The 57,671-nt window shown below is 74.7% G+C and carries 40 protein-coding genes and 1 pseudogene (2 of these 41 running past the window's edge); 15 read left to right on the top strand and 26 right to left on the bottom strand.

The window, feature by feature from the left end; all coding sequences use genetic code 11:
• Positions 1-1,266, top strand: the 3' portion of a protein-coding gene (locus M0638_RS06795) for a hypothetical protein (protein WP_248666209.1). Its footprint begins 21 nt before the window's first position; 1,266 of the gene's 1,287 nt are visible here — the last part of the coding sequence; the start codon falls outside the window, past its left edge; it ends in the stop codon at positions 1,264-1,266.
• Between the two features lie 199 nt (positions 1,267-1,465).
• Here the strand turns inward: M0638_RS06795 and M0638_RS06790 are convergent, their stop codons facing one another.
• A complete protein-coding gene (locus M0638_RS06790) occupies positions 1,466-2,968 on the bottom strand; it encodes a flavin-containing monooxygenase (RefSeq protein WP_248666208.1) in 1,503 nt (500 codons plus the stop codon).
• Between the two features lie 417 nt (positions 2,969-3,385).
• Here M0638_RS06790 and M0638_RS06785 point away from each other — a divergent pair, with 417 nt between their 5' ends.
• Entirely contained in the window at positions 3,386-4,357 is a 972-nt protein-coding gene (locus M0638_RS06785; protein ID WP_248666207.1) for a zinc-binding dehydrogenase, read from the top strand.
• Positions 4,358-4,408: 51 nt separating this feature from the next.
• Here the strand turns inward: M0638_RS06785 and M0638_RS06780 are convergent, their stop codons facing one another.
• Positions 4,409-5,179 carry a (Fe-S)-binding protein gene (locus M0638_RS06780; protein WP_248666206.1) on the bottom strand — a complete coding sequence of 257 codons (771 nt, stop codon included), beginning with the start codon at positions 5,177-5,179 and terminating at the stop codon, positions 4,409-4,411.
• Positions 5,180-5,298: 119 nt separating this feature from the next.
• Positions 5,299-6,060, bottom strand: coding sequence for an endonuclease III (nth, locus tag M0638_RS06775; RefSeq protein ID WP_408903085.1), 762 nt, complete (start codon positions 6,058-6,060; stop codon positions 5,299-5,301).
• Between the two features lie 219 nt (positions 6,061-6,279).
• Between nth and M0638_RS06770 the strand changes: the two genes are divergently transcribed.
• Positions 6,280-6,864 carry a DUF2244 domain-containing protein gene (locus M0638_RS06770; RefSeq protein ID WP_248666205.1) on the top strand — a complete coding sequence of 195 codons (585 nt, stop codon included), beginning with the start codon at positions 6,280-6,282 and terminating at the stop codon, positions 6,862-6,864.
• Here M0638_RS06770 and M0638_RS06765 read toward each other — a convergent pair.
• Entirely contained in the window at positions 6,839-7,285 is a 447-nt protein-coding gene (locus tag M0638_RS06765) for a helix-turn-helix domain-containing protein (protein ID WP_248666204.1), read from the bottom strand. The genes M0638_RS06770 and M0638_RS06765 overlap by 26 nt on opposite strands.
• A gap of 186 nt (positions 7,286-7,471) precedes the next feature.
• Positions 7,472-9,055, bottom strand: a complete 1,584-nt coding sequence (lnt, locus tag M0638_RS06760; protein ID WP_248666203.1) for an apolipoprotein N-acyltransferase — start codon at positions 9,053-9,055, stop codon at positions 7,472-7,474.
• 632 nt (positions 9,056-9,687) lie between these two features.
• Between lnt and M0638_RS06755 the strand changes: the two genes are divergently transcribed.
• The 3 genes from M0638_RS06755 (at position 9,688) to M0638_RS06745 (ending at position 15,781) form a co-directional block, all read left to right on the top strand.
• The gene (locus tag M0638_RS06755) at positions 9,688-10,461 is read left to right on the top strand and encodes a short-chain dehydrogenase/reductase (RefSeq protein WP_248666202.1); all 774 of its coding nucleotides are present in this window, start codon (positions 9,688-9,690) and stop codon (positions 10,459-10,461) included.
• 268 nt (positions 10,462-10,729) lie between these two features.
• Complete coding sequence (locus M0638_RS06750; RefSeq protein WP_248666201.1) at positions 10,730-12,874, top strand: two-component system response regulator; 2,145 nt, start codon at positions 10,730-10,732, stop codon at positions 12,872-12,874.
• 375 nt (positions 12,875-13,249) lie between these two features.
• Positions 13,250-15,781, top strand: a complete 2,532-nt coding sequence (locus M0638_RS06745) for a hybrid sensor histidine kinase/response regulator (RefSeq protein WP_248666200.1) — start codon at positions 13,250-13,252, stop codon at positions 15,779-15,781.
• Between the two features lie 346 nt (positions 15,782-16,127).
• On the opposite strand, the gene M0638_RS06740 is transcribed toward M0638_RS06745, so the two are convergent.
• Positions 16,128-17,108: a crotonase/enoyl-CoA hydratase family protein gene (locus tag M0638_RS06740; protein ID WP_248666199.1), complete on the bottom strand. Its 981-nt coding sequence runs from the start codon at positions 17,106-17,108 to the stop codon at positions 16,128-16,130.
• Positions 17,109-17,730: 622 nt separating this feature from the next.
• Complete coding sequence (gene gshB / locus M0638_RS06735) at positions 17,731-18,675, bottom strand: glutathione synthase (RefSeq protein WP_248666198.1); 945 nt, start codon at positions 18,673-18,675, stop codon at positions 17,731-17,733.
• A 243-nt stretch (positions 18,676-18,918) separates the two neighbouring features.
• Between gshB and M0638_RS06730 the strand changes: the two genes are divergently transcribed.
• Positions 18,919-19,575, top strand: coding sequence for a hypothetical protein (locus M0638_RS06730; protein WP_248666197.1), 657 nt, complete (start codon positions 18,919-18,921; stop codon positions 19,573-19,575).
• Between the two features lie 153 nt (positions 19,576-19,728).
• Here the strand turns inward: M0638_RS06730 and M0638_RS06725 are convergent.
• Positions 19,729-20,442 (bottom strand): annotated as a pseudogene (locus M0638_RS06725) (YoaK family protein); the annotation flags it as partial.
• Positions 20,443-20,811: 369 nt separating this feature from the next.
• The gene (locus M0638_RS06720) at positions 20,812-21,453 is read right to left on the bottom strand and encodes a hypothetical protein (RefSeq protein ID WP_248666196.1); all 642 of its coding nucleotides are present in this window, start codon (positions 21,451-21,453) and stop codon (positions 20,812-20,814) included.
• Between the two features lie 307 nt (positions 21,454-21,760).
• Here M0638_RS06720 and M0638_RS06715 point away from each other — a divergent pair, with 307 nt between their 5' ends.
• Entirely contained in the window at positions 21,761-22,324 is a 564-nt protein-coding gene (locus M0638_RS06715) for a DedA family protein (RefSeq protein ID WP_248666195.1), read from the top strand.
• 253 nt (positions 22,325-22,577) lie between these two features.
• Here the strand turns inward: M0638_RS06715 and M0638_RS06710 are convergent, their stop codons facing one another.
• The 5 genes from M0638_RS06710 to M0638_RS06690 all read right to left on the bottom strand — a co-directional run bounded on the left by M0638_RS06710 (position 22,578) and on the right by M0638_RS06690 (position 28,136).
• Positions 22,578-24,749, bottom strand: coding sequence for a S8 family serine peptidase (locus M0638_RS06710; RefSeq protein ID WP_248666194.1), 2,172 nt, complete (start codon positions 24,747-24,749; stop codon positions 22,578-22,580).
• Complete coding sequence (locus M0638_RS06705; RefSeq protein WP_248666193.1) at positions 24,728-25,774, bottom strand: S8/S53 family peptidase; 1,047 nt, start codon at positions 25,772-25,774, stop codon at positions 24,728-24,730. The genes M0638_RS06710 and M0638_RS06705 overlap by 22 nt, the downstream gene beginning before the upstream one ends.
• Before the next feature lie 286 nt (positions 25,775-26,060).
• Complete coding sequence (locus M0638_RS06700) at positions 26,061-26,699, bottom strand: hypothetical protein (RefSeq protein ID WP_248666192.1); 639 nt, start codon at positions 26,697-26,699, stop codon at positions 26,061-26,063.
• On the bottom strand, positions 26,696-27,136 hold the full coding sequence (locus M0638_RS06695) for a hypothetical protein (protein WP_248666191.1): 441 nt from the start codon (positions 27,134-27,136) through the stop codon (positions 26,696-26,698). Before M0638_RS06695 ends, M0638_RS06700 begins: the two co-directional genes overlap by 4 nt.
• The gene (locus M0638_RS06690) at positions 27,123-28,136 is read right to left on the bottom strand and encodes a radical SAM protein (RefSeq protein WP_248666190.1); all 1,014 of its coding nucleotides are present in this window, start codon (positions 28,134-28,136) and stop codon (positions 27,123-27,125) included. The genes M0638_RS06695 and M0638_RS06690 overlap by 14 nt, the downstream gene beginning before the upstream one ends.
• Before the next feature lie 172 nt (positions 28,137-28,308).
• Here M0638_RS06690 and M0638_RS06685 point away from each other — a divergent pair, with 172 nt between their 5' ends.
• The 4 genes from M0638_RS06685 (at position 28,309) to M0638_RS06670 (ending at position 35,583) form a co-directional block, all read left to right on the top strand.
• Positions 28,309-31,581, top strand: a complete 3,273-nt coding sequence (locus M0638_RS06685) for an AAA family ATPase (protein ID WP_248666189.1) — start codon at positions 28,309-28,311, stop codon at positions 31,579-31,581.
• Positions 31,582-32,414: 833 nt separating this feature from the next.
• On the top strand, positions 32,415-33,152 hold the full coding sequence (locus tag M0638_RS06680; protein WP_345893001.1) for a TlyA family RNA methyltransferase: 738 nt from the start codon (positions 32,415-32,417) through the stop codon (positions 33,150-33,152).
• A 26-nt stretch (positions 33,153-33,178) separates the two neighbouring features.
• Positions 33,179-34,156 carry a hypothetical protein gene (locus M0638_RS06675; protein WP_248666188.1) on the top strand — a complete coding sequence of 326 codons (978 nt, stop codon included), beginning with the start codon at positions 33,179-33,181 and terminating at the stop codon, positions 34,154-34,156.
• A 155-nt stretch (positions 34,157-34,311) separates the two neighbouring features.
• Positions 34,312-35,583 (top strand): MFS transporter, encoded by a 1,272-nt coding sequence (locus tag M0638_RS06670; protein ID WP_248666187.1) that lies wholly within the window; start codon positions 34,312-34,314, stop codon positions 35,581-35,583.
• A gap of 154 nt (positions 35,584-35,737) precedes the next feature.
• Here M0638_RS06670 and rnhA read toward each other — a convergent pair whose 3' ends face one another.
• The 3 genes from rnhA to ispH are packed head-to-tail and all read right to left on the bottom strand — an operon-like array spanning position 35,738 to position 38,281.
• A complete protein-coding gene (gene rnhA, locus M0638_RS06665) occupies positions 35,738-36,235 on the bottom strand; it encodes a ribonuclease HI (RefSeq protein ID WP_248666186.1) in 498 nt (165 codons plus the stop codon).
• Complete coding sequence (locus tag M0638_RS06660) at positions 36,225-37,214, bottom strand: homoserine kinase (RefSeq protein WP_248666185.1); 990 nt, start codon at positions 37,212-37,214, stop codon at positions 36,225-36,227. Before M0638_RS06660 ends, rnhA begins: the two co-directional genes overlap by 11 nt.
• Positions 37,215-37,273: 59 nt before the next feature.
• Entirely contained in the window at positions 37,274-38,281 is a 1,008-nt protein-coding gene (gene ispH / locus M0638_RS06655; RefSeq protein ID WP_248666184.1) for a 4-hydroxy-3-methylbut-2-enyl diphosphate reductase, read from the bottom strand.
• Between the two features lie 403 nt (positions 38,282-38,684).
• Between ispH and M0638_RS06650 the strand changes: the two genes are divergently transcribed.
• Positions 38,685-39,227, top strand: coding sequence for a hypothetical protein (locus tag M0638_RS06650; protein ID WP_248666183.1), 543 nt, complete (start codon positions 38,685-38,687; stop codon positions 39,225-39,227).
• 256 nt (positions 39,228-39,483) lie between these two features.
• Positions 39,484-40,611, top strand: a complete 1,128-nt coding sequence (locus M0638_RS06645; RefSeq protein WP_248666182.1) for an MFS transporter — start codon at positions 39,484-39,486, stop codon at positions 40,609-40,611.
• A 75-nt stretch (positions 40,612-40,686) separates the two neighbouring features.
• On the opposite strand, the gene M0638_RS06640 is transcribed toward M0638_RS06645, so the two are convergent.
• From M0638_RS06640 to glgX, 6 genes are all read right to left on the bottom strand, one after another.
• Positions 40,687-41,724 (bottom strand): Bug family tripartite tricarboxylate transporter substrate binding protein, encoded by a 1,038-nt coding sequence (locus M0638_RS06640; RefSeq protein ID WP_248666181.1) that lies wholly within the window; start codon positions 41,722-41,724, stop codon positions 40,687-40,689.
• Positions 41,725-41,987: 263 nt separating this feature from the next.
• Positions 41,988-43,022: an amino acid ABC transporter substrate-binding protein gene (locus M0638_RS06635; protein ID WP_248666180.1), complete on the bottom strand. Its 1,035-nt coding sequence runs from the start codon at positions 43,020-43,022 to the stop codon at positions 41,988-41,990.
• A 135-nt stretch (positions 43,023-43,157) separates the two neighbouring features.
• Entirely contained in the window at positions 43,158-44,402 is a 1,245-nt protein-coding gene (locus tag M0638_RS06630) for a GGDEF domain-containing protein (RefSeq protein ID WP_248666179.1), read from the bottom strand.
• A gap of 211 nt (positions 44,403-44,613) precedes the next feature.
• Positions 44,614-46,683, bottom strand: a complete 2,070-nt coding sequence (gene malQ / locus M0638_RS06625; RefSeq protein WP_248666178.1) for a 4-alpha-glucanotransferase — start codon at positions 46,681-46,683, stop codon at positions 44,614-44,616.
• A complete protein-coding gene (gene treZ, locus M0638_RS06620; protein ID WP_248666177.1) occupies positions 46,680-48,464 on the bottom strand; it encodes a malto-oligosyltrehalose trehalohydrolase in 1,785 nt (594 codons plus the stop codon). Before treZ ends, malQ begins: the two co-directional genes overlap by 4 nt.
• Complete coding sequence (glgX, locus tag M0638_RS06615; RefSeq protein WP_248666176.1) at positions 48,440-50,698, bottom strand: glycogen debranching protein GlgX; 2,259 nt, start codon at positions 50,696-50,698, stop codon at positions 48,440-48,442. The genes treZ and glgX overlap by 25 nt, the downstream gene beginning before the upstream one ends.
• 499 nt (positions 50,699-51,197) lie before the next feature.
• Here glgX and M0638_RS06610 point away from each other — a divergent pair, with 499 nt between their 5' ends.
• Positions 51,198-51,596: a rhodanese-like domain-containing protein gene (locus M0638_RS06610; RefSeq protein ID WP_248666175.1), complete on the top strand. Its 399-nt coding sequence runs from the start codon at positions 51,198-51,200 to the stop codon at positions 51,594-51,596.
• A 93-nt stretch (positions 51,597-51,689) separates the two neighbouring features.
• On the opposite strand, the gene glgB is transcribed toward M0638_RS06610, so the two are convergent.
• The 3 genes in view from glgB to M0638_RS06595 are tightly spaced (each overlapping or abutting the next) and all read right to left on the bottom strand, a layout consistent with a single transcriptional unit that may run on beyond the window.
• On the bottom strand, positions 51,690-53,861 hold the full coding sequence (glgB, locus tag M0638_RS06605) for a 1,4-alpha-glucan branching protein GlgB (RefSeq protein ID WP_248666174.1): 2,172 nt from the start codon (positions 53,859-53,861) through the stop codon (positions 51,690-51,692).
• A complete protein-coding gene (treS, locus tag M0638_RS06600; RefSeq protein WP_248666173.1) occupies positions 53,861-57,214 on the bottom strand; it encodes a maltose alpha-D-glucosyltransferase in 3,354 nt (1,117 codons plus the stop codon). Before treS ends, glgB begins: the two co-directional genes overlap by 1 nt.
• On the bottom strand, positions 57,215-57,671 hold the end of the coding sequence (locus tag M0638_RS06595) for a maltotransferase domain-containing protein (protein ID WP_248666172.1). It continues 3,014 nt past the right edge of the window; 457 of the gene's 3,471 nt are visible here — the last part of the coding sequence; its start codon lies off the right edge, out of view; it ends in the stop codon at positions 57,215-57,217. It lies immediately after the preceding gene.

The raw sequence follows: 57,671 nt of genomic DNA, 5'->3' as shown, positions 1-57,671 counted from the left end.
GCCGCCCTCGCCCGGCTGCCCGTCCTCCTCCTCGGGCTCGCGCCGGGCGGCTGCGCGCTGTCCGGGCCGATCGGGCAGCAGGCCATCGCCTACAACGGCGCCGTCGAGACCGCCGCCAATGACGGGCTCGTGCGCAACATCCTGCGCGCGCGGGACGAGGCGCCGCTGCACTTCACCACCGTGCCGCAGATACGCGGCGCGCTGAACCTCGGCCTCGGCCAGCCCGGGCTTTCCGTGCCGGTGGGCGCGGGCGCGGCCACGCCCTACGTGCTGGGCCTCGGCCTCGGCGGCGGCGTGGCGCCAAGCTTCGACGTCTCGGCGCTGGACACGCAGGAATTCGCCCGCGGCCTGCTGGAGCCGCTGGAGCCCGGGCTGATCCGCGCGCTGTGGGAACGCGGCTACCCGCGCGAGATGCTGCTGATGCTGCTCTTCGCCGTGGTGGAGGACCCGGTGACGGGCCGGCGCTATCCCAACGACCCGCGCTGCTGGACCGGCCGGCCCGACTGCCCGGAGCCCGTGGCGGATGGCGGCGCGGGCGCGCGGCAGGCACTGGCGACGGCGGTGGCGCTCGGCCGCTTCGAGTTCAACGACTACCAGGCGCTGCAGCCGGTCGGCCCGCGCCTGAGCGCCGCGCAGGCGGCCGAGCCGGCGCTGCTGGCGCTGCTGGCGGATGGCGGGATGCGGCTGCTGCCCGAGCCCGGCGGCCGCTTCCGGCTGCACCGCGTGGAGCGCCGCACCGCCGTGTGCCGGCGCGTGGCGCAGGGCGGGCGCGGCCTGCTGGTGCCGGTGGCGGGCGGCGACGAGGAGGCGCTGCGCGCCGGGCGGGATTCGCCGGTCTGCGCGCGGCCCGAGGTGGTGCAGGAGGGGCCGGCGCCGCGCCTCGCCGGCAGCGGGCTGCGCATCCTCGTGCGTTCGGTCGAGGAGGTGGTCCGCTTCCTCGGCCTGCTGCTGCGCGTGCAGGCGGCGATGCCGCCCGGGGCGGACGGCACGCCCCCCTGTCTCACCTTCGCGGTCGATCCCGCCACGCCGTCGCGCCGTGCCTGCCTGTTCCGCCTCGCGCGCGGAGGCGACGCCACGCCGGCGGCCTTCCGCGTGGCCTATGACGGGGCCGAGTATGCCGTGCCGCGCCACGCCGAGCCGGCCGCCGACGGCGCGACGCGCGGCGACCACTCGCTGCAGGTCCTGGCGCTGCTGACCGAATTGCTGAACCTCAAGAAATCCTCCGCCGCCATCCCGACGACGCGCGCGGTGCAGATCGTGCGCTGACCCCTAGAGCATTTTCAAGCTGGGTGTACTCACCCAGCGACCCGGAAAATGCGAAAAACCAAAAGGTTAGAGCCGTTCTGGCCTGATACAGTCAGGCTGGAACGGCTCTAGGCGCGCCGGACCACCCTGGCGCGGGTCGCGCCGGCCCGGCGCACGCGCGATGCCGGCCGGCACGGGTCGGGACCCTTGCCGGCCGGTATCAGCGATAGGCGAAGACCGGGTCGTCCATCCGGATCGCCGCGAACTCGTCCTTCTCGCGCCAGTAGTCCTGCGTGTGCTGCCACTCCCGCCGGTCGCCCTGCCGCGGCAGCAGGTGCATGCCGCGGGCCAGGTAGCCGGGATTGAAGTTCTCGGCGGTGATCCAGGGGAGCAGCGCCATGCCCTCGTCCCCGGGCCGCAGCGCCGGCACCACCGCGCGCGCGCCGGTGTCGCGCATGTGGTTCAGCAGCCGGCACACGAAGTCGCCCACGAGGTCGGCGCGCAGCGTCCAGCTGGCGCGGAGGTAGCCGAACACCCAGGCGAGGTTGGGCACGCCGGTGAACATCGTGCCGCGATAGGTCACCGTCCGCGCGAAGTCGAGCGGCTCGCCGTCGAGGCTGAAGGCGATGTCGCCCATCACGCTGAGGTCGAAGCCCGTCGCCGCCACCACGATGTCGGCCTCCAGCGACGCGCCGGAGCGGAGCTGGATGCCGGACTCGGTGAACTCCTCGATCTCGTCGGTGACGACCGAGGCGCGACCCTCGCGGATCGCCACGAACAGGTCGGCGTCGGGGATGAAGGCGAGGCGCTGCTGCCAGGGCCGGTAGCGCGGCGTGAAGTGCGTGTCCACGTCCACCCCGGGGCCGAGATGCGCGCGCGCATTGGCCAGCAGCTCGTCGCGCACCTTCTCCGGCTCGCGGAAGGTGCGCTCGGCGAACAGCGCCTGCTCGTGCAGGATCTTGCGGCGCACGATCTCGTGGATCCAGCTCTCGTCCACGCCGAGCGTCCGCAGCTCGTCGGCGATCTCGATGGCGTTGCGGCCGGTGCGGAAGTAGGTGGGGGAGCGCTGGAGCATGGTGACGTGCGCCGCCCGGGCCGCCATCGCCGGCACCACGGTCGCCGCCGTCGCGCCGGAGCCGATCACGACGACCCGCTGGCCCGTGTAGTCGAGATCCTCCGGCCAGGTCTGGGCGTGGACGAGGCGGCCGCGGAAGCGCGCCATGCCCGGCCACTCCGGCAGGTATCCCGCCGCGTGCCGGTAGTAGCCCTGGCACATCCACAGGAAGCCCGCGGTCAGCCGCACCGGCTCGCCGATATCGGTGCGCACCGCCTCCAGCGTCCAGCGCTTCGCCGCCTCCGACCAGTCCGCGCGCTCGATGCGGTGGCCGTAGCGGATGTGGCGGCCGAGGTCGTTCTCCTCGATCACCTCCCCCATGTAGCGGCGGATCTCCTCGGCGGTCGCGATCGGGGTGCCGGTCCAGGGCTTGAAGCGGTAGCCGAATGTGTAGAGGTCGCTGTCGGAGCGGATGCCGGGGTAGCGGTGGGTCAGCCAGGTGCCGCCGAAGCTCTCCTGCGCCTCCAGGACCACGAAGCGGCGGTCGGGGCACTGGTGGGTGAGGTGATAGGCGCCGCCGATCCCGGAGATGCCCGCCCCGACGATGACGACGTCGAAATGCTCGGCCTGCCCGGGCGCGGCCGACCGCCGCGTCGCTGTCTCGGACATACGTCTCCCCTTCCTCGCCTCGTCGCCGGCCGCCGTGCTTCCGTCGTGGTCATGCCCGGGGACCGAGCCCGCCGGACACGCCGCCCCGGGCCGCGCGCCGGATTGGTGTGCCGAATTGGTTCGATTGATAGAACACGTTCGGCAGGGCCCGGCGCAACCGCCAAGCCACGCCCGGCCGATCAACCATGCCCGCGCGGCCCGACGGGACGGCGGAGGGGAGGCGGCGGGCCCCTTCTCCCGGCCCGTCCCGCCGGCCCGCGCCCCACCGGCCGCCGCTTTGACGCGGCTGCGGACCGGCCGCATCCTGGCCGCGGAACGGCCGGCATCCGGCCGATGATGCAGAACGGCCGGCATCCGGCCGATGACAGGGTCCCCGGCCGCCGCGCGGCGGGCGCGGCCCAGCGTGGAGGAAGCATCGTGAAGGCAGCGGTCGTCACCGAATCCGGGGTGCGCGTGGCGGAGGTGCCGACGCCGCGCCCGAAGCCCGAGGAGGTGCTGGTGCGCGTGCGCGCCGCCTCGCTGAACCGGGCCGACCTCGCGGTCGCGGCCGGGCAGTCGCACGGGCGGGTCGGCGGGGTCGGCACCGTGGTCGGCATGGAGTTCGCGGGCGAGGTCGCCGAGGTCGGCACCGCCGTGCGCGGCATCCGTCCCGGCGACCGCGTGATGGCCTCGGGCGCCGGCGGCTACGCCGAGTACGCCGTGGCGGACATGGGCCGCGTCCTGCCCATCCCCGACCGCAACATGAGCGAGGTCGAGGCCGCGACCCTGCCGGTCGCGCTGCAGACCATGCACGACGCGGTGGTGACCAACGGGCGCCTCGCCCCGGGCGAGGCCGTGCTGGTCCAGGGCGCCAGCTCGGGGGTCGGGCTGATGGCGATGCAGATCGCGAAGCTGAAGGGCGCGCGGCTGGTGATCGGCAGCTCGACCAGCGCGGCGCGGCGCGCGAAGCTGGGCGAGTACGGCGCCGACCTCGCCATCGACACGAAGGCGGCGGACTGGCCGGAGCGGGTCCTGGAGGCGACCGGCGGCAAGGGCGTCGAGCTGGTGGTGGACCAGATCTCGGGCAGCGTCGCCAACGGCAACCTGCAGGCGGCGGCGATCCTCGGGCGCATCGTCAATGTCGGCCGCCTCGGCGGCGCCCGCGGCGAGTTCGACTTCGACCTGCACGCGCTCCGGCGCATCAGCTACGTCGGCGTGACCTTCCGCACCCGCTCGGTGGAGGAGGTGCGCGAGATCGTCCGCCGCATGCGGGCCGACCTGTGGGAGGCGGTGGAGGCCGGCACGCTGCGCCTGCCGCTGGACCGCACCTTCCCGCTCGACGAGGTGGCGGAGGCGCTGGCCCGCATGCGGGCGAACGAGCATTTCGGCAAGATCGTGCTCACCGCCTGAGCCTGGCCCGGGCGGGCGGCGCGCCGCCGCGGCGCGGCCCGTCCCGGCGCCTCAGCGCGGCGGCGCCTCGCCGATCGGCGCCGTCTCGGTCATGCCGGCCAGCACCTCCGCCACGTGGCGAACGCGCAGCGGCGCGCCTTCCCGGCGCAGCCGCCCCGCCATGTTCAGCAGGCAGCCGAGATCGCCCGCGAGCAGCGTGTCCGCCCCCGTCGCGCGGATGTCGCGCACCTTGTCGGCCACCATGCGCGTGGAGATGTCGGGATACTTCACGCAGAAGGTGCCGCCGAAGCCGCAGCACACCTCCGGCTCCGACAGTTCGCGCAACGTCAGCCCGCGCATCCCGGCGAGCAGCCGGCGCGGCTGCTCGCGCACGCCCATCTCGCGCAGGCCCGAGCAGGAATCGTGGTAGGCGACGATTCCCTCGTAGCGCGCCGCCACCGACTCCATCCCCATCACGTCGGTGAGGAAGGAGACCAGCTCGTGCGTGCGCGCGGCCAGCGCCTCGGCGCGGCCGCGATAGGTCGGGTCGTCGGCGAACAGGCCGGGATAGTGGTGCGCGATCATGCCGGCGCAGGAACCGGAGGGCGCCACGACGTAATCGTAGCCGGCGAAGGCGTCGACCACGGCGCGCGCCAGGTCGCGCGCCGTGGCGCGGTCGCCGGAATTGTAGGCCGGCTGCCCGCAGCAGGTCTGCGTCGGCGGCACCTCGACGAGGCAGCCCGCCTGCTCCAGCAGCCGGATGGCGGCGAAGCCGACCGAGGGGCGGTAGAGATCGACGAGGCAGGTGACGAACAGCGCCACGCGCGGCTTGGTCTGCGGCATGGGCCGAGCCTAGAGCAGATCCCGATCGGGTGGAATCATCCGATCGGGCGAAGTTGCCCGAGGAAACAAGGCGCTGGAGCCGTTCGGTGGCGCCGGCAGGGAACGCGCCGGCGCTCCTCTCAGCGGGCCGGCGCCACCAGCACCTTGTCGCGGTAGTTGCAGAAGGCACGGGCAGCGCAACGCCAGCACTCGGGCAGGCGCGCCTTGCAGACGTAGCGCCCGTGCAGGATCAGCCAGTGGTGCGCCGAGCGCAGCAGGGCCGGCGGGCAGCGCTTCACCAGCCGGTCCTCCACCTCGCGCGGCGTCCGGCCCGGGGCCAGGCCGGTGCGGTTGCCGATGCGGAAGATGTGCGTGTCCACCGCCATGGTCTCCGCCCCGAAGGCGACGTTGAGCACCACGTTGGCGGTCTTGCGGCCGACGCCGGGCAGCGCCTCCAGCGCCTCCCGCGTCTCCGGCACCGCGCCGCCGTGCCGCTCCAGCAGCAGGCGCGACAGGGCGACGACGTTGCGCGCCTTGGCCTGCCACAGCCCGATGGTGCGGATATGCGCGGCCACGCCGGCCTCGCCGAGCGCCACCATCGCCGCAGGGTCCGGCGCCGCCGCGAACAGGGCCGGGGTGGCGCGGTTGACCGCCGCGTCGGTGGTCTGGGCGGAAAGCACCACGGCGACCAGCAGCGAGTAGGGATCCGTGTAGAGCAGCTCGGTCTGCGGGTCCGGCGTGGCCTGGGCCAGGGCGCGGATGAAGCCGGCGGCGGCATCCGCCGACATCAGCCGGGCGCGCCGCGGCGCCGCGGCGCTGCCGTGCAGGGGCGCGGGCCGGCGCCCGCGCGGCGCGGCCGGGCGCCGCTCCGGCGGGGTGGCGGAATCGGCCGCAGGCGGCATCGGCGGCACGTCGGCTGCCCCCGGCGGGCCGGGCAGCGGGGGCAGGGTCGACGGAGGCGGCGGGATCACGGCCTCGCCGGCGGCGGCAGGCGGTGCCGGAATCGGCTCGCCCGGGGCGGTGACCTGTGCGCGTCGATTCGGGTCTGGCATGGATTCGAGGGATCCGGCTGCGCGGACTCCAGCTACCAGCGCAAGGCGAATCAAGCTATCCTCCTCCCCATGGCAGCGGCCGGCCCCGTCCCGCTCGAGCCCATCCTGTTCGAGGCGGTGACCAGCCCGCACCGAAGCGCGGGACCACGCGCGCTGACGCTGCTCACCCTTCTGCTCGGCCTGCCCGCCATGGCCAGCGGGCTGCTGTTCCTCCGGCTGGGGGCCTGGCCGGTGTTCGGCCTGGTCGGGCTGGAGGTGCCGGCGGTGCTGCTGCTGGTGATGCTGCACCACCGCGGCAGCCGCCACGCCCGGGAGAGCGTGGTGCTGACGCCGAACCAGTTGCAGGTCCGGCGCACCGATCGCCGGGGCCGCCGCTCCGAGGTGACTCTGGAGCCCTACTGGGCGCGGCTGGAGCTGCGCGAGCATCACGGCCGCTGCTCCACGTTGCTGCTGGCGCAGCGGCGGGCGTCGGTGGAGATCGGCACCTATCTCGGAGAGTGGGAGAAGCGTGACCTGGCCGCCGCGCTGGGGGACGCCCTGCGTCGCTATCGCGAGCCGGTCTTCGACAATCCGCAGTTACGCGCTGCGCAGCCTTTTGCCGACGCGACGCCAACCCTGGCCCGGCCGCCTACTCGGTCGGTGCCAGGCTCTTGATCAGGTCGAAGACCCGCTTGCGCACGGCCGGATCGTTGATGCGGTAGTAGGCGCGCACCAACTCCAGCGTCTCGCGCCGGTGCAGCGTGTCGTCCTCGAAGCCGTCCTGGGATTCGGCGAAGCCCGAGGCGCGGCGTCCGCCGCCCTGGCCGCCCATGGCGTCCGGCATGTCGTCGAAGAAGAAGCCGATCGGCACGTCCAGGACACGGGCGAGGTCGAACAGGCGGCTGGCGCCGATCCGGTTCACCCCGCGCTCGTACTTCTGGACCTGCTGGAAGGTCAGCCCGAGCGCCTCACCCAGCCGCTCCTGGCTCATGCCGAGCAGCGTCCGGCGTAGGCGCACCCTCGTCCCGACATGCACGTCGATCGGGCTGGCGCGGTGCTCACGCTCCGGGCGATCGGACGTGTCGTCACTCGGCATATTCGATTTCCCTATGCGCGCCACGGGGGTCGGGACATGAAGCTGCAGCACTTGGGTGGGTGACCCCACCGGCTTTGCTGCCTCGGTTGCCATCGACCACGCCTTTCCTGAAACCAATTTCTGGATATTCGCACGGAAACCATTTGTCAACCATTTTGACAAATATCAAAATTTATACTTTCCACCTTATGGTCTCTCGTTTCGAGACATGACGATGGTTCCAGCCACCGCGGCGAGCAGGCAGAGCAGGGCCAACCCGCCGGGCAGATACAGGCCGAGCCGGGAGAACAGCGTCGCTCGGCCACGCCCCGGCAGCAGCGCGGCCAGGCTTCCCGACTCCCCGAGGCCGAGATGCGCGAGCACCCGGCCACGCGCATCCACCAGCGCCGAGATTCCGGTCTGCGCGGCGCGGGCGATCGGCAGGCCCTCCTCCACCGCGCGCAGCCGTACCGCGGCCAGATGCTGGTAGGGCCCGGCGGAGGCGCCGAACCACGCGTCGTTGGTGATGTTGAGCAGCCAGTCCGGACGCGGCGCCGGCACGACGGCACCGGGGAAGATCACCTCGTAGCAGATCAGCGTACCAAAGGGCGGCAGGCCGCCGGGCGCGATCGCCTCCGGGCCGCGGCCGGGGGTGAAGTCCATCGAGCCGCGCACGATACGCACCGGCATCAGGCCGCGCCAGGGCATGTATTCGCCGAAGGGCACGAGATGGGACTTGTCGTAGGCGGCGAGCGTCCGTCCCGCCTCGTCGAGGGCGATCATGCTGTTGAAGACGTGCTCGGGCCGCCGGTCCGGCCCCCACTCCACCCGGACGCTGCCGGCCAGCAGCACGCCGCCCGGCGGCAGCGTCTCCCCCGCCAGGCGACTCGCCACCGGATCCTCGCCGAGCAGGAAGGGGCTCGCCGTCTCCGGCCAGGCGACCACGGTGCGCGTGCCGGCAGGGGCGCCGGGCGGCAGGGGCTGCGCCACGGCGGCACGGGTAAGATTCAGGTAGCGGTTGAAGATCGGCCAGCGCGCATCCTCCCGCCATTTCGTGTCTTGCTGCACATTGCCCTGGACGACGATCACGCGCCAGGGTTGCGGTGGGGGGTCCGCGGCCTGCAGCCGCAAGAAGCCGAAGACGCCGGCGGCGAGCACCAGCGCGAACCCTCCCGCCCAGGCCCGCCGCCCGAGCAGCGGCAGCCCGGCCAGCAGCACCGTCAGCAGCGACAGGCCGTGCACCCCGACCAGCGACGCGCCCTGGAGCGGCAGCGCCGCGAAGGCCCAGACGCTGCCGAGCAGGTTCCACGGGAAGCCGGTCAGCACCACCCCGCGCAGCATCTCGGCCGCGACCCAGACCGCGGCGAAGGCCAGCAGCCGGGGCCAGCCGGGCGCCGCGAGGCGCGCCGCCGCGGCGGGCAGCGCCATGGCCAGGGCAAGCGGCACCGCCACGGCGGGCACCGCGATCGGCACCAGCCACCAGAAGCGGTCCGCCTCGATCAGGATCGCCGAGGTGATCCAGTACAGACCGCCGAGATGATGCCCCCACCCCCAGCAGAAGCCGAGCCACGCGGCGCGCCGCCAGCCCGGCGCCGCCCCGGCCAGCACGATCAGGCCCGGAATCGACAGCAGCAGGACCGGCACGGCATGCACCGGCGGCAACGCCAGGGCCGACAGCAGGCCGAGGCCGCAGGCGGCCAGCGAAGCCCGCCAGCCCCGCAGGGCGGCGAGTCGGGAAGCCAGCCGACCGGCCGGCCGGCATGCGGGGCGGGAAGGAGCGGTATCGGACACGGGCGCGGGTTAGCCGTCCGGTCGGGCGACCGCAAGCGCCCGGCCCCGAAAGAACCCGTGGGAACGCCCGGGGCATCGGTGCATTCCGCCTCCGCCCGGGCCCCGGCGCGCGGGATGCCGGCACCGCCCCCCGTCGCCCCCGGTCCTGCCCGTCCCGCCTGCGGGCATCCCGACGGAGGCGGGGTCCGATGGCCGGCGGAAGGACCGGCGCCCGCGGGGCCGGCGCGGCGAGGTCCGGCGGCCAACCGGCGCAACACCATGCCGCTCAATTCTCATGCCGCTCAATTCTTTCTCATGCCGCTCAATTCTAAGGCAAGGGAACGGCGGAGCCCGGCCCGGTCCGCGCCCGGCTCGACGCCCGGGCGTCGCGGCGCGGCATTCCCGCCCCCGCGGATGGACGGGGCGGCGCTGCGGCGGGCCCCGCGGACCGAGGCCCGGGCGCGAGGGACTCGACCGCCGGCCCCGGCGTGCCGCCGCCCCGGCCGGCGGTCCGGGGCCGCGCCCGGCCCGCGCCCGGCCCGCGACGGCAACCGGCGCGGACATCCGGGGCGGCCCCGACCGGGCCGTCTCCCGGTGGCTTCCCGCCCTCCCCCGCCGCCGATAGGGTGGCGGCAACGGGCGGGGAGAGAGACATGGACATGCGGTTGCGAGGCGCGCGGGTGCTGGTCACCGGCGGCTCCCGGGGAATCGGCCTCGCCTGCGCGGCCGCCTTCGCCGCCGAAGGCTGCGACCTCGTTCTGGCCTCCCGCGACGCCGCGGCGCTGGAGGCGGCCGCCGCCGGGCTGCGGGCGCGCCACGACGTCGCCGTCGCCACGCATGCCGCGGACCTCGCCGACGCCGCCGCGCGCGAGGCCCTCGCGGCCGCCGAGCCCGGCATCGACATCCTTGTCAACAATGCCGGCGCCATCCCGGGCGGCGGCCTCGACCGCATCGGCCTCGCCCGCTGGCAGGAGGCGTGGCAGCTCAAGGTGTTCGGCTATGTCCACCTGACGCAGCTCTACCTGCCCGCCATGCAGGCGCGCGGCAGCGGGGTGGTCCTCAACGTCATCGGCATGGCCGGGCGCGCGCCGCGGGCCGACTACATCTGCGGCGCCGCCGGCAATGCCGCGCTGATCGCCTTCACCGAGGCGCTCGGCGGCCGCAGCGTCGACTCCGGCGTCCGCGTCGTCGGCATCAACCCGGCGGCGACCCGCACCGACCGGATCGTCACCCTCGCCCGCGCGCGGGCGCGCGACCGCTTCGGCGACGAGGCGCGCTGGGAGGAGACGCTGCACGACCTCCCCTTCGCCCGGCCGGCGGAACCGGAGGAGATCGCCTCGCTGGCCGTGTTCCTCGCCTCGCCCCGCGGCGGCTACCTCAGCGGCACGGTGGTGGACGTGGACGGCGGCGGCCGGTTCCGAGGGTGAGGCCGGTCCACCGCCACGGCGCGCGGGAATCGGCCGCCGGAGCGGCCTCCACGGGAGTCGCGGATCGCGGGCAAGGATCGCCACGCGAGGCGCCGCGCGGAAAACCGGCCCGCGTCCCGGCCGGCAGACGGGCCCTCCGTGACCGGTTGTTTCATCCATCATCACGGCATACAAGGGACGAACTTCCCTTCCTTGCTTAGTCGCCGGGTTGTATTTGTTTCTGCGGAGCGGCTTTCCGAAAATTCCTTCAAGGCGGCGGCAGAGCGCGATGCCCACCATCGTCATCCTCGACGACCGCATCACCAACCGGAACATCTTCTCGCGACTGGCCGCCTCGCTGGAGGACGACGTCACCGTCCAGGTGTTCGGCGATCCGCTGAAGGCGCTGGAATGGCTCGACCACAACGCGCCGGACCTGGTCGTGACCGACTACAAGATGCCCAACATCGACGGCGCCGAGTTCACCCGCCGGCTGCGCGAGAAGCCGCACGGCGCGGAGGTGCCGGTGGTGGTCATCACCGCCTACGACGACCGCTCCTTCCGCCTGCGCGCCCTGGAGGCCGGGGCCACCGACTTCCTGCAGAGCCCGGTGGACCACTACGAATTCACCACCCGCGCCCGCAACCTGCTGAAGCTGCGCAAGCAGCAGCTCATCATCCGCTCCCGCGCCCAGACGCTGGAGCGCGAGCTGGAGGACAGCGAGCGCTCGCGCCAGGCGCTGCTGCGCAACAGCCTGGAATCGCTGACGCAGGTGATCGACACCGTGCCGGCCATGATCAGCGCCACCGACCGGCAGGGCCGCTGCATCTTCGTCAACGCCCATCAGGCGCGCATCGCCGGGTCGACGCCGGCGGCGCTGGCCGGCCTGCCCGCCGCCATGTTCGGCCCCGAACAGGGCGAGCGGTCGCGCGGGCTGGACCGGCTGGTGTTCGAGACCGGCAAGGCGCTCGGCAGCTACGAGGAGGAGATCGAGGACGCCAGCGGGGTGCGCCGCACCTACCTGACCAACAAGGCGCCGCTGCGCGATGGCACCGGCGACACGGTGGGCGTGCTGACCACGGCGATCGACATCACCGACCGCAAGGTGGCCGAGGCGCGGCTGCGCCACATGGCCCACCACGACTCGCTGACCGACCTGCCGAACCGCGTCCTGCTGGCCGAGCGGCTGGGCCGGGAGCTGGCGCGTTCGCGCCGCGGCGGGCGCATGTTCGCGCTGCACTTCCTCGACCTCGACCGCTTCAAGGCGGTGAACGACGCGCTCGGCCACCAGACCGGCGACCGGCTGCTGCGCGAGGTGGCGGGCCGGCTGCTGGCGCTGGCGGGCGAGGAGGACACCGTGGCGCGGCTCGGCGGCGACGAGTTCGCCGTCGTGCAGACCGGCCTGACCCGGCGCGACGACGCGGCCGACTTCGCCCGGCGCGTCACCGAGGCGATCGCCGTGCCTTTCTTCAGCGACAGCCAGGAGATCAGCCTGGGCGCCAGCGTCGGCATCACCCTCTCGCCCGACGACGGCGGCGAGGTGGAGGAGCTGCTGCGCAACGCCGACCTCGCCATGTACCGCGCCAAGTCGGCGGGCGGCGACGCGGTCAGCTTCTTCGAATCCGACATGGACCGGCGCGCCCGCGAGGCGATCGTGCTCGCGGCCGACCTGCGCGCCGGCCTCGCGCGCGAGCAGTTCGTGCTGCACTACCAGCCGCAGGTGAGCCTGCGCACCGGCCAGGTGGTGGGGGCCGAGGCGCTGCTGCGCTGGCAGCGGCCGGGCTGGGGCCTGCTGCGCCCGGGCGAGTTCCTGCCGCTGGCCGAGGAGAACGGGCTGATCGTCCCGATCAACCAGTGGGTGCTGCGCGAGGCCTGCGCCCAGGCCAAGCGCTGGGCCGATGCCGGCCTCCCGCCGGTCCGCATGGCGGTCAACCTCTCCCCCATCCAGTTCCGCCGCCAGGACGTGCGGCAGGTGGTGACGGAGGCCCTGGAGGAGACCGGCTTCGATCCCAACATGCTCGACCTGGAGCTGACGGAGGGGATCCTGATGGAGGACGCCGAGGCCGCGGCGTCGGTGCTGCGCGACCTCAAGGACCTCGGCGTGCGCCTGTCGATCGACGACTTCGGAACCGGCTACTCCTCGCTTTCCTACGTCAAGAACTTCCCCGTGGACCGGCTGAAGATCGACCAGTCTTTCGTGCGCAACCTGCGCACCGACCCGAGCGACACGGCGATCGTGCGCGCCATCATCACCCTCGGCCACAGCCTGAACGTGGACGTGCTGGCCGAGGGGGTCGAGACGGTCGAGCAGCTCGCGCAGCTGATGGCGGAAGGCTGCGACGAGATCCAGGGCTACTACTTCAGCCAGCCCCTGGAGCCGGACGTGTTCGCCGGACTGGTGCGGCGGCGCAAGTCCCTCCCCCGCCTCGGCTGACCGGCGCAGGCCAGGGGGGCAGGCCGGGGGCGGGCCGACGTCGCCGCCGGGCAGCCGGCCGGGGATGCCGGGCGCGTCGCGAAGGGGGCCGGGCCGGCGCATCCGTCCGCCCCGGCACGGGCCTGCCGCCGGCCGGCGTTTCCGGCGGCGGCCCCGACACGCCCTCGCGGCGTGCCGCGAGGGCGGCGCGGGCGGCGGGAGCCGCCATTCTGAAAGGAGCCGGCGGCACCATGGCGCCGCCGGCGACGGTGCATGACCCTTCCCGCGGGCGGGCATCGCCCGTCAACCGACCGGCAAGGAAATGCCGGGCTGGAATCGAGGACGGGCAGGAGGTTCGCGGTGCGGTCAGTCCAGGAGCAGGCGAAGAAGACCGGCATGCCGAGGCGCCTCCTCGGCCGCCTCGCGGCCCGGCTGCGCAACCGGCCGGACCGCGAGCACGAGATGAGCTTCAACCGGCTCGCCTTCGCGGTGATCATCACGCTCTGCCTGCTGACGATCGCGCCGGCCGGGACGGCGCAGCCGGGCCTCGTGGGCATGGCGGTCTACCTGGTCCTGGCGCTCGGCGTGCTGGCGCACATCCTGCTGCGGCCGGCCGCCAACCGGCCCCGGCGGATCCTGGCCATGGTGCTGGACACGGTGTTCCTCTCCGTCCAGCTCCACCTCGGCGGGGAGACCATGTCGGTCTTCTTCCCGATCTACCTCTGGGTCATCTTCGGCAACGGCTTCCGCTTCGGGCTGCCGGCGCTGTACCTGTCCATGGCGCTCAGCCTCGCCGGCTTCGCCGCCGTGGTGCTCGCCACGCCGTTCTGGCACGAGAACATCCACGTCTCGACCGGCCTGCTGTTCGGCCTGCTGGCCCTGCCGCTCTACGCCGGCACGCTGATCCGCAAGCTCTCCCAGGCACGCGAGCAGGCCGAGGCGGCGAGCCAGGCCAAGAGCCTGTTCCTGGCCAGCGTCAGCCACGAGCTGCGCACGCCGCTCAACGCCATCATCGGCATGTCGGCGCTGCTGCGCGACACGCCGATGAACGCCGAGCAGTCGGAGATGAACCGCACCGTGGAGGGGGCGGGGCGGTCGCTGCTGGCGCTGATCGACGACGTGCTCGACTTCTCGCGCATCGAGGCCGGCCACATGCCGGTGCACGTCGCGCCCTTCGACCTGCTCGACCTGCTCACCGAGGTCCGGGGCATGATCACCGCGCAGGCGCGGGCCAAGAAGCTGCGCCTCGGCATCCACGTCACGCTGCGCACCCCGATCGCCCTCACCGGGGACCGGCGGCACCTGCACGAGATCCTGCTCAACCTCGCCGGCAACGCGGTGAAGTTCACCGAGACCGGCAGCATCGTGCTGGCGGCCGACGCGGTGCCGATCGCGCCCGGCCGGCTGCGCCTGCGCTTCGAGGTCTCCGATACCGGCATCGGCATCGCGCCCGAGGCGCAGGGCCGCATCTTCGAGAGCTTCTCCCAGGCCGACGAGAGCATCGTCAACCGCTTCGGCGGCACCGGCCTCGGCCTCGCCATCTGCCGGCGGCTGGCGCAGCTCATGGGCGGCGAGATCGGGGGGGAGAGCCGCTCCGGGTTCGGCAGCACCTTCTGGTTCACGGTGGAGGCGGGCGTGCAGGCCGAGGAGGCGGCCGCCCCGGCCAGCTTCCCCGAGGCCCGCGCGCTGGTGCTGACGGCCGACGAGGCCGTGGCGGCACGGCTGCGCGAGCAGCTGGAGGCGCTGGGGCTGGAGACCGAGGTCGCCCCCACCGCCGGCCGCGCCATCGCCGTGCTGCGCCGCGACGGCACCCCGCCGCGCCGCGTGCTGCTGCTCCACGAGGGCGGGCTCGCCACGGGGGCCGACACGCTGGCGGCGGCGCTGCACGGGCTCGATCCCGGCGGCGAGATCCCGCTCCTGCTGCTCGACGAGGCGCCGCCCGCGGGGCTGCCAGGCCAGGCCCGCCGGTGCCACTTCGCCTCCGAGCTGCCGACCGCCGCGACGCCGCGCGAGCTGGCGGCGGCGCTGCGCATCGCCGGCGCGCACCGCCTCGCGCCACGGCCGGTGGCGGCGCCCGCGGCGACGGTGCCGGGGCGGCGGCTGCGCATCCTGGTGGCGGACGACAACCGGGTGAACCAGCGCGTGGCGGAGAAGATCCTGGAGCGCGCCGGCTTCGAGGCGACGCTGGTGGACAACGGCGAGGCGGCGCTCGACGCGCTGGACGCCGGGGAATTCGACTTCGTGCTGATGGACCTCAACATGCCCCACATGAACGGGCTGGAGGCGACCAAGCTCTATCGCTTCACGGCGCTCGGGCGGAAGCGGCTGCCGATCGTGGCGCTGACCGCCGATGCCACGCCCGACGTCGCCCGCCGCTGCGCCGAGGCGGGGATGGATGGCTGCCTGACCAAGCCGATCGAGCCGGCGCGCCTGATCTCGCTGATCAACGAGATGGTCCCGCCCACGCCCGAGGAGCAGGCGGCGCCGGTGGCGGCGGAGCCGGCCGGCAAGCCGCCCGTCGCCGACATCACCGCGCATCCACGCTTCCGCCCCGCCGCCACCGTGCCGGCGGTGGACGAGCGCATGCTGCAGGACCTCAAGGCGCTCGGCGGCGAGGAATTCCTGGCGACTCTGATCGACCAGTTCCTGGAGGATGCCGAGTCGGTGGTGGCGCAGCTCGGCGAGGCCGCCGCGGCGGCGGACGTGCCGCGCTTCCGCTCCGAGGCGCACGCGCTGCGCAGCGCCGCGGCCAATATCGGCGCCAAGTCGGTGTTCGACCTCTGCCTCGCCTGGCGGCAGATCCGCCAGCCCGAGCTCGCGGCGGAGGGGGCCCGCCACATGCAGCGGCTCCGCGTGGAGCTCGACCGGGCGCGGCAGGCGCTGCTGCAGCGCCGCCCCGACCTCGACCAGATCGACCAGCGACGCTGAGCCGGATGCGGGCGCTTGGCTGCCGGGACCGACCCGGGGACCGACCCCGGGACCGCCCCGGTAGCCGACCCGGCGGCCGGCCTCGCGGCCTGCCGGCACCGGGCCCGGCGGCGCGGCCGCGTCGGGGCGGCGGGAGCGGAGCAGGCCCCCTGCCCGTCCCCCGCCGGCGCGGCGCGTCGGGGTGCATCCCGCCCGGGCGCGGCGGCCGATCCCGCACCCCGCCACGCGGCGCCGCCGCATCCGGGCCCGGGACGACGGGTCGGACGCGGACGGTCCGCGGGACCGTACCGGCGCGTGCCGATCGCCCCTGGCGCGGCCATGCCGGGCGACCCGCCGATCGCGCCCGTCACTCCGCGGCGACCATCAGCGACGCGTTGACGGCGGCGCGGCGGCGATCCTGCGCCTGGGTCAGCCGCACCATCTTGCGCAGGTCGGGCTCCTCCAGCCGCAGCGCCGCCTCGACCCAGATGTCCACCACGTCGCGCAGCTCGTCGAGCGTCACCGGGTTGACGCGGCGCCGCGCCTGCAGGACGGCCTGGTGCGCGTTGTGCTTGCGGCGGTTCTTCTCGACATACTCCTCGATCGCCAGCTCGCCCTCGCCATCCTCGGCCAGCACGTCGACCACCCCCATCTCGTGCAGCTCCGCGGCGGTGTAGATCTTGCCGCTGGTGATCATCTTCTCGGCGCGCTGCGCGTCGAGCCGGCGCGACAGGAAGCTGTAGGCGCCCATGCCGGGGAACAGGTTGAACAGGATCTCCGGCAGGCCGAGCTTGGCGCTGCGCTCGGCCACGATCAGGTCGAGCGAGAGGGCGCACTCGAAGCCGCCGCCCAGCGCGTCGCCCTGCACCAGCGCCATCGTCACCACCGGCGAGCGGAAGGCGACGTGGTTGCGGTAGATCGCCTCCACCGCGACATGGCCGTATTCCCGCATCGTGGCGCGGTCGCCCTGGCGGATGCGCTCGGCGAACAGGCCGAGGTCGCCGCCCAGGTTGAAGATGCCGGGCAGGCGCGAGCCCATCACGAAGTACTGGAAGGGCAGCTTCCGCTCGTGCGACCGGGCCTGGAACATCTGCTCGATCCAGAGCTGCATGTCCGAGATCTCGTGCAGCAGCTCCGGCGTGAAGCTCGGGCGGCCGGCGGGCTTCATGTGGCACCAGAAGATGCCGCTCGTCGCATCGAGCGAGACGTCGAGGGTGCTGTAGCGGCGGGCCGCGACCTCGACATGCGCCGGCACCGGGCTGGCGGCCGGGCCGGCCTCGAACGTCGCCTCGACGATACGGGTCTCGGCGGGGGTGGCAGCGATCACGGGCTTGGAGAGGAAGGTCATGGTGGCTATCCCTGTTGTCTTGGATCTGTCGCGGTGCATGCGAGGCGAGGAGGCTTTCGAGCTCTCCATGCCAACTCATTTTGCGTGCCTGCCCGCACCGGCGCCATCAGTTTGCGGCGCGTCGGTTGTGCCGGCGCGGAAGCCACACGTTACTAATTCGTTATGAAAATGCCGTGACACGTCGCTTCCGTCGGGACGACGCGACACGATCGCCCGAAGGAACGCAGCCGGACATTGATGGATGTGCGCGAAGCGGCGCCTTCCGGGCCGGCCGGCGCGAGCGTCGCCGGGGCGGTCACGGGCCGGGCAGCCCGTCCGGCCCGCCGCGCCGCGACCGCGCGGCGCATCGCCGCCGCGACCCGTGCGATCACCGGGGCGCCGCGGGGAAACCCGGCCGGCGCCAGACATGCGGGCGACGGATGAGGCTGAGCTGTCCAGCCTCGGCCTTCACGCCGCCGCAGACGGGTCGGGCAATCCCGTCCTGCGTATCGCGGCGGCGGCGGCGTTGCCCCACCCGTCGTCCGGGAAGGGGGGGAGTTGCGGAGAGGGCTTTCCCCCGACGACCCCCTGGCGCCGGGTCCGGAGGCGGCGCCCCGGCCGGACCGGGGCGCCGCCGTGAATGTCAGCCCCGGCGGCGAGCCTCGATCGCGTCCCAGATCGCGGCGGCGAGGTTGGTGCCGTCGAAGCGCGCCACCTCCTGCAGCCCGGTGGGCGAGGTGACGTTGATCTCGGTCAGGTAGCCGCCGATCACGTCGATGCCGACGAAGATCAGGCCGCGCGCCTTCAGCTCCGGCCCGATGCGGTCGCAGATCTCGCGCTCGCGGTCGGTGAGCGTGGTCTGCTCCGGCCGGCCGCCGACATGCATGTTGGAGCGGCTCTCGCCCTCGGCCGGGACGCGGTTGATGGCGCCGAGCGGCTCGCCGTCCACCAGGATGATGCGCTTGTCGCCCTGGCGCACGGCGGGGACGTACTTCTGCACCACCAGCGGCTCGCGCGAACGCTCGGTGAACATCTCGACCAGGCTGTTGAGGTTCGGGTCGTCGGGCCGCAGGTGGAACACGCCGGCGCCGCCGTTGCCGAACAGCGGCTTGACGATGATGTCGCCGTGCTTCCGCCGGAAGCGCATGATCTGGGCGCGGTCGGCGGTGACCAGCGTCTCCGGCATCAGCTCGGGGAAGTGGGTGACGTAGAGCTTCTCCGGCGCGTTGCGCACGCTGGCCGGGTCGTTCACCACCAGCACCTTCGGGTGGATGTGCTCCAGGATGTGGGTGGTGGTGATGTAGGCCATGTCGAAGGGCGGGTCCTGGCGCAGCAGCACCACGTCCACGGCGCCGAGGTCCAGCTCCTCGTCGGGGCCGAACTCCCAGTGCTTCCCGTGCTCGCGCCGGACCTTCAGCGCGTTGGCGCGCGCGACGACGCGGCCGGCCGAGAGGGCGAGGTCGCGCGGCAGGTAGTGCCACAGCGCGTGGCCGCGCGACTGCGCCTCCTCCATCAGGGCGAAGGTGCTGTCGGCGTCGATGTTGATCGACTGGATCGGGTCCATCTGGACCGCCACGCGCAGGGCCATGGAGAGGTCGCTCCGGGAATGTCGTGCGGCACTCTAGTGTGGAACCCGCGCCGGCGCGAAACCGCGGGCAGAACGGGGCCACGGGGAGCCGCACGCCCTCCTCCTCGGGAAGCCCAGGGGAGGCGGCACCCGCCGCAGGCCGGCGCGGCGGCGCGTGCCGGCGGCACGGCAGCCTTGCCATCGCGGCCGGATATCCGACATGCCGGGTGCTCCACGGCCCATGGAACCGCGCCGATGCCCCCGATGCCGCCCCTCACGCGCCGCCGCGCCGGCCGTGGCCTGCTCACCCTGGCCATGGCGGCCGCCCTCGCCCCGGCGGCGCCTTCGGCATCGCTCCTCGTTGGCCGGGCCTGGGCCCAGCCGGCGCCCCCCACCCGCCTGCGCGGCACCATCGTCGCGCTCGAGGGCGACGTGCTGACGGTCGCGACCCGGGAGGGGTCGCGCGTGGCCGTCCGCCTCGCCGAGCCGCTCGCCGTCTCGGCGCTGCGCCGGGTGCCGCTGTCCGGGATCGCGCCGGGTGCCTTCGTCGGCGTCGCCGCCGAGCCCGGCCCGGATGGCGGGTGGCGGGCGCTGGAGGTTCACGTCTTCCCGGAATCGGCGCGCGGCACCGGCGAAGGGCACCGCGCCTGGGACCTCGTGCCGGGCAGCTCGATGACCAACGCCACGGTGACCGCGACGGTCGCGGGCACCAGCGGGCGGGAGCTGACCATGGCCTATCGCGGCGGCACGGTCACCGTCACGGTGCCGCCCGACGCGCCCGTCGTGACGCCCATCCCGGCCGGCCGCGCCGATCTCGTCCCCGGTGCACGCGTGTTCCTGATGGCGACGCCGGATGCCGAGGGCCGGCCTTCGACCGGCCGCATCACCGTCGGCAAGGACGGGGTGGATCCGCCGATGTAGGGCCCGCTCCGCGCGGCGGCCGGCCGCGCCCCGCACCGCCGGGCCGTCAGGGGATCGCCCGATCCCCACGCCCGGACGAACCTTGGGGCGCGCGGCCTCCCTTCCCGCGGGGCGGGCCGGACGATCCCGCCCCGCCTGTCAGGCCCGCTGCCGCACCATGGCGCCGGCGAGCACCAGCAGGATCACCGCGACCGGCACCGAGAAGGCGTAGCCGAGGCGACCGAAACCCAGCGCGCCGATGACGCCACCGGCGAAGAAGCAGCCGAGCATGCGGCCGAGCAGGCGCAGCTTCGCCCGGTCGGCCAGCACCCTGTCGCCCTCCGGCACGCCCGGCATGCGGTTCCAGTAGAACAGCTTGCCCAGCTCGATGCCGATGTCGGTGACGATGCCCGTCATGTGGGTGGTGCGCACCCGCGCCCCGGAGACCTTGGTGATGGTGGCGTTCTGCAGCCCCATCAGGAAGCAGAGCACCGGCACGGCGAGCACGGTCGAGGCGGGCGCCGCCAGCAGCTCGGCCAGCAGGCCGAACAGCACCAGCAGCGCCGCCTCCAGCAGCAGCGGCATGGCGAAACGGTCGCGGCGGCGGCGCCGGCGGCCCCAGTTGATCAGGATCGCCGAGCAGGCCGCGCCCGCCATGAAGGCGAGCAGCGCGCCCAGCCCGGCCAGCACCAGCCAGGCGGCGCCGAGCGCCAGGTTGTCGGCCATGGCCGAGACCACGCCGGACATGTGGGAGGTGTACTGGCCGACCAGCAGGAAGCCGCCGGCGTTGACTGCACCCGCGACCAGGGCGAGCACCTGCCCGAGTTGCGCCTCGGTGATCTCGGTCGGCACGCGCCGCCCGAGCGCGGCGCGCAGCCGCGCGGGCAGGCCGCGCGGCCGGGCCGCCGGGGCCCTGCCATCGGTCATGTCCATGCCATGCCAGCTTACCGGGACCGACGGCACCGGGACCAGTGGCCCCGGGATCGGTGGCCCCGGGGCCGGTGACGCCGGGACGCCCCGTCAGAGCATTTCCAGGCTATCGGCCGACGCGGCGCGGAGCCTCCACGAAGGCGCGGAACGGACCGGCGCCGCCGCGTCCCGGCTACGCGCCGCCTCCGCCGGGCTGGCCAGGCAGGCCGAGCGGCTCGGGGACCGGGTGGGTAGCTTCCTCGAAGGCATCCGCGCCGCGTGACGATGCCGCCCCCCTGCCCGCCCCGACGCCGGCCCCGGGGAACCGGCCGGGCGCGGGGGCTCCGCTCAGCGCGGCGCGGCGGGGTAGAGCGGCACCCAGCCCTGGCCCTGCCATTGCCGGTAGGTGCCGTCGGGTGCCTGCACGTAGGTCGTGCCGCCCTGCTCGAAGGGCCGGCCGGGCGCCGCCGCGTAGGGCAGCATCACCGTGGCGCCGGTACGGGGATCGACATAGGGCGCCTGGCCACGGATCGCCTCGTCGGCATAGCGGCCGATCGCCGCGTCGGTGCGGGCGCCGTTCGCACGCGCGCCGTCGTTGTAGCTGGCGAACCCTTCCTGGACGGTGCGGTTCGCGCGCTGCCATCCCTCGAAGCGGTCGCGCTGCGCCGCCATGGCTCCCTGGACGTTGGTGCCGTTGGCGGTCATCAGGTTCCACCAGGCGAATTCCGGATAGGACATCGGCCCGCCCTGCGCCCGGTATTGCGCGTACTGCTGCTGCAGCCAGGGGCCGTACGCGGCGAGGTACTGCTGGAAGATCCGCTGCTGGGCCGCGGCGTTGTCCGCCTGCCGCTGGCCGATGGCGGCCGCCACGCAGGCATCGAAATCCGCCCGGCCGAGGCAGTCCTGCGCCCCGGCCCGGGGCGCGCCCTGCAGGAGGCCGCAGGCGAGCGTCCCGAACAGGACGAGCAGCAGGCGTCGAGGAGGGTACATGGCTCGGCATCCCGTGACGGCCGGCTTCCGGGGAAGGAGGGGTCGAACCGGCGCGACGGCATCACCATATGGGATGCGGAGGCTGCCCGGCACGAAACGCTTCGCACGCGTCGTTCCGCGGCGGTGCCCATGGCCGAGGCTGCCTTGCGCGGCCCGCGGGCAGCCGGTCGCGCAACGACTGGCAACCGAATGCCACCGAACATGGACGCCGTGAAAAAAGTGTCACGGCCACGTGAAATTCTTCTTTCGAAGCATCTGCCCAGCGGGTTAGTGCTGGGCCTTCGCGGGGCGCCGGGGGAGAGAGCGAGTGGCGGAATTCTGGGCTGAATGGGGCCTACTCGCCTATGCCGGCGCAGCGATCTGGTCGTTCTTCGAAGGCGAGACCTTCGTGCTCCTGGCATCGGCCGCCGGCCGCGCCACCGGTCTGGTCGATCCCTGGATCCTGATGTTCTGCGTCTGGGGCGGCTCCTTCCTCGGCGACCAGCTCTGGTTCTCGCTCGGGCGGCGCTACGGGCAGCGGGCCGTCAGCCGCATTCCCGGCGCCGAGCGGCGCGTCGCCACCGCGCTCGGCTTCCTGGAGCGCTACGGCGTCGCCTTCGTGCTGACCTTCCGCTTCATCTACGGCGTCCGCAACGTCGCCGCGGCCGCCTGCGGCCTCTCCGAGATGTCGCGCACGCGCTTCATGATGCTCAACTTCATCGCCGCCGGGGTCTGGGCCGCCTCCTTCGTCGCCGCCGGCTGGTTCGCCGTGGCGTGGCTCGGCGAGAAGGGCACGCTCTACGCGCTGGGCGCCATCGGCGTGGCGGCGGTGGTCTACCTGGCCGTCCGGGCGATGATCAGCCGGCGCCGCAAGACGGTGGTCGTCGTCTGACGTCCCTTTCCACCGGAGGAAGCCGCGTCGGGATCTTGACCGGGCGCCCGGTTCCGAACGCCTGAAGGGGGCGCCTGACACCGATTTCCCGCCTGCCCGGGTTTACCCCCGACCTGCATGGGCAATGTTCTCCGGGCGGCTTCACGCCCTGGGCACGCTTTCCCTCCTCCGGCGATCCGTTCCGGAGCGGATCGCCCGCGCCATGGCCCGCGGGGCCGCCCCCGCTCCTCGTCCTTCGAGCATCGTCACCCGATCAGGCGGTTCCGCCCGACCGGGACCCGTCCGGGGCCGGGAGCAGGCGGATCATCCCGCCGCCGACGCGCCGCCCGCCGCTCAGGTGCAGCAGGCCGATCCCGCCACCCTTCCGCGCATCGCGATCGAGGACCCGCACGCGCAGCGCCAGCGCCTCCCCGGGCACGAGGCGCAGGCGCGGCAGGAACAGCTCGGTGCCTCCCTCCAGGCACACCAGGCCGCCGCGCAATTCCAGCCGCAGCGCCTGCTCGACATCCGTCCGCGCGGCGATGTCGGCGGCCCCCACGAGTACCGTGTCCTCCTCGGGCAACGTCGCCGGATCGATGCCGCCGTCGCCGTGGCGCGGGCGTGCCGGCGCCATCGGCCGGTACATCCCGGTCCGCCGCCAGGGCAGCGCCGAGACCGGCAGCCCTTCCAGGCACAGCCGCGCCCGGCCGCCGCAACCCTCCAGCCAGAGCGCGACGCCGTCCGTGTCGTCGGAGCCGCGTATCTCGAAGGCCGGCGGCACCGCCTCCGGCAGCGCCGCCGCGACGGCCAGCGCCGCGGCGTTGTTGCGCGCGCAGAGCGGCTCCGCCGCGCCGGCCGGGGCGTCGCCGCCGGTCACGCGGGCCAGGAGCATGTGCGCCCTCACCGTTCCGTCGGCATTCCGCGGCGGCACGTAGTCGAAGGTCACGGCGGCCGTCGCCTCGGTCGCATCCTCCGGGTCGGGCGGGACCGATGCCAACGCCTGCGGCGCCCCGAGCCCTTCGGTGGACCATGGTCCCGACGGCATCCAGGCCGGTGCCGCGCCATCGGCCGCGGGGAGCGGGTAGAGCGTGCCGAGCGGCGCCCAGTGCAGCGACACGACGAGATCCGTCGCCGGCCGCGTGCCGCGATTGCCGATCCCGACCCGCAGCCGCGCCACCGGCGCCCCCAGCGCCACGGCGGCGGCATCCAGCGCGCGGTCCCCGGCGTCCAGCGGCACGAGGGCCGGGCTGTCCCAGAAGGCGCGGGCGACGAAGGGTTCCGTGCCGTCATCCGCCGCCGCCTTGCGTATCCAGGGGTCCACCGCGCGTCGCCCGGCCTCGGCCAGCGCCGCGACGTCGAGCCGGCCGTAGCCGCAGGCGGGGTCCCAGCCGCCCGTCTCCGGCGGCGGCATGGAGGGGTCGCGGCGGGCGCGCTCGACCAGGATCTGCCGCAGGTCCGCCCAGCTCGCCCAACGCGCCTCGGGGCCGAAGCGCTCGAACAGCCGCGCGCAGGCGCCGGCCACCTGCGGCGCCGCGTAGCTGGTTCCCTCGCTGTCGAGCGGGCCGTAGTCGGTGTCGGGCGCCTCGCCCTCGGGCAGTCGCTTCAGGCGCGGCCAGGGACAGGCGATCGCGCCCCGCCGGTCCGTGCCGCAGGCCACCAGCTCGGGCTTCGGGTGCAGCCCGTCCCGCGTCGGGCCACGGCCGCTCCGCGGCCACGGCACCACCGCCCCGCCGGTCCCCGTCACCGCCCCCACCGACAGGACCCGCGCCGCCACGGCCGGCGAGCCCAGGGTCGTGCGGTTCGCGCCGGCCTCGGCGCCCTCGGCCCAGCGCACCGACCCGCTGTTGTTGCGATCCAGCCAGCCATGCACCGGCCCGACCGCCGGTACCACGATGGTCCAGGTGCACCGCGCGCTGGCCCCTTCCGTGGGCGGCTTGAAGACCAGGCGCAGGCAGGTGCGATCCTGCACCGTCTGCAGCAGCGCCGTGACGGCCAGGCCCGGCAGGCGCCGCATGTCCTGCGGACCGATCAGCACCTGCGCTTCCGCCTGCGGCTTCCCGCCGGGCCCCGCGATCGCGAATTGCCGCGTCTCGTCGGCGATCCGCGCCTCGACGCGCGGCATCGCGCCGCCGGGGGCAGGACGGAACCAGACCTCCGCGGCGTCGGCGTGCTTCCAGTCCCCGAATTCCAGCGTGAAGCGGGCCTCCCGCTCGGCCGGTCCGGGATCGAAGGCATGGTAGGCCGGGAGCTTCCCCGTCGGATCGACGTCGTGGTTGAGGTTGCCCATGGTCAGCACCACGGCGCGGCCCGGATGCAGCAGAAGCTCGTTCAGGAAGCGCTCGCCCAGCAGCGAGCCGTCGTGCGGGCCGAGATTGTCGCTGTTGGCCATCAGCGCCACGCACGGGGCGGGCGCGTCGCGGAAGATCATCGCCATGGCGGCGAGCATGTCGAGATCGTCCGCGAAGCGGTCGGCATCGGGCTGCCCGGCGATGGCAACCAGCGCCAGCTCGGCCGCCGGCGCCGTGCCCGCGAAGCCCGTCCCGTCCCCGTCCCCGTCCGCAGACGCCTCGCAGGGCGCCCCGGGAGGCCCGGCATCCGGCGGCGCCCGTTGCCGGCGGCGAGGCCGGCCACCGCCGTGCCGTGCAGGCGGCGCTGCCTGGCCTCCGCGAAGGAGATGCGCTCGGGGGGGAATGCCAGGCGGCGCAGGTGCTCCAGCGCCGCCGGCTCGCCGGGGTCGGGTCGTTCCCCCTGGGACGCCGGCGGCCCCCCGGCGCGGTACCAGGCGAGCGCCTCCCGCAGGGCTGCCCGCCTGAACCGGCGGCCGATGGTGCCGGGGACGGCGTCCGGCAGCGGCGACAGCGTCATGTCGTGCAGCCAGAGTGCCCGCGGCGCCGGCCCTCCCTCGTGGTCGAGGAGGCCGGGGTGCAGGAAGTCGAAGCCCAGGTCGATGATGCCGAGGCGCACGCCGCGCCCCGTCTCGCCGGCGGCCGGCGCAGCCGCCGGCATTGCCGCATCCCCGGGTGCGGCGGGCCGCGGCGCCGGGTCGCTCCCCGGTTCGTCCCCCGGATTGCCCTCCGGTTCGCCCTCCGGTTCATCCCTGGGCTCGCCGCCGGAATCGCCGCCCGCCGGGGCCGGCGGCGGCAGGACCGGCGGCGGCATCTGGCCGCCCGGATCCAGTTGCAGCACCGCCCCGTGATCCCTCAGGGCCGGGATCGCGTCGAGGTTGGCGTAGGCGGCGACGATGTCGCCCGCCCGCGCCACCGGCAGCGCGCCGAGCGCCTCGAGGTCGGCCGGGTCGCCGAGGAACTCCAGCAGCACGGAGACGCAGCCCTTCTCCGGCCGGAAGCCGGCACCCGCCGCCTCGGGCGCCGCGGACGGGGTCGGCTCGCCGGTGGCGACCACCTGCGGCAGCCCGTGCCGGCAGGCCGGGCCGCAGGCCGGGTCGAGCTGCTGCACCAGGCCTGGCGCCATCGTGGCCTGCAGGGGCAGCGGTGCCGGGCAGTCGATCCTCGCGGCCTCGCTGCATGCGGGCGGCGAGGTGGGAACGCGCCTGGGATCGGGCATGGGGCTCCTCGCGGTCCAGCGCCGGCGCCGGCGGCCGCCGCTTCGCCTGCGGACCGACTCCGCCGGGCCGAGGCCGGGAAGACAGCCCGCCGCCCATGCGGCGAGCCCGGTGCGGTGCCGTGCCGGCGAAGGCGGCGCCCAGCAGCCGGGCGCCCGGCGGGAAGCCGGCCCGGCCGTATCAGGGCGCGAGCAATCAGGGCGCGAGCAGGCGCGTGACCATGGGATGGTTCGCGGCGTTCCCCGTCAGGTCGCCCACGTTGCTGGCGAGCAGCGCGAATTCCTCGCTGACCAGCGGCGTGTCGAGGCAGAGGCGCAGGAAGGCGATCAGCTCGTCGTACCAGGCCCTGCTGGCCGGGTTCTTCTTCAGCGCGTCCAGCTTCTCCATCCAGATCCGCTGGTAGTCCTGGCGGGCCACCGGCTTGGTCATGCCGACGGCGATGGTGTAGCTCGCATAGGACTGGTCGGCGGCGAGGAAGGTGCCGACGTAGTGCAGGAAGAACTCGCCGCTGCCGTCCTTCGACGAATCCAGCCCGTTGATCAGGTCGCGGAACTCCTCCTCGCGCGTGATCGGCGGATTCACCGGCGATGGCCCGGCGAGCCACTTCTGCACCTCCTGCGCCCGCGACCAGGAAAGCTGGAAGCGCCAGAGCAGCAGCGCGCCGAAGCCGTCCTTCGGCAGGCCCAGGTAGCCGGGCGCCAGCATCGGGTCGAACTTGATCGAGGCATCGCTGCGCACCTCGGCGACCACCGCGACGGTGGCGGGTGCCGAGGCGTCCGCGCGCAGCAGGCTGGCGGGCGGCGCGGCGGCGCGGCGATCTTCCGGCTCTTTCATGGTTCCGTCTCCTTTCTGGGACAATCCGGGCCCGGGCTGTCTCCGTGGCGCGTCCGCAGGACGCCGATGGCCAGGAGATTCCGCAATCCCTCGCGCAGGTCGGTGCCGGATGTCACGGCATCGGCCGGCGCCGGCCGCGCCCGGGCGAAGGCGTCGGCGACCGCCTCGGGCGGGCGTCCGTCGCACAGCGCGGCGATCAGCCAGCTCGACACGTTCAGCCGGTGCAGCGCCGGGCGCCCCCCGCCGGCTCCGTCCCCGGGAAGGCCGGGCACGTAGGCGAGGCAGGTGGACAGCTCCGGCACCGGCCGAAGCCGCACGCCGGGGGCGAGCACGCAGTCGGGCAGCGCCCCGGCGCCGGGATCGGGCGGCGGCGCGCCACCGGCCGGGCAGGCCGGCCGCACGCCGCCGCCAGGCCGAGGCGGGTCAGCCGCGCGCATGGCCGGGCAGCACGCGCAGGTCGATCCCGTCGTTCAGCGCCTCGTCGAACGGGTCGGGCGCCGTCCAGCGCCCGTGGAAGGCGTAGGCGGAGGCGCGGCAGCCGCCGCGCGAGCCGTCATTGCCGGCGCAGTCGCCGCAGGCGCGCTCGATGCCGGTGCCGGCGCGCAGGCGGCGATAGGCCGGCTGGTGGCGCCAGATGTCGAGGAACGGCACCGCGCCCTCTCCGGCGACGCGGCCGAAATCGGCGTACTCGCGCAGGTACATGCAGCCGATGGCGCGGCCGGTGGCGTCGATCGCCGCCGCCTGCCAGCAGCAATTGCGGTCGTAGGGATGCCAGGACTGCATCACCGACAGGCCGGGCGGCGGGTCGAGGCCGCGTATCGCCGCCATCTGCTCCTCGAGCGACAGCGCCAGCTCGTCCCAGCGCCGCTTCGCGCGGCCGAGCGGGTAGAGCCGCAGCACGCCGACGCGCTCGGCGCCGAGGCCGGCGGCGAGGCGCAGCAGGTCGTTCAGCTCCGGCGCGGTCTGGCGCGTCAGGATCACCAGCGCGTCCGTCGCGATGCCGCGCTCGGCGCAGCGGCGCAGCCCGGCGCAGCTCGCCGCGAAGCTGCCGGGCACGCCGGTCGCGGCGTCGTGGGTTCCGGCGCAGGCGCCCATCAGGTCCACCAGCACGCGGCCGACGCCGGCCGCGCGCAGCGCGTCGGCCATGGCGTCGTCGATCAGCGTGCCGTGGGTGCGCAGCAGCGTCATCGCGTCGCGCGCGCAGCGCGCCAGCAGCGCCGGGAAGCCCGGCTTGAGCAGCGGCTCGCCGCCCTCGAAGTAGAACTGGATCACGCCGTCGGCGATCAGCCGGTCCGCCAGCGCCATCCACGCGTCGATGCCGAGCTCGGCCGGCTTCGGCGCCGCGTCGCAGTCGGCGTAGCAGTGCCGGCAGCGCAGCGGGCAGGCCTCGGTGACGCCGAGGCTGATCTTGGGCGGGCTGAGCAGGGCGGGCGGCATGGCGTGAACTCCCCGGCCGGGAGGGCCTTCGCGCCGGCCAGGCGCGGGAAGAAGAGAAGCGACGGCCAGACGCGGAAAGGAGCAGAACCGGCCCGGCGCGGGAAGCCGGACGCGGCGGTTCGGCGCGGACACGCGGGCGCGCCGCCGCGCGACGAATGCCTCGTTTCGCACCGTGTCACGCAATGTTACCCTGTCCGTGCCGTTCCGCAACTGCATGAAGTCGGCCGCCGCCAACCCTATGCCGCCGCTGCTCCACTCCCCGCCGGCCGGACCGGAGGGCCCGCCACGCCACTGCGGCGCCTGCGGCACGGCCGCGCAGCCGGGGGCGCGCTTCTGCGGGGCCTGCGGCCATGCGCTGCCGACCGGCTGCCCGTCCTGCGGCACCCTGGCGGCGAACGCGGCGCAGCGCTTCTGCACCGCCTGCGGCACCAGGCTGCACGAGGAGGCCGCGCCCGCCCCGCCCGCGATGGCGGAGCGCACCGCCGAGCGGCGGCTGCTGACCGCGCTGTTCTGCGACCTCGTCGGCTCCACCGACCTCTCCAGCCGGCTCGATCCCGAGGACCTCGCGGCGCTGCTGCTCAGCTACCGCGAGCTCTGCGCCGCCGCGGTGGTGCGCCATGGCGGCTACGTGCAGCACTACGCGGGCGACGGCATCATGGCCTGCTTCGGCTTCCCGCGCGCCCTGGGGCGCGACGCGCAGGCGGCGGTGGCGTGCGGGCTGGAGATCGCCCGCGCCATGGCGGAGCTCGGCCGCAACGTCGCCGGGCTCGACGCCGCGGCGCCCGCCACGGAGGCGCTGCTCACCGTGCGGATCGGCATCGAGACCGGCGTGGTGGTGGCGGGGCGGCTCGGCCGCCCGGGCGTCGCGATGGAGATCGACGCCATGGTGGGCGGCGCCCCCAACATGGCGGCGCGCCTGCAGGAGATCGCGCCGCGCAACGGCGTGGTGATCGGCGGCACGGTGTACGACCTCGTCGCCGCCGACTTCCTGTGCGAGCCGGCCGAGACCGCGCGGCTGCGCCTGCCGCAGCCCGCGCGCGCCTTCGTGGTGACCGGCGCCCGCGCCGCCGGCAGCCGCCTGCTGGCGGCGCGCCGGCGCGCCCCGCTGGTCAACCGCGTCACCGAGATGGCGCTGCTGGCCGAGCGCTGGGCGCGCGCGCGCGAGGGACGCGGCCAGGTGGTGCTGCTCTCCGGCGAGCCGGGCATCGGCAAGTCGCGCCTGGTGCGCGAGCTGCTCGACCGCGCCGCCGCCGCCGACGACCCGGCCGCGCGGCCGCAGGTGGTGGAGCTGACCTGCGCGCCGCAGACCGCCTCGACCGCGCTCTACCCGGTGATCGAGGCGCTGCGCGGCGCGCTGGAGGCGGCCGGGCCGAAGGCCGGACCCCGCGACGACATGGCCCGCCTCGCCGCGTTGACGGAGGCGGCGGGGCTGCCCCGCGAGCCCGCCCTGGCGGTGCTGGCCGAGGCGCTCGGCTTCGGCCCCGGCCCGGCCGACCTCGCGCCGCATTCGCGCCGCCTGCTGCTGATGCAGTCCCTGCAGGCCTGGCTGCTGCACCATGCCGCCCGGCAGCCGCTCCTGCTGCTGGCCGAGGACCTGCACTGGGCCGATCCCTCCACGGTCGAGCTGCTGCGCGGCATCGGCGATGCCGCCTCGGCGCACCGCGCGATGCTGCTCGCCACCTACCGCAGCGAGTTCGTGCTCTCCTGGCCGGACCGCGCCACGGTGCTGCGCATCGCCCTGCCGCCGCTGGGGCGCGCCGAGGCGAGCCGCCTCGTCGATCTGCTCAGCGGCGGGCAGGCGATGGCGCGCGAGGCGATCCTCTCGCGCGCCGACGGCGTGCCGCTGTTCATCGAGGAGTTCGTGCTCGCCACCGGCGAGGCGGCGGTGCCGCACACGCTGCAGCAGCTCTTCGCGGCGAGGCTGGACTCGCTCGGCGAGGCGCGCCTCGTCGCGCAGCTCGCCGCCGTGCTCGGCCGCGAGATCGAGCGCGACCTGCTGGAGGCGCTGTGCCGCCTGCCCCCGCCGGTGCTGGACGAGCACCTCGCGCGCCTCGTCGAGGCGGAGATGCTGGAGGCGACGGCGCTGCTGCCGGTGCCCACCTACACCTTCCGCCACGCCGTGCTGCAGCGCGCCGCCTACGAATCCCTGCTGCATGCCGACCGGCGCGCCTATCACGCCCGTGCCGCGGCGCTGCTGGCCACGCTGCGCCCCGCCCTGCTGCAGCGCCAGCCGGAGCTGATCGCCGAGCACCACGAGGCGGGCGGCGAGCCGGCGCTGGCCGTGCCGCTGCTGGCGCGCGCCGCGCGCGCCTCGCTCGCCGCCTTCGCCGTGACCGAGGCCGAGACGCAGGCGCGGCGCGGCCTCGACCTCGCCGCGCAGCTTCCCGCCGAGGCGATGGCCGAGGCGGTGCTGGGGCTGCTGATCACGCTCGGCCAGGCGCTGATCGCCCGCAAGGGCTACGCGAGCAGCGCCGTGCTCGAGGTGTTCGAGCGCGCATCGCGCATGGCGGGCGAGGTCGAGGACGACACGCGCATCCTGCCGCTGCTGCGCGGCCTCGCCTCCTTCTACCAGGTGCGCGGCCCGGTGGCGCAGGCCGAGGCGGTCTGCGCGCGCCTGGTGGCGGCGACCGAGCGCGCCGGCGATCCCGTCGCCCTGCCCGATGCCTGGCGCCGGCAAGCCTGGAACCGCCAATGCGCGGGACGGCTGGCCGAGGCCGAGGCCGGCTTCGCGCGGGTGCTGGCGGCGCTCGACGCCTCGGCCGGCCCGGACGACCTCGCGCGCCACGTCGCCATCGGCGGCAACGATCCGCGCGCCGTCGGCCTCGCCAATCTCTGCTGGCTCGACCTGTGGCGTCACGGACCGGAGGCCGGGGCGCGCCGCGCGCGGGAGGCCGCGGCGGCCGGTCGCGCCTCGCCGCACCCGGTCAGCGCCTGCTACGCGCTGGTCTTCGCGGCGCTGCCGCTGCAGGAGGCCGGGCACTGGGACGAGGCGCTGGCGCTGGCCGAGGCGGCGTGCCGCATCGCCGACGGCAAGGACATCCGGTACTGGATCGCGATGAGCCGCGTGATGATCGGCCGGCACCAGGTGGCGCGCGGCGACCGGGCGGCGGCGGCGGCCGGCCTCGCCGCGATCGCCGAGGGGCACGAGCGCTACCGCGAGACCCAGGGCGAGATCCTGCGCCCCTGCATCCTCGGCCTGCTGGGCGAGGCGCACGCGGCGCTGGGTGAGGTCGAGGCGGCGTACCGGGTGCTGACCGAGGCGGTGGCGCTGGCCGCCGAGGTCGGCGCGGAAGGCTTCCTGCCGGACCTGCTGCTCCGCCAGTCGCGCCTGCCCGGCCTCGGCACGGCGGCGCGCATGGCGGCGCTGGAACGTGCGCTCCGCCTGGCCCGGACTCAGGAGGCCTGGGCGATCGCGCGGTCGGCGCGGGCGGAAATGGAGCGGTAGAGCGGATCGCCGACGGGCGGACACGCCCGGCGGCGTGAATCCGCGCCGGGAACAACGAGCGACAGCGAACCGCGGCCCCAACCGGAGCGCGGTTCGCCGTAGGGCCGATCCCCGCCGGGCGCCCTGCCCCGCCGACGCGGCGGCTGCGCCGCGGGGCGGCCCGGAATCGCGGTTCCGTGCCGGCGCCGGGAGACCAGGCGGCACCCGGGCGGGTTGTCCCCCGAAGGGGGTATCCGGATATCCGCGTCGGCCTCAGCGCGCCGGAGCCTCCCCGCCGGGTCCCCGTGGCGCCGGGGCCGTGCCCGTTCCCGCGGGAGGCGGCGTTCCGGGCGGCGGCGCGCCGGGCCCCTCCGGCGCCGGCCGGCGCGCGCCGGGCGCCGGGGGCGGTTCCCGCGAAGGGCCGGGCGTCACGGTCATGGAAGCGGGCGGCGGCTCCGGGGAGCCCGGCGGCGTCACCACCATGCCGGGCGCGGGCGGCGGCTCGGCCCGCGGCGCCAGGATGCCGTCGCCCGTGGCGCCGCCGGCGGCCTGCGCAGCGGCCGCCACGGCGCGGAACAGGAGAAGGGCGGCGGGCAGGACGGCGAGCGGCGAACGTCGTGGACCGTGCATGAACGCGCCTCCCCGCGTCTTCGGCGACGGTCGCCGCCGCACCTCGCGGCGACGGCGCCCCGGCGGGCAGAACGGCGGCCGGCGGGAAAAGTTGGCGGGCGGGCCGGCCAGGACGGCGCCGCCATGCCCGCCGCATGCGCCCACATGGTCCGCGCCGCCGGCCCGTGCTTCACTTTCGTGTCGGACGACGGAAGGGCCGAGGGTCGATGGGCAGGGACGGGCCGGTGAAGCAGCGCGCGGACCAGCTGATGGTGGAACGCGGCCTCGCCGAGAGCCGCACGCGGGCGCAGGCGCTGATCCTGGCCGGCAAGGTGTTCTCGGGCGAGGCGCGGATCGACAAGCCCGGCGTCGCCATCCCCTGCGACCGGCCGATCGAGGTGCGCGGGCAGGACCACCCCTGGGTCTCGCGCGGCGGCGTGAAGCTGGCGCACGCGCTGGCGCATTTCGGCCTCTCGCCCGAGGGGCGCGCGGCGCTCGACATCGGCGCCTCGACGGGCGGCTTCACGGACGTGCTGCTGAAGCACGGCGCGGCCCGGGTATACGCGGTGGATGTCGGGCACGGGCAGCTCGCCTGGAGCCTGCGCAACGACCCGCGCGTCGTCGTGCTGGAGCGCACCAATGCCCGCTACCTCGACTCGGCGCAGGTGCCGGAGCCGGCCGGCCTGCTGGTCTGCGACGCGAGCTTCATCGGGCTGCGCACCGTGCTGCCGGCGCCGCTGGCGCTGCTCGCCCCCGGCGCCTGGGCCGTCGCGCTGATCAAGCCGCAATTCGAGGCGGGGCCGGGCGAGGTCGGCAAGGGCGGGGTGGTGCGCGACGCGCGGGTGCACAACGCGGTCTGCGCCCGCATCCGGGAATGGTGGGGCGGGCTGCCGGGCTGGCGCGTGCTCGGTATCGAGCCCAGCCCGATCCTGGGGCCGGAGGGCAACCGGGAATTCCTGATCGCGGCGCGGCTGGCGGGCTGAGGCGGCGGCGGGACAAGGCGGCACCGATGGGACCGTTCCTCCGGACGCCGCTGGCGCTGCTCGGGCGCCAGGGCACGCGCGCCGTGGCGGCGCTGGTGGTGATCGGCGTCGCCTGCCCGCCGCTGGGCCGGCTGGCGCGGCCCTGGCTGGCGGAGGCGGTGTTCGCGCTGCTGGTCCTCTCCTTCCTGCGCGTGGATGTGGCGGCGCTGCGCGCGCATCTGCGCCGCCCCGGGCTGATCCTGGCGGCGACGCTGTGGACGGCGCTCGGCGTGCCGCTCGCCTGCCGGGGGCTGGCCGGGCTCGCCGGGCTGCGCGAGTCCTCGCCGGGGCTGTTCCTCGGTCTGATGCTCCAGGGCCTCGCCTCGCCGATGATGGCCGCCCCGGCGCTGGCCGGGCTGATGGGGCTGGACGCGACGCTGGCGCTGGTCGTGCTGGTCACCGCCACGGCGCTGCTGCCCTTCGTGGTGGCCGGGCTCTCGGGGGTGCTGCTCGGCGGGGTGCTGGCGGTCGCGCCGCTGGCGCTGGGGCTGCGGCTCGGCGCGATGCTGGGCGGCGCGGTGCTGCTCGGGCTGGGGCTGCGGCGGCTGCTCGGCCCGGCCGCGATCGCGCGGGAGCGCGAGGCGCTGGACGGGCTGAACATCCTGGTGCTGCTGGTCTTCGTGACGGCGGTGATGGGCGAGGTGGCGCCGATGGCGCTGGCCGATCCATGGGCCTTCGCCGGGCTGCTGGCGCTGGCCTTCGCGGTGTTCGCGGCGCTGCTGCTGGGCACGGCCCGGCTGTTCCGGCGGGCGGGGCGGGTGCCGGCGCTGACCCTGGCGGTGGTGGCCTCGCAGCGGAACATAGGGCTGATGGTCGCGGCGGCCGCAGGGGCGCTGCCGGGCACGGCCTGGCTCTGGTTCGCGCTGTGCCAGTTCCCGATCTACCTCTCGCCGCTGCTGCTGCCGGCGCTGCTGCGGCGGCTGGAAGGCGGTGGCATGGCGGCCGCCGCGCGGCGGGGAGCCTGAGCCAAGGTCCGCCGGGACGCTCCTCCCGGCCGGGGGGCGCCCGGCGGCGGGCCGGGGCTCGACGGCGGCGTGCGGCCCGCCGGCACGGCGGCCCTGCCATGCGGCCGGGTGGCGGGCGAGACGCGCCGTCCGGCCGGTGCTATGCGGCGGGGGGCATGCCGCCCGACACCACGCCCGCCGCCGAAGCCACGCCCGTCGCCGGGCCCGATGCCGGGAGAGACGGGGAGAGGCTGCTGCGCCACCCCGGCCTGATCGGCTTCCTCGGCGCGCGGGGCCTTTCCCAGTTCGCCAACCAGATGCAGGTGGTCGCGGTCGGCTGGCAGGTCTACGCGCTGACCCACAGCGCGCTCGCGCTCGGCCTGGTGGGGCTCGCGCAATTCGTGCCGACGGCGCTGCTGGTCTTCGTCTCGGGGCAGGTGGTGGACCGCTTCGACCGGCGCCGCATCGCCTCGGTCTGCCAGGGCATCGCGGCGCTCGCGACCCTGGCGCTGGCCGTCGCCTCCTTCCGCGGGGCGCTGACGCCGGGGCTGATCTACGGGCTGGTCGCGCTGCTCGGCGCCGCGCGCGCCTTCGAGGGGCCGAGCGTGCAGGCGCTGCTGCCGGCGCTGGTGCCGGCCCGGCTGTTCCCGCGCGCGGCGGCGCTCGCCGCCTCCCTGCAGCAGACCGTCACCATCCTCGGTCCGGCCGCCGGCGGCCTGCTCTACGGGCTGGGCGGCGGCTTCGTCTACGCGCTCTGCGCCGCCTGCTTCGCCGCCGCCGCGCTGGCGATGCGCCGCGTGCGGCTGGAGCAGGCGCCGAAGCCGCGCGACAAGGTGACGCTGGCGGCGGTGTTCGGCGGCCTGTCCTTCATCCGCTCGCAGCCGGCCATCCTCGGCGCCATCTCGCTCGACCTGTTCGCGGTGCTGCTCGGCGGCGCCACGGCGATGCTGCCGATCTTCGCGCAGGACATCCTGGGCGCCGGCCCCTGGGGCCTCGGCCTGCTGCGGGCGGCGCCGGCCATGGGGGCGCTGGCGGTCTCCCTGCTGCTGGCCCGCTACCCGATCCGGCGCCGGGCCGGGGCCTGCATGTTCGCCGCCGTGATCGTGTTCGGCGCCGCGACGGTGGTGTTCGGCCTCTCGCGCTCGGTGCCGCTCTCGGTGCTGGCGCTGGCGGTGCTGGGGGGCGCGGACGTGGTGAGCGTGGTGGTGCGCCAGACCCTGGTGCAGCTCCACACGCCGGATGCGCTGCGCGGCCGGGTGGCGGCGGTGCACCTGCTGTTCGTCGGCACCTCGAACCAGCTCGGCGAGTTCGAGAGCGGGGTGCTGGCGGCGCTGGTGGGCGCGGTGCCGGCGGTGGTGCTGGGCGGGGTGGGCACGCTGCTGGTGGCGGCGGCGTGGATGCGGCTGTTCCCGGCGCTGCGCCGGCTGGACCGGTTCGAGGCGGCGTGAGTGGGGGCTGTCGTGCCGGGTGCGCGGGCATTTCGGGGCGCTGCCCCGGACCCCGGCAGGGAAGGCGCCGCCTTCCCTGCACCCATCCGCAAAAGGGCGAAGCCCCTTTGGAAACCCCTCGGGTAAGGCGGCGCGGGTGTTCCCGTCCCGCCCCTCAGCGCCGCAGCGACTGCCGTGCCTCGGTGGCCAGCCGGTCGGCGCGCTCGTTCATCGGGTCGCCGGCATGGCCGCGCACCCAGCGCCAGTCCACCTGGTGCGGCTTGGCAGCGGCCAGCAGGCGCTGCCAAAGCTCGTAATTCGCCACCGGCTCCTTCGCCGCGTTGCGCCAGCCGTTGCGTACCCAGCCCTTCACCCAGCGGGTGACGCCGTTGCGCACGTACTCGCTGTCCGTGTGCAGCACGACGCGGCAGGGGCGCTTCAGCGCCTCCAGCGCGCTGGCCGCCGCGGTCAGCTCCATGCGGTTGTTGGTGGTGGCGGGATCGCCGCCGGACAGCTCGCGCTCCGCCGTGCCGAAGCGCAGGATCGCGGCCCAGCCGCCGGGGCCGGGGTTGGGCTTGCAGCCGCCATCGGTCCAGACCTCGACCAGCGCCGCCGGCGCGGGGGCATCCGGCGCCCCGGTGGTCGGGCCGACCTCCTCGACGTCAGAGCCCATAGGCGCCGGGTCCCGTGGCGGTCTCGTGGAAGCGCAGGCGGCGCAGGTATTCCAGCGGGTCCTTGCGCGTGACCAGCGCGCCGGGCGGCGTCTCGGTCCAGTCGTAGAGGCGCGTCAGCAGGAAGCGCAGCGCGGCGCCGCGACAGAGCACGGGCAGCGCCGCACGCTCGGCCGGCGCGAGGGCGCGGCGCGACTGGTAGCCGGCCAGCAGCGCCCGCGCCTTGGTGACGTTGAAGGAGAGGTCCGGCTCGAAGCACCAGGCGTTGAGGCAGACGGCGATGTCGTAGGCCAGCAGGTCGGTGCAGGCGAAGTAGAAGTCGATCAGGCCGGAGACGCGCGGCGCACCGGAGCCGTCGAGGAAGAACACGTTGTCGGGGAACAGGTCGGCGTGGATCTGCCCCCGCGGCAGGGCGGCCGCTCCCTCCCCGCCGCCCGGCCAGTCGCGCAGGATGGCGGCCAGCGCCGCGTCCAGCTCGGCGACCAGGCCGGGCTTCGCCTCGTCGCCGCGGGCCCGGCAGCGATCCAGCAGCGGGCCCCAGGCGGCGGGGCCGAGGCCGTTCGGCCGCACCGCGTCGTAGCCCTCGCCCGCCGCGTGCAGCGCCGCCAGCGCCTCGCCGAGCGGGCGGCAATGCGCCACCTGCACCCGGCGCGGCCAGACGCCGGGCAGGAAGGTGCAGACCGCCGCCGGCCGCCCGGCCAGCGGGCGCAGCGCGACGCCGTCCCGCCCCGCCACCGGCTCGGGGCAGGCGAGGCCATGCGCGGCGAGGTGGCGCATCAGCCCGAGGAACCAGGGCAGCTCCGCCGGATCGACCCGCTTCTCGTAGAGCGTCAGGATGAAGTCGCCCGCCGTGGTGCGCAGCGCGTAGTTGCTGTTCTCCACCCCCTCCGCGATGCCGCGGAAGGCGATCAGCTCGCCCAGCGCGTAGTCGGCGAGGAAGGCGCGCAGCGCCTCGTCGGTGACCTCGGTGTAGACCGCCATGCCTGCCGTCCCGGCCTACGGGACCCGGCGCCGGAGGCGGCCCGCCATGCGGCCGGCCCTCATGCCGAGAGGGCGGCGGGCAGCTTGAAGGTGATGCGCTCCTCGGCGACCGTCACCTCCTCGATGTTCAGCGTGAACCGCTCGGCGAGGCGGGCCAGCACCTCCTCCACCAGCAGCTCGGGCGCCGAGGCGCCGGCGGTGATGCCGATCACGGAGAGCCCGTCGGCCATCGCCGGATCGAATTCGGCGCCGCGCTGCACCATGATGGCGCGCGGGCAGCCGGCGCGCTGCGCCACCTCGCGCAGCCGCACCGAATTCGAGGAGTTGGGCGCGCCCACCACCACCATCAGCTCGGCGCGCGGTGCGATCGCCTTGACCGCCGCCTGCCGGTTGGTGGTGGCGTAGCAGATATCCTCCTTGGCGGGGCCGACCAGCGCCGGGAAGCGGCCGCGCAGGATCTCGACGATCTCCGCGGTGTCGTCCACGGAGAGGGTGGTCTGGGTGGTGAAGGCCAGTTCCACGCCCTCGGGCGGCTCCACCGTCCGGGCCTGCTCGGCATCCTCGACCAGCGTCACCTCGCCGGGCGGGAGCTGGCCCATGGTGCCGATCACCTCCGGGTGGCCGGCATGGCCGATCAGCAGGATGTGGCGGCGGCTGGCGTGGTGGCGCTCCACCTCGCGGTGGACCTTGCTCACCAGCGGGCAGGTGGCGTCGAGGTAGAGCATGTTGCGGCGCGTCGCCTCGGCCGGCACCGCCTTGGGCACGCCGTGGGCGGAGAACACCACCGGCGCCTCGGCCGGCACCTCGTCCAGCTCCTCGACGAACACCGCGCCCTGGCGCTCCAGGGTCTGCACCACGAAGCGGTTGTGGACGATCTCGTGGCGCACGTAGACGGGCGCGCCGAAGCGGCGGATCGCCTCCTCCACGATCTTGATGGCCCGGTCCACCCCGGCGCAGAAACCGCGTGGCCCCGCGAGCAGGACGGTGAGGGCGGGACGGTCGCCGGGGGTCCTGTCGCCAGGGGTCTCGCCGCCGGGGGCGGCGCGGTCGGTCGGGTCGAAGGGCATCGTGTCCAGGCTGCTGTGGTCGGCCAGGCAAGAGAGGTGGTCGTGCCGCCGGGGGAAACCGCGCCCCGGTCCCTCGGACCGGTCACGGAACCGGCCGGAGGCCGGGCCGGGAGACGGCCGGGCGGGCCCGGCCGGTGCGAGGCGGGCGGCGAGCCCCGAAGGGCCGGGTTGCCGTTCCCGGTTCGAGGTGCCATCAGGCGGCGGCACACTACCGGTCGCCCGCCGAGGGGGCAAAGGGGAAGATGGAATGCGCCGAGCGTTTGTTCAGCCGGGTGCCACCCCGCGGGCGTTGGCGCGGGCCGGCCGGGGCGCCCTGTCCCGCGCGGCGGCGTTCGCCTGCCGGTCGCTGACGGCGCGCCGGCCCCCCCCGGGTACGCCGACGGTCACGCCGACGGGCACGCGGATGGCGACGAAGGCGGGCGCGGCGCTGCCGCTGCTGGGCGCGCTGGCCCTGCTGGGCGGCTGCGGCGACGCCTCGCTGCTGCCGGCGCGCTGCCCGCGCATCGCCATCCTGGCCGACGCCGCCGACCTGACCCAGTTCCGCCCGGGCGGCGGCCAGGACCTGACCGCCATGCAGGTGGATGGCCGCATGGTGGGCGTCAGCGGCCAGTGCGACTATGCCGGCCGCGGCCGCGAAGCCCTGAACGTGACCCTCTCGGTCGCGATCGAGGCCGAGCGCGGCCCCGCCGCCGAGGGCCGCACCGCCGACCTGCCCTACTTCATCGCCGTGACCGGGCGCGACGAGCGGCGCATCCTCGACAAGCAGCCCACCGTGACGACGGTGCGATTCGGCGCCAACACCACGCGCACCACCGTACGGACCGATTCGATGACCATCCGCCTGCCGCTCGGCGACCGCCACCAGGCGGAGGACTACACGGTGCTGGTCGGCTTCCAGCTCACGCCCGAGCAGCTCGCCCTGAACCGCCGGCGCGGGCCGCGCTGAGGGCGGCGCCGTGGCACCGGAGGATCCGACCGGGCCGCGGCGGGCCGGTGCCGGTGCCGGAGCCGGGGCAGGACCGGGACCGGCGGCCGGCCGCCCCGTCGAGGGTCCCGGCGCCGGTCAGGCTCCCGCTCCGGGCGGCGTCCCCCCCGGAGTCCCCCTGGGCGTCCCCCCCGGCGTTCCCCCCGGAGTCCCCCCCGGCGTCCCCCTGGGCGGCGGCGCCGCGCCGCCGCCCTCCCCCGCCGAGCGCCGGATTCCGGTGCTCGCCCTCGCCTCCTTCGCGACCGCGACCCAGACCTTCGCCTTCTCCGGCGTGCTGGGCGAGATGGCGCACGACCTCGGCGTGCCGGTGGCGCAGGCGGGGCAGCTCGCCACCGCCTTCGCCCTGGTCTTCGCGCTCTCGGCCCCGCCGGTCGCGGCGCGCACCGCCTGGGTGCCGCGCCGGACGCTGCTGACCGCGGCCCTGCTGCTGCTCGGCGCGCTGAACCTGCTCACCGCCGTCGTCCCCTCCTTCGCGGCGCTGTTCCTGCTGCGCATGCTCTCGGGCGCGGTGGCGGCGACGGTGATCCCGGCCGCCTCCGCCGCCGCCGCCACCCTGGCGGCGCCGGCGCGGCGCGGCCGGGCGCTGGCCACGGTGATCTCCGGCACCACCGTGGCGCTGCTGTTCGGCATCCCGATGGGCTCGGTGATCGGCGGCACGCTGGGCTGGCGCGGCACCTTCGCCTTCACCGGCATCATCGCCATCCTGGCCGGGCTCGGCGTGCGGCTGCTGCTGCCGGCGCTGCCCGGCGAGCCGCGCGGCGCGCCGCGGCTTTCTGTGCTGCGCCGGCCGGGCATCCGGGGGGCGCTGCTGGTCACCTACACCGCCTTCGCCGCCGGCTTCTGCGTCACCGCCTATATCGGCCCGGCGGTGAACCGGGTGTCCGGCCTGACCGGCGCCCAGGTGGCGATGATGCAGGTGCTCGCCGGCGTGGTGTCGCTGGTGGCGCTGCCGCTCGGGGCCCGCCTGGCCGACCGGGGGCGCTTCGGCGCGGCGGCGGTGCTGGTGGCGACGCTGCTCGCGGCGCTGCTGGCGCATGCGGCGCTGCTGGGCGGCGCGGCGGACGGCACCGGCCTCGCCACCCTGGCGCAGTGCGTGGTGCTGGTGTTCAGCTCCGGCAGCCTGTTCGCGCTGGCGCCGCTGGTGCAGGCGCGGCTGGTCGGGCTGGCGGGCGAGGCGCGCGGCGTGGCGCTGGCCTTCAACGCCGCCGCCCTGTCGCTGGGGCAGGCGACGGGGGCGGCGCTGGGCGGGGTGGCGCTGCACCTCGGGGGCATGCCGGCGCTGGGCGTCGCGGGGGCGATGGTGGCGGCGTGCTGCCTGGTCGCGGCGAGACGGCTCGGCCGGTGACGGGCGGGCGGGCGGAGCCCCCTTCGGGACCCCGCCTTCCCGTCCGGACGGGTCCGGAGGGTCACGCCGCCCGGATCAATCCACCCGCGCCCCGGAGGCCCTGATGAGCTCGGCGAAGCGCCGCTCCTGGTCGCCGCGGAACCCGGCCAGCTCCGCCGGCGTGGTCCACCAGGTCGTCGCCCCGTTCTCGTGGTAGCTGCGGGCGAAGTCGGGGTCGGCCAGCACCTGCCGCGTCAGGGCCGAGAGCCGTTCCACCGCGGCCGGCGGCAGCCCGGGCGGCCCCACCACGCTGCCCCAGGAGGTGATCTCGTAGCCCGGCAGGAATTCCGCGATGGTGGGCAGGTCGGGCGCCACCGGGCTGCGCTCAGCCGCCGTCACGGCCAGCGCCCGCACCTTGCCCTCCCGCGCGTGGTTCAGCGCGCCGGTGATGTTGTCGAAGATCATGTGCACCCGCCCGGCCAGCAGGTCCACCGTGGCCGGGGCGCTGCCGCGATAGGGCACGTGCACCATGTCCACCCCCGCCATGCGCTTGAACATCTCGCCCGACAGGTGGACCGTCGTGCCGGAGCCCGACGAGGCGTAGGAGTAGCGGCCCGGGTTGCGCCGCAGCAGGTCGATCAGCTCCGGCACGCTGCGCGCCGGCACCTCGTTGTTGAGGATCAGCAGGTTGGGCAGCTTCCACAGGCCCGAGACGAAGGTGAAGTCGCGCCCCGCGTCGTAGGGCAGGCTCGGGTACAGGCTGGGCGCGATCGCCAGCGAGGCGACGCTGCCGAGGCCGATCGTATAGCCGTCGGCCGGGCTGCGGGCGATCGCCGCCTGCCCCACCGTGCCGCCGGAGCCGCTGCGGTTCTCGACCACGAATTGCTGGCCGGTGACCTCGCTCATCCGCGCGCACCAGATCCGCGAGAGGATGTCGGTGGCCGCGCCCGGCGGGAAGACGTTGATGTAGCGCACGGGCTGCGTCGGCCACGCGGCGCGCTGGCCGCCCTGCTGCGCCAGCGCCCGCCCGCTCCGGCCGGTGCCCGTCGCCATGCCGGTCCCGGCGGCCAGGGCCGCCATGCCGAGCGCCCGGCGCCGCGAAACCGCGCCGCCGCCCGTCCTCTCCTCCGCCATCGCGGCTTTCCTCCCCCGTTTCCTGGCCGTGGTCCCGCCGCCGGCCTCGCCGGGCCGGTCGGCGGCCACCGACGACGGCGACCCCGGGCGCAGGCCGCGGTCCGGCCGGGACCGCCGCCTTTCGCCGGTCCCTGTTTCCGGCGCGGCTTCACGCCTTCGGGCATGCCCGTCCTCCGGCGATCCGCTCTACCACGCCGGTGTCGCGGGAAGCGCCAGGAATCCACGCCGCCCCGCCGGGAGCGGCGCGCGGCTCCGGCAGCGCGTCAGCGCAGCGGCCAGGCGTAGAGCAGGCCGCCGCGGGTCCACAGGTCGTTCATGCCGCGCGGGAGGCCGAGCGGCGTGTTCGGGCCGATGTTGCGGTTGTAGAGGTCGGCGTAGTTGCCGACCTGCCGGATCATCTGGAAGCCCCAGTCCTGCGGCAGCTTCAGCCACTGCCCGGTATCGGGCGTGACGCCGAGCAGGCGCCGGATCTCCGGGTTGCTGCTGCCGCGCTGCTCGGCGACGTTGGCCTGGGTGACGCCCAGCTCCTCGGCCGAGATCAGCCCCATCACCACCCAGCGGATCACGTCGAACCATTCGGGGTCGTCGCGGCGCACCACCGGGCCGTAGGGCTCCTTCGAGATGCGCTCGGGCAGGATCACGTAGTCGTTCGGATTGGGCGCGGTGGAGCGGGCCGAGGCGAGCTGCGTCGCGTCCGTCCCCAGCGCGTCGCAGCGTCCGGCGAACAGCGCGCCGGCCGCGTTGTCCAGCCGGTCGAACAGCACCGGACGGATCGGGATGTTGTTGGTGCGCGCCCAGTCCGCCGTCACCGCCTCGTTGGTGGTGCCCTGCATCAGGCAGATCGTGGCGTCGCGCAGGTCGTTGATGCTGCGCAGGTTGGCGTCGCGCCGCACCATGAAGCCGTGCCCGTCGTAGAGGTAGACGTGGACCATGCGCAGCCCGAGCGTGGTGTCGCGCGAGAGGGTGAGCGTGGTCTGGCGGAACAGCACGTCGATCTCGCCGGCCTGCGCCGCGGTGAAGCGCTGCTGCGCGGTGAGCGGCAGGAAGCGCACCTTGTTGGCATCGCCCAGCACGGCGGCGGCGGTGGCGCGGCAGAGATCGGCGTCGAGGCCGCGCCAGACGCCCTGGCTGTCGGGCATCGAGAAGCCGGCGGCGCCGACGTTGACGCCGCAGTTGAGGATGCCGCGTGCCTTGACGGCATCGAGCGTGCCGGCGGCCTGCGCCGGCGTGGCGATGCCGAGCCAGGCGGTGGCGGCCAGCGCGGCGAGGCTCGAGGCGAGGCTGAAGCGTCTGCGCATGCGTCCCGGTCTTCCTTCGTGGGAAAGGGCATGCTGGGGGCGCATCCCGCGCCGGTCAACGCGTCTCGCCGGCCGCCGGGACCGTCCCGCGCCCGGCCCGGCGCCGCCCCGCGCCCCGACCCGCCGCGGCGGCCGTCAGCCCGGCAGCTTCGAGGCGCGCAGCACGCGCGGCTCGCCGGCCTCCTCGGGCGCGGCGGGCCGCTCCTCGTGGCAGACACGGTCGCGGCCTTCCCGCTTGGCGCGGTACAGCGCCCGGTCCGCCGCGTTCACCAGGCCGGCCGGCGTGGCCCCGCCGCGCGCCGGGGCAGTGGCGAGCCCCAGGCTGATCGTCACCACCCCGGCGGCGGCGCCGGCATGCGGCCGGTCGAGCGCGCGCACGGCAAGGCGCAGCCGTTCCGCCACCTCCAGCGCCGCCTCGGTGCCGCTGCCGGGCAGCAGCACCGCGAATTCCTCGCCGCCGTAGCGCAGCGCGAGGCCGATTCCGTGCAGCGCCCTGGCCAGGGCGCGCCCCACCGCGCGCAGGCAGGCATCGCCCTCGGGGTGCCCGTAGCGGTCGTTGTAGGCCTTGAAGGTGTCGATATCGATCAGCAGCAGCGAGAGCGGCCGGCCACGGCGCCGGCTGCGGGCGAAGAGCCGCCACAGCGCCTCGTCGAAGGCCCGGCGGTTGCCGAGACCGGTCAGCGCGTCGAGGCGCGCATCGTTCTGGTGGCGCCGTTCCGCCCGCTCGCGCGCCATCGAGACCATGCCGAAGCTCGCCAGCAGCATGAAGACGAGGCCGCCGAGGATGGTCGGCACGAAGGCGCTCCCCGCCTCGGGCGGCCCCGCCTCGGCCGCCTGCGGCGCGAACAGGGCGTGCGCCACGCGGTAGCCGACGAACAGGATGGCGAATCCGAACAGGGCGCACAGCCACCATTCCGCCGGCGTCCGCTCCCGCATGGTCGCCCGCAATTCCTGCAACGCCCCGACCAGCAGCCCGAGCACGAGCAGGTTGCCGGCCAGCATGCGCGGGTTGATGCCGGCCACGGCCTCCGGCAGCAGGCAGGCCGCCCCCCAGAACGGCAGGGCGATCAGCGGCAGCAGCCCGGTGGGCAGCAGCGGGGGCGGCGCGTAGGCCAGCCGCGTCGAGGACTGCATCCGCCGGGAGGCCGACCAGATCAGCCCGCAGGCGATCAGGATCCCGCAATTCCCCACCGGCACCGCCGTCTGCGCCGGCAGCACGGCGCGGGCCAGGGCGCCGCCGCCGATGGCGAGGTTCGCCAGCGCCATGTCGAGCATGGCGAGATCCCGGCGGTCCTGCAGCCAGGCCAGCAGGCAGGCGCTGGTGGTCATCAGCACCACCAGCAGGGCGACCGCGAGCAGGGTCGAGAGATCGAAGGTCATTCCACCACGGATCCGGCATGCCAGCCCCGCCGGGCTCAGCGGGCGCGACCGGGCAGAAGACCTATCGGATACAACCCGGCGGGATGGCAACAATCATTTCAGCAACCAGGGGTGTGCCCCTCCGCCGCCGGGCCGGAACTCCCGGGCGGGAGGGCGAAGGGGGCCCGGCGACCGTGCCGCCGCGGCCATGGCCCCATCGCCGTCGGGCGCGTCAGCCGACCCGACGGCGCGCCTCCACCAGCCCCTCCAGCCGTACCCCGACCTCGGGCGGGTCGAGCAGCGTCGCCGCCTCGCCCGGCAGCCGGCGGCGCCAGTTCGGGTGCTCGTCCAGCGTGCCGGGCAGGTTGGGCTGCTCCGGCAGGGCCAGCACGTCCTCGACCGGGATCAGCGCCAGCGCGCAGGCGGCCGCGCCCGTGTGCGCGATGGCCGCCGCCGCGACCGGCGCGCCGTTCCCCGCCGGCGGTGCGTCGGTGGTCACGGTGCCGCTCTCGAGGAAGGCGCGCCACAGCCCCTGCCGGTCCTCGGCACGCGTCGCGCGCTCCCGCTCCGCGACGGCGTGGTCCTCGCCGAACAGGCCGAGCCGCTCGCGCCAGCCGATGTCGCGCCCCTCCCACCAGCCGGCCGCCGTGGGCAGGTCGTGCGTCGTGGTCATGGCGACGGCCTCGGGCGTCCACTCGGCGGGCGGCGTGAAGCTGTCGTCCCGGCGGCGCTCGAACCAGAGCACGCGCATGCCGAGGATGCCCGCCCGCGCGATCCGCTCGTTGAAACCTTCCGGCACGGTGCCGAGGTCCTCGCCGATGACGATCGCCCGGTGCCGGTGCGATTCGAGCGACAGCAGCCGCAGCAGGTCCTCCAGCGGGAAGCGCAGATAGGCCCCGTCCCGCGCCGTGCCGCCCTGCGGCACCACCCAGAGCCGGGCGAGGCCCATGGCATGGTCCACGCGGATGCCGCCCGCGTGGCGGAAGCCGGCGCGCAGCAGCTCGACGAAGGCGGTGAAGCCGCCGAGGCGCATCTCGCGCGGCGAGAAGGCGGTCAGCCCCCAGTCCTGCCCGAGCGGCGAGAAGATGTCGGGCGGCGCGCCGACGGAAAGGCCGGGCAGGATCTCCCGCTGGCGCGACCAGGCGTGGCTGCCGCCGCCGTCGGTGCCCACGGCGAGGTCGGCGATCAGCCCCACCGCCATGCCCGCCTCCCGCGCCGCCTTCTGCGCCGCCTGGAGCGAGGCGTCGGCCAGCCACTGGCAGAAGGCGTGGAAGGCGATCTCGCGCGCATGGTCGCGCGCGAAGCGCACGACGCCGGGCGCGTCCGGCGCGCCGAACCCGTCCGGCCAGCTCCGCCAGTGCCAGCGCGCCGGGTCGGCGCCGTAGAAGTGCGCGTGCAGCGCCTCGAAGCGCGCATGGTCCTCCAGCGTGGCGCCGGCGAGGCTGCGGAAGGTGACGAAGTCCGGGTGGTCGATGTGGGCGTCGAACAGCCGGCGCAGCCGGGCGTACTTGGCCGCCGCGGCCGCCTGCCAGTCCACCAGCGGCGCGGCCTCCAGCGCCGGATCGCCGAAGGCCGGCAGATCGCCGAGCGCCGCCTCGGGATCGGCGTGCAGGGCATTGAGCCAGAGCCGGGTGGAAGGCGCGTAGGGCCCGTACTTGCCGGTATCCGCCGCGAAGGGCGCATGCAGCGGCGACATCGCCACCGCCTCGGCGCCGCGACGCGCCGCCGCCCGGGCGAGCTGGGCGAGGCCGGTGAGGTCGCCGATGCCGCCATCCCCGCGCCGGCGCAGCGCGTAGAGCTGCGCCGCCAGCCCCCAGGAACGGGCGCCGTGCCGGCCATCCTCCCCTCCCCGCCTCCCGCCCTGGGCCGCCGCCGCGTCCGCCAGGGTGAAGCAGCGCGCGGGCGCCACGGCGATGGTGGTATGCCCGCCATCCAGCTCCAGCCGGTGGTAGCCGGGCTCGCGCTGCGCCGGCAGCCGCGCCTCGCCGCCCCAGCCGGTCTCCATCCGGCCCTCCACCAGCAGCCCGTCCTGCATGTGCAGCCGGAAGCGATGGCCTGGCACGGCGCCGGGGATGGCGACGCCGTCCGGGCCGACCGGGCAGGTCAGCAGCGGCGGCAGCCGCCCGGCATCCGCGCGCAGGCCGGCGCGCGCCTCCTCCGGCCGGTCGGCGTCGATGCCGAGGGCGGCGAGCACGCGGCGCAGCGTCTCCGGCGCGACGGTGTGCGTCTCGCCGCGCACGTCGCGCCATTCGACGCTGATGCCGGCCTCCTCGGCGAGCGCGTGCAGGGCGGAATCGGTCATCGGGCTGGTTCCAGCAGGGCAACGGTGGTGTAGGCCGGCAGCGTGCCCTTGCCGAGGGCCGACGCGGCGCCGGGCGTGGTCTCGAACAGCAGGGGCCCGGGGCGCGGAGCGCAGGGCACGGCCCCGGCGCCGAGGTTGACGGCGAGGGTCAGCACGGCCCCGTCGCCGAGCCGCCAGCGCGCCGCCACCGCCTTCTCCCCCACCGCCCCGGCGTCCAGCGCGGCGGCGCCGGGCAGGCGCGGGACGATCTCGGCGCGGCGCAGCGCCAGCAGGCGCCGGTGCAGCGCGAGGATCGCGGCGTGCGGCTCCCGCGCCGCCTCGGCCGGGTCCGGGATGCTGTCGGTGAACGTCCTCTCCGCGTTGGGATCGGGGATGCGCTCGCGCTTCTCCGGGTCCCTGAAGGCGGCGAACCTGGCGAATTCCCTGCGCCGCCCCTCGCGCACCAGACCGGCCAGCTCGCCGTGGTGGTCGGTGAAGAACAGGAAGGGCGCGGTGGCGCCCCACTCCTCGCCCATGAACAGCATCGGGATCTGCGGCGAGAGCAGCAGCAGCGCGGTGGCGGCGTTCAGCGCCTCGGGCGGGGCCAGGGCGGCGAGGCGCTCGCCGAAGGCGCGGTTGCCCACCTGGTCGTGGTTCTGCAGGAACAGCACGAAGGCCGTCGGCGGCAGGTGCGCCGAGGGCTCGCCCCGCGCATGGCCGAGATTCGCCGATTCCTGCCCCTGGAACAGGAAGCCCTCGCGCAGCGCCACGGCGAGCTTGGCCGCGCCGTCATCGGCGAAGTCGCCGTAGTAGGCGTCGCGCTCGCCGGTCAGCAGCGGGTGCAGGATGTTGTGGCCGTCGTCGTTCCACTGCGCGTCGAAGCCGGGGGCGCCGGGTCCGGCGCGCAGCCTGCTCGCGGTGTTCGCCTCGTTCTCCAGCACGAGATGGACCTCGCGATCCGTGATCTCGCGCCGGATGCGGGCGGCGAGGTGGTCGAGCCAGGACTGCTCGGCGATGGCGTGCACGGCGTCGAGGCGCAGCCCGTCGAAGCGGTACTCGTTCAGCCAGTAGAGCGCGTTCTCCTCGAAGAAGGCGCGCACGGGCGCCTTGCGGAAGTCGATCGCGGCGCCCCAGGGCGTGTGGACGCCCTCGTCGAAGAAGGGCTTCGCGAAGGCATGCAGGTAGGCGCCGTCCGGGCCGAAGTGGTTGTACACCACGTCGAGGAAGATCATCAGCCCGTGGCCGTGCGCGGCATCGACGAGGGACTTCAGCGCCTCCGGCGTGCCGAGCGCGGCATCCGGCGCGTAGGGCAGCACGCCGTCGTAGCCCCAGTTGCGCCGCCCCGGGAAGTCGGCGATCGGCATCAGCTCGACGGCGGTGACGCCGAGCGCCGCGAGGCGCGGCAGCATCGCCTCGATGCCCGCGAAGCCGCCGCAGGCGCCGGCATGCAGCTCGTAGAGCACCGTCTCGTGCCAGGGCCGGCCGCGCCATTCCGGATGCTTCCAGCGATGGGCGGCGGGATCGACCACCACCGAGGCGTCGTGCACGTCGCCCGCCTGGAAGCGCGAGGCGGGGTCCGGCACGGACAGGTCCGGCGAGACGCGGAATTTGTAGCGCGCCCCCGCGCCCACCGGGGCGGTCGCCGCGTACCAGCCCTCGCCCTCGGCCCGCATCGGCTGCGGGGCGCGCCCCTCCACCTCCAGCGCCACGCCCACGCCGTCCGGCGCCCAGAGACGGAAGCGCGTCTCGCGGTCGGACAGCAGAGTCGCCCCCCAGCTCAGGGACTGAACGAAACCACCCATGCAGGATCCACCTTCGCGGCAAGCAGCACCGCCGAGCGCGGCGCCACCGCTACAGCGCGAACCCCGAGCGGTCGTTCCACCGCCTCCGGGTCGGCGCTGTCGAGCACGAGATCCCAGTTCAGCGGCGGATCGGGCAGCAGGAAGCGGCGCGGCACGCCGTCGGCGTTGAGCAGCAGCAGCGTCGCCACCAGCGCGCCCGCCCGTCTGCCCTCCCGCCCGCCTTCCCGCCTGTCCTCCCGCCTGTCCTCCCGCCGGGGCGCGGCGCGGCCGAACGGCGCGGCGCCGGCCGCCCAGCCCCGCCCCGGCGCCTCCGAATCGGCCGGGGAGGGGGCCGGCTCGGGCGCCGGCGCCGCGCGCCAGAGCGCCAGGGTGCGCACCTCCGGCTCGCCCCAGGCCTCGGGCATCATCGGCCGCCCCTCCAGGTCGAACCAGGCGATCTCCGGGATTCCGGGGGCCAGGGTGGCGCCGTGCTGGAAGCGGGTCGGGCGCAGCGGCGGCAGGCGGCGGCGCAGCGCGGCGCAGCGCGCGGCGAAGGCCGTGAGCTGGCGGGCCGCCGGCGTCGCGGCGCGCTCCCAGTCGACCCAGGAGGTCTCGTTGTCCTGGCAGTAGGCGTTGTTGTTGCCGCCCTGGGTGCGGTCCATCTCGTCGCCGGCCAGCAGCATCGGCGTGCCGGCCGAGAGGAACAGCGTGGCCAGCATGGCCCGCTTCAGCCGGCCGCGCACGGCGTTGACCGCGGAATCCGCCGTCTCCCCCTCCACGCCCCAATTGCCGCCGTGGTTGTCGCCGTGGCCGTCGCGGTTCCCCTCGCCGTTGGCCTCGTTGTGCTTCTCCACGTAGGTGACGAGGTCGTGCAGCGTGAAGCCGTCATGCGCCGCGACGAAGTTGATGCTCGCCCAGGGCCGGCGGCAGCGCCGGTCGAACTGCGCCGCCGAGCCCGCGAGGCGCGAGGCGATGTCGGGCCGCCTTCCCGCGTCGCCGCGCCAGAAGCGGCGCACCCCGTCGCGGAAGCCGTCGTTCCATTCCGCCCAGCCGGGCGGGTGGTTGCCCACCTGCCAGCCCCCCGGGCCGATGTCCCAGGGCTCGGAGATCAGCTTGACGCGGTTCAGCACGGGGTCCTGGCGCACCGCGTCGAAGAAGCCCGCGCCGGGGTCGAAGCCACCCCCCGCCTCTCGCCCGAGCACGGTGCCGAGGTCGAAGCGGAATCCGTCCACGTGGTAGCGCTCGACCCAGTGGCGCAGGCTGTCCATCACCATCTGCAGCACGCGCGGATGGGTGGCGTTGATGGTGTTGCCGGTGCCGGTGTCGTTGACGTAGCGGCGCGGGTCGTCGGGGCGCAGCCGGTAGTAGGAGCGGTTGTCGAGGCCGCGCCAGGAGAGGGTGGGGCCGGTCTCGTCGCCCTCGCAGGTGTGGTTGTACACCACGTCGAGGATCACCTCGATGCCGGCCGCGTGCAGCCGCCGCACCGCGATGCGGATCTCGTCGGACCCGCCGCCGGCGAGGTAGCGCGGCTCCGGCGCGAAGTAGGCGAGCGGCTGGTAGCCCCAGTAGTTGCGCAGGCCCTGGCGCACCAGGAAGCGGTCCTGCGCGAAGGCCTGCACCGGCAGCAGCTCCACCGCCGTGACGCCGAGGCGCTTCAGGTGCGCGATCACCGCCGGATGCGCGAGGCCCGCGAAGGTGCCCCGCTCCGGCGCCGGCACCGCCGGGTGGCGCATGGTCAGGCCGCGCAGATGCGCCTCGTAGATCACCGTGTCGGCCCAGGGGATGGCGGGCGGGCGGTCCTCGCCCCAGTCGAAGCTCTCGTCCACCACCACGGCCTTGGGCATGGCGGGCGCGCTGTCGCGCCGGTCGAAGGAGAGGTCGGCGCGGGCACCGGCGCTGCGGAAGCCGTACAGCGCGTCGGTCCAGTGGATCTCGCCGAGCAGGCGGCGCGCGTAGGGGTCCAGCAGCAGCTTGTGCGGGTTGAAGCGGTCGCCGTGCTGCGGCTCGTAGGGGCCGTGCGCGCGGTAGCCGTAGACGAGGCCGGGCCGTGCCTCCGGCAGATAGCCGTGCCACACCTCGTCGGTGCATTCGGGCAGGCTCAGGCGGCGCGTCTCGTGCCGGCCCGACGGGTCGAACAGGCAGAGCTCCACCGAATGGGCATGGGCGGAGAACACGGCGAAATTCACGCCGAGACCGTCGAAGGTCGCGCCGAGCGGGTAGGGTCGGCCGGGCAGGAGGCGGTCCGGAACTGTCATGTTGACGACAGGAGCAAGGCCCGGCGCGGGTGACAAGCCCGGCGTGGCACCACGCCGCGGGATCGCGGACCGCCCCTTTGCACCCTCCGGCCGGCAGGACCGGGCGCGCCGCGGCCGAGGACGCTAGAGCCGATCCAGCCTGACTGTATCAGGCCGGAACGGCTCTAGCCTTTGATTTTTCGCATTTTCCGAGCCGCTGAGCGAGGACGCTCAGCTTGAAAATGCTCTAGGCTCGCGGCGGTGCGGCGCCCCCTGCCCCGCCTGCCACGACACGGCGGTGATCCGCCGCCCCGGCCCGACGTGGGAACGCCGGGACGGGCCGACGGGGTGGATGGTAGAGAGGCGGGGGATGAACCCGCCGGCGCCGGACAGGCGGGCGCCGGTGGTGGACCACCCGGCGGCGGCGTTCCCGGAACGCCGCGCCGGCCCGCGCGCGCAACCCGTTCCTCGCCGACCGACGCGGCGCGCGGGAGGAGGGGCGGGAGGAGGGAGGAAACCGATGCGGAAAGGCTACAAGGCGCTGCTGGCCGAGGCGGAGGCGCAGGTGACGGCGGTCGATGCCGACGCCGCCCGCGGCCTGCTGGGGCGCGACGACGTGGTCTTCGTGGACCTGCGGGAGGCGAAGGAGCGGGAGCGCGAGGGCAGCATCCCGGGCGCCTTCCCCTGCCCGCGCGGGATGCTGGAATTCTGGATCGACCCGGAAAGCCCCTATGCGCGCCCGGTCTTCGCGGCGCCGAAGCGATTCGTCTTCTACTGCGCGAGCGGCTGGCGCTCGGCGCTGGCGACCCGGACGGCGCAGGAGATGGGGCTGGAGAACGTCGCCCATCTCGGCGGCGGCTTCACCGCCTGGAAGCAGGCGGGCGGCGAGGTGGCAACGGTGCCGCCGAAGGGAAGGTAGGTCGCTTCGGCACCGGACGGCCCCGGGCGCCCCCCGGCCGGCGCCGACGGGCGGCGGAGGACGTCCCCTCCCCCGCCCGACCCGACCCTGCCCCTACTCCGCCAGGAACACCACCGTCGCCAGCGGCGGCAGCACCAGGGAGAGCGACTGGTCGAAGCCGTGCGTCCCCGGCGCATCCGCCGAGACGCCGCCGGCATTGCCGAGGTTGCTGCCGCCATAGCCCTCGGCGTCGGAGTTCAGCACCTCGCGCCACCAGCCGCCGCGCGGCACGCCGACGCGGTAGCCGTGGCGCGGCACCGGGGTCATGTTGCAGACCACCAGCGCCGGCGCGTCGCCCTCCGCGCCCTGGCGCAGATAGGCGAAGACGCTCTGCTCCGCGTCGTCGCCCACCACCCAGCGGAAGCCGTCCGGCGAGGCGTCGAGCCGGTGGAAGGCCGGCACCTCGCGGTAGAGCGCGTTGAGGTCGCGCACCAGCTTCTGCACGCCCGCATGGCCGGGATCGTCGAGCAGCGGCCACGTCACCTGCGAATCGTGGTTCCACTCCGTCGGCTGCGCCAGCTCGCCGCCCATGAAGAGCAGCTTGCGGCCGGGATGCGTCCACATGAAGGAGAAGTAGGCGCGCAGGTTGGCCAGCTTCTGCCACGCATCGCCCGGCATCTTGCCGTAGAGCGAACCCTTGCCGTGCACCACCTCGTCATGGCTCAGCGGCAGCACGAACTTCTCGGACCAGGCGTAGACGATGCCGAAGGTCATCTCGCCGTGGTGGTATTTCCGCCAGGCCGGGTCCTGCTCCATGTAGTGGAGCGTGTCGTGCATCCACCCCATGTTCCACTTGTAGGTGAAGCCGAGCCCGCCCTCGGCGAGCGGCGCCGTGACGCCGGGCCAGGCCGTCGATTCCTCGGCGATGGTGACGGCGCCGGGGCAGCGCTCCGCCACGATCGCGTTCATCTCCCGCAGGAAGTCCACGGATTCGAGGTTCTCGCGCCCGCCGTACTTGTTGGGGATCCACTCGCCGGCGTTGCGCGAGTAGTCGCGGTACAGCATGGAGGCCACGGCGTCGACGCGCAGCCCGTCGACGTGGAAGTGCTCCAGCCAGTGCAGGCCGGAGGCGATCAGGAAGCCGCGCACCTCGTTGCGGCCCATGTTGTAGATCAGCGTGTTCCAGTCGCGGTGGAAGCCCTCGCGCGGGTCGGCGTGCTCGTAGAGCGCCGTGCCGTCGAAGCGGCCGAGCCCGTGCGCGTCGGTCGGGAAGTGCGCCGGCACCCAGTCGACGATCACGCCGATTCCAGCCTGATGGCAGCGGTTGACGAAGCGCGCGAAGCCCTCCGGCGTGCCGTAGCGCGCGGAAGGCGCGAACAGGCCGAGCGGCTGGTAGCCCCAGGAGCCGCCGAAGGGGAATTCCGCCACCGGCAGCAGCTCGACATGGGTGAAGCCCATCGTCTGCACATAGGGCACCAGCCGGTCGGCCAGCCCGTCCCAGTCCGGCGACTGCCCCTCCGCGTCGCGCCACCAGGAGCCGGCATGCACCTCGTAGATCGACATCGGCCGGTCCGGCGCCTGCGACGCGCCGCGACGCGCCATCCAGTCCGCGTCGTCCCAGGCATAGGGCGTGGGATCGGCGATGCGCGAGGCCTTGCCGGGCGCCATCTCGGCGCGCAGCGCCACCGGGTCGGCCTTGAGCGGCAGCGTGTTCCCGTCGCGGTCCTGGATCTCGTACATGTAGCGCAGGCCGGGGGCGAGGTCGGGGATGAACAGCTCCCACACCCCCGCCTCGGCGCGCCGGCGCATCGGGTTGCGCCGCCCGTCCCAGCCGTTGAACTCTCCCACCACCGAGACGCGGCTGGCGTTCGGCGCCCAGACGGCGAAGCGCACGCCGGGCACGCCGTCGACCGTCGTCACCTGCGCGCCGAGCACCTTGGAGATGTCGCGGTGGCGGCCCTCGGCGAACAGGTACATGTCCAGCTCGCCGAGCAGCAGGCCGAAGCCGTAGGCGTCGACCGTCTCCTGCACCACGCCGCCGGGCCAGGCGATGCGCAGCCGGTGCGGGCCGTCGCCATCCACCGGGCCGGCGAACAGCCCGGCCGGGTGGATCGGCGCCAGCGCCGCGAACGCCCCGTCCCCGCCTGCGCGCGGCGCGGCCGAGACCGCTTCCGCCCCGGGCAGGAAGACCCGCAGCTCCCCGCCATGCGGGCCGAGCACGGCGAAGGGATCGCCGTGCCGGCCCGTGACCAGCGCCTCCACGGCGCCCCGATCCGGCCCCGCCATCACGCGCGCACCAGGCTGGCGGCGAGCGCCGCCAGTCCCCGCACGGGCACGCCGATCCAGGCCGGCCGGTTCGCCGCCTCGTAGCGCACCTCGTAGGCGGCCTTCTCGAGCAGGAACAGGTCGAGCAGGGCACGCTCCGACTCAGGCGGCGACCAGTGCACCGGCGCCGCCGCCTCCACGGCGCGGTAGGCGTCGAGGAAGGTGGCCGAGGCCTCCCGCCGGAAGCGGTCGAGCAGCGCGTTGCGGCGCTCGACCTGGCTCGCCACCAGCGTCGCCGCGCCGTCGTTCTGCGCGGCCACGGCGGCGGCGTAGTCGAAGGAGCGCAGCAGCCCGGCCACGTCGCGCAGCGGGCTGCCCTTGGCGCGCCGCTCCTCCAGCGGCCGCGCCGGCTCGCCCTCGAAGTCGACGATCACCGCGTCGCCCTGCGCCACCAGCACCTGGCCGAGGTGGAAGTCGCCGTGCACCCGCGTCTTCAGCGCGCCGGCGGCGGACTGCGCGAGGCCGTGCACCGCGTCCACCAGCCCCTCGCGCTGCGCCAGCAGCCGCGCGGCCACCTCGCCGGTCGCCTCGTCGGGCCACTCCGCCTGCTGCGCCAGCAGGTCGAGCGCCGGTTCGAGCTGCGCCAGCGCACCCTCGGCCCATCTGCCGCGATCGGCCGCCCCCGCCTCCTCCGGCGCGAAGGCCGGGTCGGCGGAGGGCGCGGCCAGCACCGCGTGCAGCTCGCCCAGGCGCCGGCCCAGCGCCGCGGCGAAGGAGAGATAGCCCGCCAGGCTGTCCTCGGGCGGCGTCTCGGCCAGCGCCGCCTCGTCCACGGCGCGCTTGAGCCAGTCGAGCGTCCAGACCCAGCCGTCGCCCTGGTTGCGCACGAAGCCCTGGAGCAGCATCAGCGTGCAGGGCACGCCGTCCGCGCCGGTGCGCACCACCTCGCCCAGCAGCGGCGCGATGTTGGCGAAGCCGGCCTCGGTGAGGTGGCGCGTCATCTCCGCCTCCGGGTGGATGCCCGGGGCGAGCTTGCGCAGGATCTTCAGCACCACCGCCTCGGCGACGATCATCGAGGAGTTGGACTGCTCGGCCGAGAGCCGGCGGACATGCAGATCCGCGTCCGGCGCGAGCGGCAGCTCGATCGCGTCGAGCCGCTCGCCGCCGCGGAAGCGCACCTCGCCGTCGTCGGTCGCGACCGAGTCGTTCCCGCGCAGCGCCAGCAGCACGCCGCGCACGAAGTCGTCGGAGGCGAAGGCGTCGGTCAGGTAGCCGACGCGCCGCCCCTGGCGGATGCGCGAGAGGGCGAGCTGGGAGGCGAGCGGCCCCACCGTCTCGCTCTCCTCGACGCCCGAGAGGGGCAGGCAGTAGCGCTCGGTGCGGCCGGGCAGCGACACCTCCAGCTCGGCGAGCGTGCTGTAGGGCGCGTGGGGCACGTGGCCGAGCGCCACGAGGCGCACGCCCTCCAGCTTCTCGCCCTTGCTCGCGAACCAGCGGCGCTTGGGCAGGTAGCTCGGCAGCACCTCGCGCTCCAGCTCGCGCCGCTGCGCCGGGCCGATCCCGGTGTCCTCGGCGCGGAAGACGATGGTGCGCAGGTCCGGCAGCGGCTCGGGCGCCTTCTCGTGCCAGGCGGGCAGCGCCTGCTCGGTGGCGAGCAGGAACCAGTAGAAGCCGTAGGGCGGCAGGGTCAGCAGGTAGGTGAGCTGGCCGATGCCGGGGAAGGCGGTGCCGCCCAGCATCTCCACCGGCACGCGGCCGGCGAAGGCGGCGAGATCCAGCTCCACCGCCTGCGCCGCGCGCGAGAGGTTGTAGACGCAGAGGATCGTCTCGCCCTCATGCTCGCGCAGATAGGCCAGCACCTTGCGGTTGCCCGGGTAGAGCAGCCGCATCGTGCCGCGCCCGAAGGCCCGGCTGCGCCGGCGCGTCTGCAGCATGCGGCGCATCCAGTTGAGCAGCGAGGAGGGGTCGCGCGCCTGCGCCTCCACGTTCACCGCCTGGAAGCCGTAGAGCGGGTCCTGGATCGGCGGCAGCACGAGGCCCGCCGGGTCGGCCTTGGAGAAGCCGCCGTTGCGGTCCACCGACCACTGCATCGGCGTGCGCACGCCGTCGCGGTCGCCGAGGAAGATGTTGTCGCCCATGCCGATCTCGTCGCCGTAGTAGATCACCGGCGTGCCGGGCATGGAGAGAAGCAGGCCGTTCATCAGCTCGATCCGCCGCCGGTCGCGCTCCAGCAGCGGCGCGAGGCGGCGGCGGATGCCGAGGTTGATGCGCGCGCGCTTGTCGGCGGCGTAGGTGTTCCAGAGATAGTCACGCTCCTTGTCCGTGACCATCTCGAGCGTCAGCTCGTCGTGGTTGCGCAGGAAGATCGCCCACTGGCAGCCCTCCGGGATGTCCGGGGTCTGGCGCAGGATATCGGTGATCGGGAAGCGGTCCTCCTGGGCGATCGCCATGTACATGCGCGGCATCAGCGGGAAGTGGAACGCCATCTGGCATTCGTCGCCGCGGCCGAAGTACTGCTGCGTGTCCTCCGGCCACATGTTGGCCTCGGCCAGCAGCATGCGGCCGTGGAAGTCCTCCTCCAGCTTGCTGCGGATGGTCTTCAGGATCTCGTGCGTCTCGGGCAGGTTCTCGTTGCTGGTGCCCTCGCGCTCGATCAGGTAGGGCACGGCGTCGAGCCGCAGCCCGTCCACGCCGATCTCCAGCCAGAAGCGCATCGTGTTCAGCACCTCGGCCATCACGCGCGGATTCTCGAAGTTGAGGTCCGGCTGGTGGCTGTAGAAGCGGTGCCAGAAATACGCCTTGGCCTTCTCGTCCCAGGTCCAGTTGGATTTCTCGGTGTCGCAGAAGATGATGCGCGTGCCGCGGTACTTGTCGTCCGTGTCGGACCACACGTAGTAGTCGCGCGCCGGCGAGCCCGGCGGCGCCTCGCGCGCCGCCTGGAACCAGGGGTGCTGGTCGGAGGTGTGGTTGATGACCAGCTCGGTGATGACGCGCAGGCCGCGCCGGTGCGCCTCGTCCACGAAGCGCTTGGCGTCCTCCAGCGTGCCGTAGTCCGGGTGGACGTCGCGGTACTCGGAGATGTCGTAGCCGTCGTCGCGGCGCGGGCTCGGGTAGAAGGGCAGCAGCCAGAGCGTGTCGACGCCGAGCTCGGCGATGTAGTCGAGCTTCTGCAGCAGGCCCGGGAAGTCGCCCACGCCGTCGTTGTTGCTGTCGAAGAAGCTCTTGACGTGCAGCTGGTAGATCACCGCGTCGCGGTACCAGAGCGGGTCGGTCTGCCACTGCTCCTCGCGCGACAGCTCGGGGATCACCCGGCCGGTCTGCTGCGGCAGGTTCTCGCTGCTGCCCGGCAGGTGCTGCGTGTTCTCGGTGTACATTCAGATCCCTCCTGCCGGACGCACGCGCCAGATGCCGAAGGGCAGGTCGTTCGGGTCGAGGCGCAGCCGCTGCACCTTGCCCGTCCAGGCGAAGCGCGTGCCGCGCATCAGGTCCTCCGCCTCCAGCGTCGCGTGGTCCGGCAATCCCCATTCCCAGAGCGGCAGCTCGACATCCGCCTCCTGGACATTATGCGGGTCCATGCTGACCGCGCACAGCACCACGTTGGTGCGGTCCCCGCTCTGCTTCCTGTACCACAGCACCTGGTCGTTGAAGGCGTTGTGGAAGGCGATGCCGAGATGCGACTGCAGCGCCGGGTTCAGCCGCCGGATCGCGTTCAGCCGCGTGATCTCGGCCACGATGTTGCCGGGCCGGTCCCAGTCCCAGGCGCGTATCTCGTACTTCTCGCTGTCGAGGTACTCCTCGCGCCCCGGCAGGGCGCGGGCCTCGCACAGCTCG

Source organism: Roseomonas acroporae (genome assembly GCF_023223525.1).
In the GTDB taxonomy this organism is placed as follows: Bacteria; Pseudomonadota; Alphaproteobacteria; order Acetobacterales; family Acetobacteraceae; genus Roseomonas_E; species Roseomonas_E acroporae.
The sequence above is the reverse complement of the archived record's forward strand: the minus strand, read 5'-3'. Positions and strand labels throughout refer to the sequence as shown.

What these genes read in the sequence shown, in the direction of transcription:
- M0638_RS06670 (WP_248666187.1), top strand. Translation starts at nt 34,312, where the DNA reads ATGCCGCCCGACACCACGCCCGCCGCCGAAGCCACGCCCGTCGCCGGG.
- M0638_RS06700 (WP_248666192.1), bottom strand. Translation starts at nt 26,699, where the DNA reads ATGAAAGAGCCGGAAGATCGCCGCGCCGCCGCGCCGCCCGCCAGCCTG.
- M0638_RS06635 (WP_248666180.1), bottom strand. Translation starts at nt 43,022, where the DNA reads ATGCGCAGACGCTTCAGCCTCGCCTCGAGCCTCGCCGCGCTGGCCGCC.
- ispH (WP_248666184.1), bottom strand. Translation starts at nt 38,281, where the DNA reads ATGCCCTTCGACCCGACCGACCGCGCCGCCCCCGGCGGCGAGACCCCT.
- M0638_RS06765 (WP_248666204.1), bottom strand. Translation starts at nt 7,285, where the DNA reads ATGCCGAGTGACGACACGTCCGATCGCCCGGAGCGTGAGCACCGCGCC.
- M0638_RS06660 (WP_248666185.1), bottom strand. Translation starts at nt 37,214, where the DNA reads ATGGCGGTCTACACCGAGGTCACCGACGAGGCGCTGCGCGCCTTCCTC.
- M0638_RS06750 (WP_248666201.1), top strand. Translation starts at nt 10,730, where the DNA reads ATGCCCACCATCGTCATCCTCGACGACCGCATCACCAACCGGAACATC.
- M0638_RS06640 (WP_248666181.1), bottom strand. Translation starts at nt 41,724, where the DNA reads ATGGCGGAGGAGAGGACGGGCGGCGGCGCGGTTTCGCGGCGCCGGGCG.
- M0638_RS06710 (WP_248666194.1), bottom strand. Translation starts at nt 24,749, where the DNA reads ATGCTCGCCGCCATGGCGATGATCTTCCGCGACGCGCCCGCCCCGTGC.
- M0638_RS06690 (WP_248666190.1), bottom strand. Translation starts at nt 28,136, where the DNA reads ATGCCGCCCGCCCTGCTCAGCCCGCCCAAGATCAGCCTCGGCGTCACC.
- M0638_RS06730 (WP_248666197.1), top strand. Translation starts at nt 18,919, where the DNA reads ATGCCGCCCCTCACGCGCCGCCGCGCCGGCCGTGGCCTGCTCACCCTG.
- M0638_RS06790 (WP_248666208.1), bottom strand. Translation starts at nt 2,968, where the DNA reads ATGTCCGAGACAGCGACGCGGCGGTCGGCCGCGCCCGGGCAGGCCGAG.
- M0638_RS06755 (WP_248666202.1), top strand. Translation starts at nt 9,688, where the DNA reads ATGGACATGCGGTTGCGAGGCGCGCGGGTGCTGGTCACCGGCGGCTCC.
- M0638_RS06740 (WP_248666199.1), bottom strand. Translation starts at nt 17,108, where the DNA reads ATGACCTTCCTCTCCAAGCCCGTGATCGCTGCCACCCCCGCCGAGACC.
- M0638_RS06695 (WP_248666191.1), bottom strand. Translation starts at nt 27,136, where the DNA reads ATGCGCGCGGCTGACCCGCCTCGGCCTGGCGGCGGCGTGCGGCCGGCC.
- glgB (WP_248666174.1), bottom strand. Translation starts at nt 53,861, where the DNA reads ATGGCGGGGCCGGATCGGGGCGCCGTGGAGGCGCTGGTCACGGGCCGG.
- glgX (WP_248666176.1), bottom strand. Translation starts at nt 50,698, where the DNA reads ATGACAGTTCCGGACCGCCTCCTGCCCGGCCGACCCTACCCGCTCGGC.
- M0638_RS06770 (WP_248666205.1), top strand. Translation starts at nt 6,280, where the DNA reads ATGGCAGCGGCCGGCCCCGTCCCGCTCGAGCCCATCCTGTTCGAGGCG.
- treZ (WP_248666177.1), bottom strand. Translation starts at nt 48,464, where the DNA reads ATGGGTGGTTTCGTTCAGTCCCTGAGCTGGGGGGCGACTCTGCTGTCC.
- M0638_RS06745 (WP_248666200.1), top strand. Translation starts at nt 13,250, where the DNA reads ATGCCGAGGCGCCTCCTCGGCCGCCTCGCGGCCCGGCTGCGCAACCGG.
- M0638_RS06610 (WP_248666175.1), top strand. Translation starts at nt 51,198, where the DNA reads ATGCGGAAAGGCTACAAGGCGCTGCTGGCCGAGGCGGAGGCGCAGGTG.
- rnhA (WP_248666186.1), bottom strand. Translation starts at nt 36,235, where the DNA reads ATGGGCTCTGACGTCGAGGAGGTCGGCCCGACCACCGGGGCGCCGGAT.
- M0638_RS06705 (WP_248666193.1), bottom strand. Translation starts at nt 25,774, where the DNA reads ATGGCGCCAGGCCTGGTGCAGCAGCTCGACCCGGCCTGCGGCCCGGCC.
- M0638_RS06650 (WP_248666183.1), top strand. Translation starts at nt 38,685, where the DNA reads ATGGCGACGAAGGCGGGCGCGGCGCTGCCGCTGCTGGGCGCGCTGGCC.
- M0638_RS06675 (WP_248666188.1), top strand. Translation starts at nt 33,179, where the DNA reads ATGGGACCGTTCCTCCGGACGCCGCTGGCGCTGCTCGGGCGCCAGGGC.
- M0638_RS06630 (WP_248666179.1), bottom strand. Translation starts at nt 44,402, where the DNA reads ATGACCTTCGATCTCTCGACCCTGCTCGCGGTCGCCCTGCTGGTGGTG.
- M0638_RS06720 (WP_248666196.1), bottom strand. Translation starts at nt 21,453, where the DNA reads ATGTACCCTCCTCGACGCCTGCTGCTCGTCCTGTTCGGGACGCTCGCC.
- M0638_RS06780 (WP_248666206.1), bottom strand. Translation starts at nt 5,179, where the DNA reads ATGCCGCAGACCAAGCCGCGCGTGGCGCTGTTCGTCACCTGCCTCGTC.
- treS (WP_248666173.1), bottom strand. Translation starts at nt 57,214, where the DNA reads ATGTACACCGAGAACACGCAGCACCTGCCGGGCAGCAGCGAGAACCTG.
- malQ (WP_248666178.1), bottom strand. Translation starts at nt 46,683, where the DNA reads ATGACCGATTCCGCCCTGCACGCGCTCGCCGAGGAGGCCGGCATCAGC.
- nth (WP_408903085.1), bottom strand. Translation starts at nt 6,060, where the DNA reads ATGCCGCCTGCGGCCGATTCCGCCACCCCGCCGGAGCGGCGCCCGGCC.
- gshB (WP_248666198.1), bottom strand. Translation starts at nt 18,675, where the DNA reads ATGGCCCTGCGCGTGGCGGTCCAGATGGACCCGATCCAGTCGATCAAC.